Source organism: Methanosphaera cuniculi (assembly GCF_003149675.1).
Lineage (GTDB): Archaea > Methanobacteriota > Methanobacteria > Methanobacteriales > Methanobacteriaceae > Methanosphaera > Methanosphaera cuniculi.
In genome coordinates, this window is the sequence record NZ_LWMS01000001.1 from 1 (window position 1) to 51,709 (window position 51,709).

44 protein-coding genes, 7 tRNA genes and 1 pseudogene are annotated in these 51,709 nt (G+C 30.2%); 37 read left to right on the plus strand and 15 right to left on the minus strand.

Annotated elements, in window-relative coordinates; all coding sequences use genetic code 11:
- Positions 1-789, minus strand: a 789-nt coding sequence (locus tag MSCUN_RS00005; RefSeq protein ID WP_211305538.1) for a hypothetical protein, incomplete at its 3' end; no start/stop codon positions are given.
- A gap of 436 nt (positions 790-1,225) precedes the next feature.
- Here MSCUN_RS00005 and gatD point away from each other — a divergent pair.
- The 6 genes from gatD (at position 1,226) to hjc (ending at position 9,175) form a co-directional block, all read left to right on the plus strand.
- Positions 1,226-2,542 (plus strand): Glu-tRNA(Gln) amidotransferase subunit GatD, encoded by a 1,317-nt coding sequence (gene gatD / locus MSCUN_RS00010; RefSeq protein WP_095608772.1) that lies wholly within the window; start codon positions 1,226-1,228, stop codon positions 2,540-2,542.
- Between the two features lie 18 nt (positions 2,543-2,560).
- Positions 2,561-4,471, plus strand: coding sequence for a Glu-tRNA(Gln) amidotransferase subunit GatE (gatE, locus tag MSCUN_RS00015; RefSeq protein WP_095608773.1), 1,911 nt, complete (start codon positions 2,561-2,563; stop codon positions 4,469-4,471).
- 198 nt (positions 4,472-4,669) lie between these two features.
- A complete protein-coding gene (locus MSCUN_RS00020; protein ID WP_095608774.1) occupies positions 4,670-5,587 on the plus strand; it encodes an NAD(P)/FAD-dependent oxidoreductase in 918 nt (305 codons plus the stop codon).
- 110 nt (positions 5,588-5,697) lie between these two features.
- Complete coding sequence (locus MSCUN_RS00025) at positions 5,698-6,822, plus strand: AAA family ATPase (RefSeq protein ID WP_394338957.1); 1,125 nt, start codon at positions 5,698-5,700, stop codon at positions 6,820-6,822.
- A 367-nt stretch (positions 6,823-7,189) separates the two neighbouring features.
- The gene (gene gdhA, locus MSCUN_RS00030; protein ID WP_095608776.1) at positions 7,190-8,524 is read left to right on the plus strand and encodes an NADP-specific glutamate dehydrogenase; all 1,335 of its coding nucleotides are present in this window, start codon (positions 7,190-7,192) and stop codon (positions 8,522-8,524) included.
- Positions 8,525-8,764: 240 nt separating this feature from the next.
- Complete coding sequence (gene hjc / locus MSCUN_RS00035; RefSeq protein WP_095608777.1) at positions 8,765-9,175, plus strand: Holliday junction resolvase Hjc; 411 nt, start codon at positions 8,765-8,767, stop codon at positions 9,173-9,175.
- 103 nt (positions 9,176-9,278) lie between these two features.
- Here the strand turns inward: hjc and MSCUN_RS00040 are convergent, their stop codons facing one another.
- The 10 genes from MSCUN_RS00040 to pssA form a co-directional block, all read right to left on the minus strand.
- Positions 9,279-10,094, minus strand: a complete 816-nt coding sequence (locus MSCUN_RS00040) for a dihydroorotate dehydrogenase electron transfer subunit (protein WP_095608778.1) — start codon at positions 10,092-10,094, stop codon at positions 9,279-9,281.
- 21 nt (positions 10,095-10,115) lie between these two features.
- Positions 10,116-11,033, minus strand: coding sequence for a dihydroorotate dehydrogenase (locus tag MSCUN_RS00045; RefSeq protein WP_095608779.1), 918 nt, complete (start codon positions 11,031-11,033; stop codon positions 10,116-10,118).
- Between the two features lie 383 nt (positions 11,034-11,416).
- Positions 11,417-12,529 carry an ADP-forming succinate--CoA ligase subunit beta gene (gene sucC / locus MSCUN_RS00050; protein ID WP_095608780.1) on the minus strand — a complete coding sequence of 371 codons (1,113 nt, stop codon included), beginning with the start codon at positions 12,527-12,529 and terminating at the stop codon, positions 11,417-11,419.
- Positions 12,530-12,657: 128 nt separating this feature from the next.
- Entirely contained in the window at positions 12,658-13,215 is a 558-nt protein-coding gene (locus MSCUN_RS00055; RefSeq protein WP_095608781.1) for a 2-oxoacid:ferredoxin oxidoreductase subunit gamma, read from the minus strand.
- A 10-nt stretch (positions 13,216-13,225) separates the two neighbouring features.
- Complete coding sequence (locus tag MSCUN_RS00060; protein WP_095608782.1) at positions 13,226-14,092, minus strand: 2-oxoacid:ferredoxin oxidoreductase subunit beta; 867 nt, start codon at positions 14,090-14,092, stop codon at positions 13,226-13,228.
- A gap of 2 nt (positions 14,093-14,094) precedes the next feature.
- A complete protein-coding gene (locus tag MSCUN_RS00065; RefSeq protein WP_180738350.1) occupies positions 14,095-15,222 on the minus strand; it encodes a 2-oxoacid:acceptor oxidoreductase subunit alpha in 1,128 nt (375 codons plus the stop codon).
- A 2-nt stretch (positions 15,223-15,224) separates the two neighbouring features.
- The gene (locus MSCUN_RS00070) at positions 15,225-15,422 is read right to left on the minus strand and encodes a 4Fe-4S dicluster domain-containing protein (RefSeq protein ID WP_095608784.1); all 198 of its coding nucleotides are present in this window, start codon (positions 15,420-15,422) and stop codon (positions 15,225-15,227) included.
- A gap of 482 nt (positions 15,423-15,904) precedes the next feature.
- The gene (locus MSCUN_RS00075) at positions 15,905-16,264 is read right to left on the minus strand and encodes a dihydroneopterin aldolase family protein (protein WP_095608785.1); all 360 of its coding nucleotides are present in this window, start codon (positions 16,262-16,264) and stop codon (positions 15,905-15,907) included.
- 66 nt (positions 16,265-16,330) lie between these two features.
- Entirely contained in the window at positions 16,331-17,476 is a 1,146-nt protein-coding gene (locus MSCUN_RS00080) for a DUF515 domain-containing protein (RefSeq protein ID WP_095608786.1), read from the minus strand.
- Positions 17,477-17,663: 187 nt separating this feature from the next.
- Entirely contained in the window at positions 17,664-18,410 is a 747-nt protein-coding gene (gene pssA, locus MSCUN_RS00085; protein WP_095608787.1) for a CDP-diacylglycerol--serine O-phosphatidyltransferase, read from the minus strand.
- 314 nt (positions 18,411-18,724) lie between these two features.
- Here pssA and rnhB point away from each other — a divergent pair, with 314 nt between their 5' ends.
- From rnhB to MSCUN_RS00105, 4 genes are all read left to right on the plus strand, one after another.
- A complete protein-coding gene (gene rnhB / locus MSCUN_RS00090) occupies positions 18,725-19,366 on the plus strand; it encodes a ribonuclease HII (RefSeq protein ID WP_095608788.1) in 642 nt (213 codons plus the stop codon).
- A 355-nt stretch (positions 19,367-19,721) separates the two neighbouring features.
- The gene (locus tag MSCUN_RS00095) at positions 19,722-20,564 is read left to right on the plus strand and encodes a MotA/TolQ/ExbB proton channel family protein (protein WP_095608789.1); all 843 of its coding nucleotides are present in this window, start codon (positions 19,722-19,724) and stop codon (positions 20,562-20,564) included.
- A 30-nt stretch (positions 20,565-20,594) separates the two neighbouring features.
- On the plus strand, positions 20,595-20,999 hold the full coding sequence (locus tag MSCUN_RS00100; protein ID WP_095608790.1) for an ExbD/TolR family protein: 405 nt from the start codon (positions 20,595-20,597) through the stop codon (positions 20,997-20,999).
- A gap of 80 nt (positions 21,000-21,079) precedes the next feature.
- Positions 21,080-21,706 (plus strand): IMP cyclohydrolase, encoded by a 627-nt coding sequence (locus MSCUN_RS00105; RefSeq protein WP_109582935.1) that lies wholly within the window; start codon positions 21,080-21,082, stop codon positions 21,704-21,706.
- A 273-nt stretch (positions 21,707-21,979) separates the two neighbouring features.
- On the opposite strand, the gene MSCUN_RS00110 is transcribed toward MSCUN_RS00105, so the two are convergent.
- Together MSCUN_RS00110 and twy1 are read right to left on the minus strand one after the other, a co-directional pair.
- Positions 21,980-22,939, minus strand: coding sequence for a DUF1002 domain-containing protein (locus MSCUN_RS00110; protein ID WP_095608792.1), 960 nt, complete (start codon positions 22,937-22,939; stop codon positions 21,980-21,982).
- Between the two features lie 95 nt (positions 22,940-23,034).
- Positions 23,035-23,982, minus strand: coding sequence for a 4-demethylwyosine synthase TYW1 (twy1, locus tag MSCUN_RS00115; protein ID WP_095608793.1), 948 nt, complete (start codon positions 23,980-23,982; stop codon positions 23,035-23,037).
- Positions 23,983-24,327: 345 nt separating this feature from the next.
- Here twy1 and tpiA point away from each other — a divergent pair, with 345 nt between their 5' ends.
- From tpiA to MSCUN_RS00250, 27 genes and pseudogenes are all read left to right on the plus strand, one after another.
- Positions 24,328-24,999: a triose-phosphate isomerase gene (gene tpiA / locus MSCUN_RS00120; RefSeq protein ID WP_095608794.1), complete on the plus strand. Its 672-nt coding sequence runs from the start codon at positions 24,328-24,330 to the stop codon at positions 24,997-24,999.
- 370 nt (positions 25,000-25,369) lie between these two features.
- The gene (locus MSCUN_RS00125; RefSeq protein ID WP_095608795.1) at positions 25,370-26,602 is read left to right on the plus strand and encodes a phosphoglycerate kinase; all 1,233 of its coding nucleotides are present in this window, start codon (positions 25,370-25,372) and stop codon (positions 26,600-26,602) included.
- 178 nt (positions 26,603-26,780) lie between these two features.
- Positions 26,781-26,854: transfer RNA gene (locus MSCUN_RS00130), tRNA-Thr, on the plus strand.
- A 14-nt stretch (positions 26,855-26,868) separates the two neighbouring features.
- Positions 26,869-26,943 (plus strand) — tRNA-Pro (locus MSCUN_RS00135).
- Between the two features lie 4 nt (positions 26,944-26,947).
- Positions 26,948-27,021, plus strand: a tRNA-Tyr gene (locus MSCUN_RS00140).
- A 115-nt stretch (positions 27,022-27,136) separates the two neighbouring features.
- A tRNA-Asp gene (locus MSCUN_RS00145) sits at positions 27,137-27,208 on the plus strand.
- A gap of 35 nt (positions 27,209-27,243) precedes the next feature.
- A tRNA-Lys gene (locus MSCUN_RS00150) sits at positions 27,244-27,317 on the plus strand.
- Between the two features lie 107 nt (positions 27,318-27,424).
- A tRNA-Lys gene (locus tag MSCUN_RS00155) sits at positions 27,425-27,498 on the plus strand.
- Between the two features lie 194 nt (positions 27,499-27,692).
- Positions 27,693-27,926: a DNA-directed RNA polymerase subunit H gene (locus MSCUN_RS00160; RefSeq protein WP_095608796.1), complete on the plus strand. Its 234-nt coding sequence runs from the start codon at positions 27,693-27,695 to the stop codon at positions 27,924-27,926.
- A gap of 1,405 nt (positions 27,927-29,331) precedes the next feature.
- A complete protein-coding gene (locus MSCUN_RS00165) occupies positions 29,332-30,849 on the plus strand; it encodes a DNA-directed RNA polymerase subunit B'' (protein ID WP_095608797.1) in 1,518 nt (505 codons plus the stop codon).
- A 74-nt stretch (positions 30,850-30,923) separates the two neighbouring features.
- The gene (rpoB, locus tag MSCUN_RS00170; protein ID WP_095608798.1) at positions 30,924-32,753 is read left to right on the plus strand and encodes a DNA-directed RNA polymerase subunit B; all 1,830 of its coding nucleotides are present in this window, start codon (positions 30,924-30,926) and stop codon (positions 32,751-32,753) included.
- A 29-nt stretch (positions 32,754-32,782) separates the two neighbouring features.
- Positions 32,783-35,416, plus strand: a complete 2,634-nt coding sequence (locus tag MSCUN_RS00175) for a DNA-directed RNA polymerase subunit A' (RefSeq protein WP_095608799.1) — start codon at positions 32,783-32,785, stop codon at positions 35,414-35,416.
- Positions 35,417-35,474: 58 nt separating this feature from the next.
- Positions 35,475-36,644 carry a DNA-directed RNA polymerase subunit A'' gene (gene rpoA2 / locus MSCUN_RS00180; protein ID WP_095608800.1) on the plus strand — a complete coding sequence of 390 codons (1,170 nt, stop codon included), beginning with the start codon at positions 35,475-35,477 and terminating at the stop codon, positions 36,642-36,644.
- Positions 36,645-36,654: 10 nt separating this feature from the next.
- Positions 36,655-36,951: a 50S ribosomal protein L30e gene (locus tag MSCUN_RS00185; protein WP_095608801.1), complete on the plus strand. Its 297-nt coding sequence runs from the start codon at positions 36,655-36,657 to the stop codon at positions 36,949-36,951.
- A 9-nt stretch (positions 36,952-36,960) separates the two neighbouring features.
- Positions 36,961-37,392, plus strand: a complete 432-nt coding sequence (locus tag MSCUN_RS00190; RefSeq protein WP_095608802.1) for a NusA-like transcription termination signal-binding factor — start codon at positions 36,961-36,963, stop codon at positions 37,390-37,392.
- Between the two features lie 263 nt (positions 37,393-37,655).
- Positions 37,656-38,081, plus strand: a complete 426-nt coding sequence (locus tag MSCUN_RS00195) for a 30S ribosomal protein S12 (protein WP_011406944.1) — start codon at positions 37,656-37,658, stop codon at positions 38,079-38,081.
- Between the two features lie 31 nt (positions 38,082-38,112).
- Positions 38,113-38,676 (plus strand): 30S ribosomal protein S7, encoded by a 564-nt coding sequence (locus MSCUN_RS00200; protein WP_095608803.1) that lies wholly within the window; start codon positions 38,113-38,115, stop codon positions 38,674-38,676.
- Between the two features lie 181 nt (positions 38,677-38,857).
- Positions 38,858-41,050, plus strand: a complete 2,193-nt coding sequence (locus tag MSCUN_RS00205; protein ID WP_095608804.1) for an elongation factor EF-2 — start codon at positions 38,858-38,860, stop codon at positions 41,048-41,050.
- A 501-nt stretch (positions 41,051-41,551) separates the two neighbouring features.
- On the plus strand, positions 41,552-42,793 hold the full coding sequence (tuf, locus tag MSCUN_RS00210) for a translation elongation factor EF-1 subunit alpha (protein ID WP_095608805.1): 1,242 nt from the start codon (positions 41,552-41,554) through the stop codon (positions 42,791-42,793).
- 331 nt (positions 42,794-43,124) lie between these two features.
- On the plus strand, positions 43,125-43,433 hold the full coding sequence (gene rpsJ, locus MSCUN_RS00215) for a 30S ribosomal protein S10 (protein WP_095608806.1): 309 nt from the start codon (positions 43,125-43,127) through the stop codon (positions 43,431-43,433).
- 88 nt (positions 43,434-43,521) lie between these two features.
- Positions 43,522-43,604 (plus strand) — tRNA-Ser (locus tag MSCUN_RS00220).
- A gap of 527 nt (positions 43,605-44,131) precedes the next feature.
- Positions 44,132-44,977 carry an aldo/keto reductase gene (locus MSCUN_RS00225; protein WP_095608807.1) on the plus strand — a complete coding sequence of 282 codons (846 nt, stop codon included), beginning with the start codon at positions 44,132-44,134 and terminating at the stop codon, positions 44,975-44,977.
- A 470-nt stretch (positions 44,978-45,447) separates the two neighbouring features.
- On the plus strand, positions 45,448-47,079 hold the full coding sequence (locus MSCUN_RS00230; RefSeq protein WP_095608808.1) for an ABC transporter substrate-binding protein: 1,632 nt from the start codon (positions 45,448-45,450) through the stop codon (positions 47,077-47,079).
- A gap of 30 nt (positions 47,080-47,109) precedes the next feature.
- Positions 47,110-48,100 (plus strand): annotated as a pseudogene (locus MSCUN_RS00235) (ABC transporter permease).
- Positions 48,090-48,947, plus strand: coding sequence for an ABC transporter permease (locus MSCUN_RS00240; protein WP_095608809.1), 858 nt, complete (start codon positions 48,090-48,092; stop codon positions 48,945-48,947). Before MSCUN_RS00235 ends, MSCUN_RS00240 begins: the two are co-directional and overlap by 11 nt.
- 24 nt (positions 48,948-48,971) lie before the next feature.
- Positions 48,972-49,943: an oligopeptide/dipeptide ABC transporter ATP-binding protein gene (locus MSCUN_RS00245; protein ID WP_095608810.1), complete on the plus strand. Its 972-nt coding sequence runs from the start codon at positions 48,972-48,974 to the stop codon at positions 49,941-49,943.
- A gap of 6 nt (positions 49,944-49,949) precedes the next feature.
- Positions 49,950-50,561, plus strand: a complete 612-nt coding sequence (locus tag MSCUN_RS00250; RefSeq protein WP_095608811.1) for an ABC transporter ATP-binding protein — start codon at positions 49,950-49,952, stop codon at positions 50,559-50,561.
- A gap of 175 nt (positions 50,562-50,736) precedes the next feature.
- Here MSCUN_RS00250 and MSCUN_RS00255 read toward each other — a convergent pair whose 3' ends face one another.
- A complete protein-coding gene (locus tag MSCUN_RS00255; protein WP_095608812.1) occupies positions 50,737-50,931 on the minus strand; it encodes a DUF2116 family Zn-ribbon domain-containing protein in 195 nt (64 codons plus the stop codon).
- A 45-nt stretch (positions 50,932-50,976) separates the two neighbouring features.
- Positions 50,977-51,648: a UMP kinase gene (gene pyrH, locus MSCUN_RS00260; RefSeq protein WP_095608813.1), complete on the minus strand. Its 672-nt coding sequence runs from the start codon at positions 51,646-51,648 to the stop codon at positions 50,977-50,979.
- Positions 51,649-51,709: the final 61 nt, after the last annotated feature.

Sequence of the window (51,709 nt, forward strand, 5' to 3'; positions counted from 1 at the left end):
TGCTCCATTATGTGTATATTTCCATGATATTATTTTTGTGAAGAAGTATACTGCATCATCAAATGAAAGAGTATTGTTGTATATTGATATTTTTAGTGGATTACGTAGATTTATATTATAACATTTTGCTATTGAATTTGCTAAAGATAGATAATCTTTTTTACTTATTTTCATATTATGACAATTTGTTCCTGTTGTACTCATCACATATTTTGTTGTATTAATTGATTGTGATGTTGTACTATCAAGACTTTTACATAGTAAATGAAGATAATCATTTATCGTAACGTTTTTATTATCTATTTTAACAACTGCTGGAATATAGTGATTTTCTTTAATAAAATTATTTGTATTATTTGCACAGACTAATATTCCATTATAAGAATAAGTTATATTAGAATTAGAAGATGGTGCTTTTAATGACGAACTATCATTATTATCAGATATTTCACCATCATATGATGTTTCATTATCAGATATTTCATTATCAGATATTTCATTATCAGATATTTCATTATCAGATATTTCATTATCAGATATTTCATTATCAGATATTTCATTATCAGATATTTCATTATCATATGTTTTTTCATGATTATTATCTGTTTGATAATCTATTTTGTTGAAATTTGGAAAATCATTACTATTTTGTAAATCTGGATTAGAATTAGTATTAGTTATACTTTTTTCATTTGTAGATGTATGATTATTATCCAAATTTGTTGCAGAAATAGTTGAAATAGATAGTAGTATCATAAATATGATGATAATAAATTTATATTTATTCAACGTTTCTTTTCACTCCTTTATTGGTTTTCTTTTTTTTAATTGATTGTTTTTACATTATTTAAATGTAATAATTAATCGTAATAACTAATAGTATGTATTTAATGTTATATACTACTATTCTTAAAAATTAAATTAAAATCAGAATTACTTTAATAATTTGACTTTATAAAAATGATTTTCTATAATGAGTATATTATGAAAAAACTTCTTTTTTTATATACAAAGAAAATAAAACTAAGAAATTACTAATATAATACTAGATTTTAGAATAAAAAAAGAAATATTATAGATAATTAGTTTAAAACTTTTTTTTAGTATAAAAAAAATAATATATTATCAAATTTTTTTTTGCATGGAAAAAAAATGTTAAGATGAAAAAAATTATTTTAAACTTTTATAACTTAAAAATTTAATTTTAATGGAGGATATGAACCTAATGGTATATGAAAGACATCTTAAAGAGTTTCTAGATGCATCAAATATTACAGTTGGTGACATAATACGTCTAGAAAAAGAGGACATATCATACACTGGTATGCTACTTGAAAAACCAGACTACTCAAATGAAAATACCATTATCATAAAGATGGATAGTGGATATAATGTTGGAGTAGATATTAATGGTGCAAAAGTTGAAAAAATAGAAGAACATAACAAGCCACACATTGAATTAGACCCAGTTGACAGACAACTGTCAGATGAAAAAGATAATGTAACAATTCTATCAACTGGTGGTACTGTTGCAAGTGTAATTGATTATAAAACAGGAGCAGTACACCCTGCATTTACAGCAGATGACTTATTACGTGCAACACCAGAACTTGTTGATTATGCAAATATAAATGCAAAAGCAATATTTAACATATTATCAGAAAATATGACACCACAACTTTGGATGCAAACAGCAGAAGAAGTATATAATGAGATAAATGATGGTGCAGATGGAGTGGTAATAGCACATGGAACCGATACAATGCACTACACAGCATCAGCATTAAGTTTCATGCTTGATACACCTGTACCTGTTGTAATTACTGGTGCTCAGAGAAGTTCTGATAGACCATCATCAGATGCATTTATGAATCTTACATCATCAATAGTAGCATCAAAATCAGATATAGCTGAAGTATTAATATGTATGCATTCAACAGAAGATGATACTTATTGTAGTTTAAATCGTGGAAACCGTGCACGTAAAATGCATACATCACGTCGTGACACATTTAAAAGTATCAATATGGATCCAATAGCATATGTAGAAAATAATGATGTAAAAATCAATGATCCACAAGTTAAATATAATAAACGTGGAGAACTTCCATTAATGCTAAATAATAATCTTGCTGATAAAGTAGCATTAGTTAAAATGTATCCTGGAGTAACTGATGAGCTTATAAATATGTATGTTGATAAAGGATATGATGGAATAGTACTTGAAGGAACAGGACTTGGACATTGTCCTGATAATATGTTTAATGCAATAACACGTGCAAAAGATGAAAACATACCAGTTGTAATAACAAGTCAGTGTCTATATGGAAGAACTAATCTTAATGTATATAGTAGTGGACGTCGCTTACTTCAAGAAAATGTAATACCAGTAGGTGATATGATTCCAGAAACAGCATATACCAAACTATTATGGGCAGCAGGACAATCAGATAACATAGATGAAATAAGAAGTATAATGCAAACAAACCTAAAAGGTGAAATGGATAAAACACTATCCCAACAATACTTCATAAAACAATAAGATGGGGGAAAATATAGAATGGCTGAAGATAAATTTGATTATGAAAAACTAGGCTTAAAAATGGGACTAGAAATACACCAACAACTAGATAGTCAAACCAAACTATTTTGCAGATGCCCAAATAGCTTAACAGATAAAGATCCTGAAATAACACTATATCGTCGATTAAGACCTACACAAAGTGAACTTGGTGAAATAGACAGAGCAGCTTATGAAGAATCCCAGAGAAATCTACAATTTTTATACCAGGCATACACACATCATACATGTTTAGTTGAAGCAGATGAAGAACCACCACATCCACTAAATATGGAAGCTGTAGATATATCAATAATACTTGCATCACTTATGAATATGAAAGTTGTTGACGAATTTCATACAATGAGAAAACAAGTAATAGATGGAAGTAACACAAGTGGATTTCAAAGAACAGGAATACTTGCAACAGATGGATATGTAGAAACAGAGTATGGAAATGTAACAATAGAAACACTAGGACTTGAAGAAGATGCAGCACGTCGTATAGGTGAAGAAGATGGAATGGTAGTATTTAGATTAGATCGTCTTGGAATACCATTAGCTGAAATTACAACATCACCTGATATGCACAATCCTCTACAAGTACAACAAGTAGCATATCAACTTGGACAAATTCTAAGAAGTACTAAAGTAAAAAGAGGACTTGGAACAATAAGACAAGATCTTAACATATCAATTAAAGAAGGAGCAAGAGTTGAAATAAAAGGAGTACAAGATCTTGATTTAATGCCTACAATGGTAGAAAATGAAGTAGAACGTCAACTAAATTTAATTGATATAAGTCGTATTCTTCAAGATCGTGATGCATCTGTTGAAACAACAATACATGACATAACAGACCTACTAAAAGATACAGAATCTAAAGTAATTCAATCAATTATACAATCACCAACAAATGAAGTAAAACCAACAGCAGTACTAGCAATAAAACTCAGAGGATTTAAAGGACTAATAGGACGAGAAATTCAACCAGGAAAACGTCTTGGTACAGAATTTTCAGAACATGGAAAGAAAATGGGAGTAAATGGATTATTCCACACAGATGAACTACCAGCATATGGTGTAACACAACAAGAAGTAGATACAATAAATGAAAAACTTGACATTACTGGAAATGATGCATTCATACTTGTAGCTGGAGAAGAACAAAAAGCATACAATGCACTACAAGAAGTAATAAAACGAGCACAACAAGCAATAATAGGTGTACCTGAACAAACACGTAAAGCACTAGATAATGGAAATACAGAATATCTAAGACCACTACCAACAGCAAGTCGTATGTATGTAGAAACTGATATACCAACAGTAATAATTGACAAACAACACGTAGTTGAAATTGCAGCAAATCTACCAGAACTTCCATACATAAAACAAGAAAGAATACAAAAACAATACAATCTAAGTGAAGATCTAGCATCACAACTTGTACATAGAAACCAAGCAGATTTATTTGAAGAAATTAAAGAACAACTACCTAATATGGATAGTGTAAAAATAGCATCAGACATAGTATACACAATAAAAGATTTAAAACGTGATAACTATGATACATCTAAACTTACAACTAGTCTACTTGTTGAAATCTTTAAACTAGTAGAAGATGACATAATACCAGCAGCTGAAACTGAAGTTGTAATAAAAGATGCATGTAATGATATTACACCAATGGAATCTGTAAAACGTAATAATCTCAAAAAACTTGATGAAAACGTTATCAAAGAAGCAATTGATGAAATAATTAATGAAAATATAGAAATGATTCAACAAAGAAAAATGGGTGCAATGAGTCCTCTCATGGGAAAAGCTATGGCAAAATTCCAGGGAAAAGCAGATGGACAAATGGTAAGTAATCTAATTAAAGATGCAATTATGAAAAATATGAACTAAAATAAAAAAAACTTTTATCCATCCCCATATTTTTTTTTATTTACTATTTTTTTTTGTTAATTTAGAGTAATCTCCCTCTCTTTTTTTTGGTTAAATTTGATTAATTATATTTATATATTAGTTACATATGTTAGAATATTAAAATCAAATAAGAATATAAAATAGAATTTAAATAAAGGTAATAGGAGTTAGATTAGAATGTATGATATAATTATTATTGGTGCAGGTCCTGCTGGTCTTACAGCTGCTATTTATGCTGGACGTGCTGGTCTTAATGCATTAGTTATTGATAAAGCTCAAAGTGGTGGAACTGTTAATGTAGCACCTCTTATTGAAAATTATCCTGGTGTTGATAAGATTACTGGTATTGAACTTATGAAACTTATCACAGAACAAGCAAGACAATATGCAGAAATTAAGGAACATACTATGGTTCTTGATATTCATGATAATGGTGATTCAACTTTTAGTGTTGATACAGGTGAAGAAGTACTTAAAAGTAAATTTGTAATTCTTGCTACAGGTACTGAGTATCGTAAACTTGAAATTGATGATTCAGATGAAGATTCTGATAATTATATTGGACGTGGTCTTTCATATTGTGCTGTTTGTGATGGTACTTTCTTTATTGGACGGGAAGTTATCATTGTTGGTGGTGGAAATTCTGCTGCAACAGAAGCATTATATCTTAACCGTGTAGGTGTTAAATGTAGTATTGTTCACAGACGTGATTCACTCAGGTGTGATGGAAAACTTAAAGAAGATATTAAAGAAGCTGGTATTAAGGTATACTGGAATTGTGAAGTTAAACGTATTAATGGTGAAAACTCTATAGAATCAGTTACTCTTTATAATAATAAAACACATGAAGAAACTACTATAGATGTTAATGGTATCTTTGTTGCTATTGGATATGTTCCACATAATGAACTTGCAAAACAATGTGGTGTAAAATGTAATGAACAAGGATATGTAATTGTTGATGAGCATATGAAAACCAATATTGATGGAATCTTTGCTGTAGGTGATATTACAGGTGGAATAAAACAAATTATTGTATCAGAAGCTCAAGGTGCTATTGCTGTTAGTACAATTGATAAAGATATAATTACATAAAAAAACATAAAATAATAAAAAACTTATACTCATCTTTTTTTTAGTATTATATTAAAAAGAGGGGGTATGTTGTTAATAAATAAATAACTTTTCATAGGAGGTTTATTTTTTTGATGAATAATAATAGAATGGATAGCAGATATTTAAATGAAAATCAGATAAGACAAGAACTTAACAAAGATAGAGTAGAAGCCAAACTTGTAGTACTTGAAGCTGTAGGTTATCCTATTGAAAGTACTTTTATTGAATCACCAGATATTAAAGTTACAAACAAAGAGTTATTTGAAATATATGCAAAAGAACAGTGGAATGGCTATCGTATACATAAACATCAGTACATATTTGATCAGAAAATATTACCTGATTTTGCATTTCGTATAGTTGAGGTTCGTCCTGATAATTCTATTATTACAAATAACACATCATTTCTTGTACTTCCAACTGAAAATAAATTAAAAACTGCATCTGTTAATCGTAAATATAAAATTGATGATATTGTAGGTCAAAAGAAAGCTAAAAGTAAAACACGTATTATTACAAGATACTTAAAAGATCCTCAGAAGTTTAAAGGATGGGCTCCTAAGAATATTCTATTTTATGGACTTCCTGGTACTGGTAAAACTATGCTTGCTCAAGCTTTAGCTAATGAACTTGATGTTCCTATTATGATGATTAAAGCTACTCTTTTAATTGGTGATCATGTTGGTGATGGTGCAAATCAGATTCATGAACTTTATAAACAAGCACGAAAGACGAAACCTTGTGTAATTTTCATAGATGAGATAGATGCAATTGCTCTTGAACGTAAGTATCAGTCACTTCGTGGTGATGTTACAGAGATTGTTAATGCTCTTTTAACTGAGATGGGTGGTATTGAGGATAATGAGAGTGTTATAACAATTTGTGCTACTAATAATCCTGAGATGCTTGATTATGCAGTTCGTAGTAGATTTGAAGAAGAGATTGAATTTACTCTTCCTGATGTTGATGAGCGTCGTGAAATATTCTTAAATTATATGAAAACACTTCCTCTTGATTGTAGGTTTGATCTTGAGAATGTGGTTTTAAAGACTAATAAGTTATCAGGTCGGGATATTAAAGAGAAGATTCTTAAAACTGCTCTTCACCGGGCTATTAGTGAGGATAAGGACTTTATTAGTGATGATGATATTAATTATGCTCTTATTGAATGTCATAAAGAGGTTAAAATTACATCAGATACCATGTTTACATAAAATATATGAGTAATTTTAAATTTTTTCTTTTTTTCTTTTTTTTATATCTTTTTTTTGTTAAGTAAGTTACAAGTTATTTTTTTTCAAGATTTTTATAATTTTTATTTAAGTTTGTTTTAATTCTTTTTAGGTTTGCCTTAACTTTAAGAAAAGTATATATAGTAGATAGTATAAATTATTATTTAGCGGAAATACTATTCCTACTTAATACGGAAGTATGTTTCTGATAAACTAGTTGATTGAAAAAAATCAAGTGGAAAACATTTATAATTTCCAAAAAAAGGGAGAAATTATAACAAATCTACAAAATATAGTTAAATAAAAAAAACAATTTGAAATATAAAAAACAAAAGGGAGAAATTAAACAATGTCTTATGTTGAAGAAGTAATTGATAAAATTACAAAAGAAAACCCAGGTGAAGCTGAATTTCACCAAACATTAAATGAAGTATACAGATCAATAGAAGTAGCAGTAGAAGCAAATGAAAAACAATACAGAGAAGATGCACTACTTGAAAGATTAGCAAACCCAGAAAGACAAATCAAATTTAGAGTTCCATGGGTAGATGACAACGGACAAGTACAAGTAAACACAGGATACCGTGTAGAATTTAACAGTGCAATTGGACCTTACAAAGGCGGACTTCGTTTCCACCCATCAGTAAATATAGGAATCATAAAATTCTTAGGATTCGAACAAATCTTCAAAAACTCACTTACAGGACTACCAATCGGTGGAGGAAAAGGAGGATCAAACTTTGATCCTAAAGGAAAATCAGACCGTGAAGTAATGGCATTCTGTCAAAGTTTCATGAACGAACTATACAGACACATCGGACAATTCAAAGATGTACCTGCAGGAGATATCGGAGTAGGTGGCCGTGAAATCGGATACTTATTCGGACAATACAAAAGATTAACCAAACTCTATGAAGGAGTATTAACAGGTAAAGGATTATCCTTCGGTGGATCACTCGCAAGAACAGAAGCAACCGGATACGGATTACTATACTTCGCACAAGAAATGCTCAAAGCAAACGGAGAATCATTCGAAGGTAAAAGAGTAACAGTATCAGGATCAGGTAACGTAGCAATCTATGCAATTGAAAAAGCAACACAACTTGGAGCACTACCTGTAACAGCATCAGACTCAACCGGATGGGTATACGATCCAAATGGAATTGACGTAGCATTACTTAAAGAAATCAAAGAAGTAAAAAGAGGAAGAATGAGCGACTATGCAGCAGTACGTGAATCTGCAGAATACCACGAAGGTCGTGGAGTATGGGAAATTGAAGCAGATGTAGCATTACCATGTGCAACACAAAACGAACTTAACTTAGATGATGCAAAAACACTCGTTAAAAACAACACCTTAGCAGTTGCAGAAGGAGCAAACATGCCAACAACACTCGATGCAACAAAATACCTCCAAGAAAAAGGAGTACTCTTCGGTCCTGCAAAAGCAGCAAACGCTGGTGGAGTAGCAGTATCAGCACTTGAAATGAGCCAAAACTCAGAAAGACTACAATGGACATTTGAAGAAGTAGATACAAGACTACAAAACATCATGAAAAACATCTTCGAACAAATCGAAACTACATGTAAAAAATACGAAGCAGGTACAGACTACGTACTTGGTGCTAACGTAGCAGGATTTGAAAAAGTAGCAGATGCAATGCAAGCACAAGGAATAGTATAAGACTATCAATATAAGACAAAAAAAATAAAGAACGAACCAAAAAGCTCAGACATATAATATGAAAAAAAAGGTGGAAAGTTTATTCTTTCCAAACTTCTTTTTTCTTAAATAATCATCACTTAACCACCAACAATTTTTTGATAAAAACTTTTTTTTCTATAAAATTTAATAATTAAATATTTCATATAAAAATAACATAAAATACTATTATACAATAACATATAGGGATATAGATTATATATGAGTAAACAAGGATCAAAAGAAGAAAGAGAACTTGTAAATAAACTATGGGATGCAGGATTTGCAGCAATGCGAGCACCAGCAAGTGGAGGAGCAACTAAAAGACCACTACCTGATGTACTAGCAGGAAATGGAAACTTATATCTTGCAATAGAAGTTAAATCCTCAAGATTAGAACATATCTATATAGATAATGAAAAAATAGAAAATCTAATAAAATTTTCAGAAATATTTAATGCAAAACCATACATAGGAGCAAAATTCATAAGAAAACCATGGAGATTCATAAAACTAGAAGATTTACATATTACTCGAAATAAGAACTACAGAGTAAATCTTGACTTAGCATTTTCAAAAGGATTAGACTTTGATGAAGTAATAGAAGTAAGTACACAAACAAAACTACTATAAAAAAAAGTAGGAGTAAAAAAAACTCCTTTATATAAAAATAAGATTTTTTAACCATCCATCTTAAAAAGATAAGAATATTATCTTTTATACTATTTTTTTTGATTTAAAATTTAACAATACTTCCTGATGCATCACGACGATATTTTCCAAATTCAGTTAGATGTGAAAGTTGTTGTTTATTAAACACAGGTCCTTCTACACATACACGTTCTCCTGTTTCATCCATACAGCATTGTCCACATATTCCAATTCCACATTTCATGTATCGATCAAGAGCAAACTGACAATCTATATCATATTTTAATGCTAGTTCATAGAGTTTATATGTCATTATTTCAGGACCACAACCTATAATAATATCATATTCATCATCTTCTTTTAGTAATTCCTCAGCAAGTTGTGTACTAAATCCTTTAAATCCACATGATCCATCATCTGTACAGATATATACTTCCTCATTTTTATCTTTAAATCTTTGTGTAAATACAAGTTCATCCTCACAACTTGCAGCTGATATTAAATTTACATTATCATAAAAGTCAGATAGTGATGCTATTGATGCTGTTCCTGATCCTCCACCTACAGCTAGTATTTTATTGTATCCTTTAAGATCATATCCATTTCCATATGGACCACGTATTGCTATTTGATCTCCTACATCTATATTTTCATATAGATTATCTGTAAATGGTCCTGCTTTTCTTACTGTTATTCCCATCTGATTTTTTTGTTTATCAATTACTGATATTGTCATTGGTTTTTCATTTTTAAAGTCCCATACCATAACAAATTGTCCTGGTTTTATATCATCTGTTATTTTCCATGGAAATATGAATGTTTTAACAGTTGGTGTTTCGGTAATTGTTTCGGTAATTGTAACTACTTCTGGTACTTCATCATCATATACATTACTTAACATAGCTAATTCACATCTCCTCTTTTATATTCTGTGTGATAATCCGATTATATCTTTTATACTATCATATTCATTTTCAACTAAGAAGTTTTTAAGATCATCAGTTATTGTTTTAAATATACCAGGTCCATCATACATTATTGAAGTTCCAATTTGAAGAAGACTTGCTCCTGCATATAGGAATTCTAATGCATCTTTATATGTTTTTATTCCTCCAACTCCCATTATTGGAATATCTACTTTTTCATATGTCTGATATACACATTTTAGAGCTATTGGCTTAATCATTGGACCTGCTATTCCACCAAATTTATTATTAAGTATAGGTCTTCCTGTTTTATAGTCAATTCTAAGTCCTGGTCCTACACTGTTAATAAGTGTTAATCCATCAGCTTTAGCTTTTTGTGATGCAACTGCAATTTCTGTTATATCAGTTACATTTGGTGTTAATTTTACAATTATTGGAACATTATCTATTTCATCTTTAACGCTTTTAACAATTTCATATGTTAAATCTGGATCTTCTCCAATATTTGATCCATAACCACACTTAGCATGAGGACATGAAACATTAAGTTCAAATGCATCAACATAATCTTGTGTCTTTTTTGCAACATCAATAAATACATCTGCTGTATTACCATATATTGAAGCAACAACAGGTGTTTTACTTCGTATTGGTGTAAGTTCTTTTAGTTCTTCTCGTTTTGCTTCAACTCCAGGACTAGCAAGTCCCACAGAATTTATTACACCACCTTCAATTTTAACAATTGTAGGATTTTCATATCCATCATTTGCTTCTATTGAAAATGATTTAGTTACAATTCCACCAGCACCATTTTTTACAACCATTCTCATTGAACTTGCGGTTGTTCCAAGAATACCTGCAGCAAGAAATAGTGGATTTTCAACTTTCATTCCCATAACTTCATTTTCTAACATAACATTTAATACTCCTTTTTATAAAAAAAATTTTTTTAATCCTAAAAATGAATTTTTTTTTTACTATAAAATTATTTCTATTTTTAATAATACAAAAATATTTAGAAAAAAAGTACTAGAACATCTAAATTAACACATCTAATAAAATAAAAAATATGACAAATAAAAAAAGAAGTTACATTTAATTCATATTAAATTATCAAAGATATAATAAAAATAATATAACATATACTAAAAATTTACTAAAAAATAATTCTATCTTATGTATGTATTATATAAAAAAATATAAAAAAAATATTTCTATTAAAAAGTAAGATAATTTTATAAAAAAAGAGAAGATGATAAAAAAAATAAAAATTAGAATAGATTAAAAATAAATAATTCTATTCTTGTTGATGTAGTAATTCCACTGCTTTTTGTGCTGATTTTTCCATTGATGTTTCAAATGGTATGTTGTTTTCTTTTAGAATTCTTTGTCCTTCTTCTTCATTTGTACCAGTTAATCTGATTACAATTGGTATATCTGTATCTGTTTCTTTCATTATTTTTACAACAGCATTTGCTACATCATCAGCTCTGGTTATTCCACCTAGTACATTTAGGAATATTACTTTTACATTTGGATTTTTAAGTACAAGACTTATTGCTTCTCTAATTATTTCTTCTGATGCTCCTCCTCCAACATCTAAGAATGTTGCAGGTTCTTCACCATAATACTTAATAAGATCCATTGCAGTTAGTGTTAATCCTGCACCATTTCCAATTACTGCTATGTCTCCATCTAGTTTTACGTATGCAAATTTATCATCTTTAAATTCATCAAATTCCTTGATTTTTGTATGTCTAAATCTTGCATCATCATCTATAGCCATCTTAGCATCAGCTGCTATGAATGTTCCATCATCTCTTTTTATGAGTGGATTGATTTCTGCTACTGTTGCATCGTATTCATTAAATGTATGGTATAATTTCCAGATCATATCTCCTACTTTTGCTATTTCACTTGTATCTACACCCATTTGTAATGCAATATTACGTGCTTCATATGGCATGAATGTTTTTATAGGATCTATGTATTGTTTTACTATTTTTTCTGGTGTTTCTTTAGCTACTTGTTCTATGTCCATTCCACCAGCCATACTTGCCATGATTAAAGGTTTTCGAGCATCACGATCTAGAATTACAGATAGATAGTATTCATCTGCTTTATCTTCAATTTTTTCTTCAATTAAAACTTTGGATACTTTTTCGCCTTTTATTTTTAGTTGTAGTAGTTCTGCTGTTCTTTCTTCTGCTTCTGCAGGTGTGTCTGCAAATAGGATTCCTCCTGATTTTCCACGTCCACCTGTTAGTACTTGTGATTTTACTGCTACTGGTTTTCCTATAATTTCTGTTTTTTCATAAGCTTCTTCTGGTGTGTTTGCAAGTAAGCTTTCTGGTACTCTTATTCCCATCTTTCTAAAGATGTTCTTTGCTACATATTCATGTATATTCATATTCTTTACACCGAATTTCGTAAATTTTTTATTATTATTATTATATATTTCTTTTATTCTTTTAGATTATTATAATTAGTATATATGTTTTTCATCTATCCTATATTTTTTTATTTATTGGATTGTTACTAGTTTACTTTTTCAAGAATATTCATTCCTTCTTCGAATGCTTTTAGGTTTAATTCTTCAGTACCTTTTGGTACACTATCAAGTATTGCTTGTTTTGCAGCATCTACTGTTATTGCATCTGTTGCTTTTACGAATGATCCTAGCATTATTATGTTTGCTACTATTTTTTTTCCAATTTTCTGATCTGCTGTTTGTGTTGCTCGTGATTTGTAGTATTTAAGATGTTTTTCTTCGATTATATCTTGTATGTCTTCTTCTTGTACCATGTCAGGATCTACAATAAGTATTGCTCCTTCTTTGATGTCTGTTATGTATTTTAACATTGCTTCATGTGACATTACTACAAATATTTCTGGATGTTCTATTTTTGGATAGTCTATTTTTTCATCACTTATTACAACTTCTGTTCTTGATGCTCCTCCACGTGCTTCAGGTCCATATGATTGAGTTTGTACAGCGTAGATGTGATCATATAATGATGCTGCTTTTGCTATTATAATTCCTTCCATTAGGATTCCTTGTCCACCAAATCCTGCTACTCGTATATCTTTTCTCATCTTAAATCACCTATTTTTGGTATGCTTTGTTTATGTTATCATCAGGGTTAACATCAAATCTTTCTCGCATTACATCTTCCATAGCTTCGACGAATTCTTTTCTTGGTTTATTTACATATACTCCTGTTATGATTTTACCTTCTAGTGCTTCATCTGACATTTCTTCTGCTTGTTGTATTGTTACTGTGTTTTCTTTAAGCCAGTGTAGCATTTCAACTGGTGTTCGGATCTTATTTTTTCGTCCATAGTATGTTGGGCATTGTGCTACTATTTCTATGAATGAAAATCCTTTGTTTTCAAGTCCATCTTTTATTGCATTTGATATTTGTACAGGTTGGTTTGTTGTGTATTTTGCAACATATGTTGCTCCTGCTGCTTTTGCTACTTCTGCTATGTTAAATGGTCTGTCTGTTACTCCATAAGGTGCTGTTGTTCCAAAACTTCCTGTTGGACTTGTTGGACTTGCTTGTCCTCCTGTCATACCATAAATATCATTGTTTATACATACAACTGTTAAGTCTATGTTACGTCGTGCAGCATGTATTAGGTGATTTCCTCCAATTGATGTTGCATCTCCATCTCCTGTTACAACAACAATATCTTGGTGTGGATTTGCTACTTTTAGTCCTGTTGCAAATGCTAATGCACGTCCGTGTGTTGTGTGAAGTGAGTCACATTTTACATATCCTGGTATTCTTGATGAACATCCTATTCCTGAAACCATACTTATATTATCAAAGTCTTTATTTGATAATTCTATTCCATTAAATATTGTATTTAATGCTATTCCATGTCCACATCCTGGACAGAAGATGTGTGGAAGTCTTTCTTCACGTAGGTATTTCATAAACCGGGATGGGTGTTTTGTTGGTTTCATATTTATTCATCCTCCATTATTTTTTCAAGTATTTCAGATGGGGTGTGCAATCCTCCACCTATTTTTGGTAGTAGTTCTACTTTTGCATTTTTACCAAGTACACGGTCTACTTCTAGTACTACTTCTCCAAGGTTTAACTCTGGTACTATGATTTTCTTAGCATTACCTACGAGTTTTTCTATAGTTTCAATAGGGAAAGGCCATACTACGTTAAGTTTAATATATCCTACTTTAAGTCCTTTTTCTCGTGCTTGTTTTGCTGCTGTTATTGCTGATCTTGCTGGTATTCCATATGCTATTATAACAATTTCAGCATCATCTAGGAAATCATATTCAATATCTGCAATTTCATTACGATTTTCTAGTACTTTATCACATATTCTAGTTACAAGTTCTGTGTGTACTAGTGGATCATCTGTACTTGGGTATCCACGAATATCATGTGTAAGTCCTGTTACATGTATGTCATATCCTTGCATAAATGATGGCATTGGTGTTGTTCCATTTTCTGGTGCATCATATGGGAGATATGTTCCTTCGGTTTTTTGTGGCATTTGTCGTGGTACTATTTCTATTTCATCAGGTATTATGATTTTTTCTCTCATATGTCCTACAATTTCATCTGCCATTATAAATACAGGACATCTGTATATTTCAGCTAGATTAAATGCTTTTATTGTAAAATCAAAACATTCTTGTACTGATGATGGTGTAAGTGTTATTGTTTCATAATCACCATGTGATCCCCAACGTGCTTGCATCATATCTCCTTGTGATGTGTGTGTTGGTTGTCCTGTGGATGGTCCTCCTCTTTGCATGTCAATAATTACAATAGGTGTTTCTGTCATTGCTGCGTAGCCTATGTTTTCTTGCATGAGTGAAAATCCAGGTCCTGAGGTTGCTGTTACTACTTTTTGTCCTCCCCATGCTGCACCTACTATTGCTCCTGCTGCTGATATTTCATCTTCCATTTGTACAAAGTGTCCGCCTACTTTTGGAAGTTCTATTGACATTATTTCTGCAATTTCTGTTGATGGGGTTATTGGGTATCCTGCGAAGAATCTGCATCCTGCTGCTAGTGCTCCTAGTGCACATGCTTCGTTTCCTTGTATGAATTTTTCTTCTGGCATAATTAATCATCCTCTATTGTTATTACTTGGTCTGGACACATTAGTGTGCATAGTCTGCATTTTATGCATTTTTCAGTATCATATAGAGGAATACATACTCCTCTGAGGTTGTATTTGTCTGATTTTGAATATACATGCATAGGACATATGTCAATACAGATATAGCATCCTTTACATAGTTCGTCATCTAAGTATATCATGTTTATTACCTTTTCTTATATTTTTTTTGTAATTTTTTAAATTTGAAAGTTTTAACATTTTATTTTAAAAAGATTTCTTTTAGCTTTTCTGAGTTTTTTTGTATAATTATTTTTTTTTCATAGTAAATGATTGTATAGTGGTGTATTTTTTTTTCATGTAGTAAAAAAAATACGATTTTTAAAAAAATGTTCTTTTTTTTTGTATGATTTCTTTTTATATACTACAATTTTTTATTTATTCTAAAAAACTTTCATATTATGATTGTTATATTTGTAAGTTATATTATTTAAAATACATTTAAAATTAGTTTTACTAAATAAGAAGTATTAAAAAATTATTAGAAAATAAAATAAATGATATCCAACAAACTCTTAATTTAAAAACTAGGAATATTAAAGAAAAAAGAGTGGGGGATGAAGTTAAAAAAAATAGTTTTTATGAATTATCTATAATAGATTTTTAGTTAAATTGTTGTTGTTTGTTATTCTTTTACAAACATTAATGGATAATCAAGATCTTCAATATATTTAATACATGTTATAATACTTGTATCATTTATCTTGGTTGTAATTTCAACATTAAACATGTCTCCTGTAACAGATGTGTATGAAGATCTTTTAGTAGCATCAGCTATTAGTTTTTCATCCAAATTAACACATACATCTACAACAGCAGGTTGAAGTTTGATACTGCTTTTAATAGCATCTTCAAGGGATTTTTTTGTATCCATATTAACAGGTGTTCCTACAAACTGGTGATATAAAGCTCCCATACTTACAGCTCCTTCAAATATTGCACGTTCACGATCATTAAGATTTGTAAAATAATCATCCATAGACATAATTTTAATTCCACCTTTCAATTTTTTTTTAATATATTATATATTTAGGAAATTAGATCTATTTTTTCATTGTTTTATTTTAACCCAGTCAGGAGCATTATATGTTGGTATTGTAAGTATAATATTATCCATATTTGATAAAATCATATCAACACTATCTCTTGGTACTTCAAGCATTATTATATATTGACATTCAAGATCTCCAATATTTGATGTTCGTTCATAATTTGCAAGTCTCATCCCATACTTTTCAAGTAGTAAATTATACTCTTTTTCATCATATACTCCAGCAGATTTACTTTTAAGAACTTCTTCTATGTTAACATTTATATCTTCTGATTTTGTTGTATTATTTGTATTATTTTTGTTAACTTCATAATTTGAATCTATTTCTCCTGCATCTTTGGATCTTAGAATTGATATTACCTGTGATCCTCCTGCTATTTTTGTTGTAGTATTGTTGTTTTCATCTACTGTTGTTGTATTATCTTCTGTTGTATTTGTATCATTTGTTGTTGTATTTTCATTAGTCTCTGTTTTCATCATACTTTGTGTTGTGTAGATATCTACTATGTCATTTTCAGATATTAGCCCACTTGCTGCTTGTTTTCTATTAATTGTAACAGGTACAATTACTGTATCTACCTTTCTAATTTCAGTATTTGCAAGTTCATCAATTGGTGCTGTTTCAATAAATTTAGTTGCATTATCTAAGCTCATTATTGTTGATGCATTATTTATGACTACATCTACTCGTTTATATTTATCTTTCATTTCCTCAATTTCTGTTAATAACTTGTTTTTAATCACAGGATATGCTGCTGATTCGACATCTATTTGTTCAACTTCCTCAATATTTGAGGCTGAATCTATTCTTGATTGTAGTGCTTGGCGTGTTGCTTCATTTGCAAGGTCATCTTTAAATATTGAATTTAGTTGATTTGTTTTTTCAGTTTTATGTTCTTGTAATTGTTGCATTTGGGGTGAAAATACTAAAAAATAGTAGCATGTTGAAAATAGTATGATAAGTATTACTGCTACAACTACAATTCCTGTTATAAGTTCTTCTTTTTCATCATTAGTATCTTTTTTAAATGTATTGAAATTATGTTTTTTATGTAGTGATGGTTTGTTATTATCATCAGTTTCTAGATATTTTCTTAGTTCATTTAGTGATTTTTGTATTTTATTTTTTATTTTATCAGATTTCATCAGATAATTTTTTTTTGAATTATATTACTTTTTTTTAAAGGATGTAATATGTGTGTGGGGATTATAAAATATGGTGTATTGTATTTATTTTTTAGATAAATTGTGTATAAAAAAAAGAATAAAGTTAAAAAAGAAATTAAAAGGTGGTGAATTTTATATATTTTTTTTATTTTTACTACTACTTTTATTATTCATCTTTGTATAATGATGGTCTTTTTTGTCTTGTTGTTGGTTGTCTTTTTTCATTTAGTTGTGTTGATTCAAAGTTTCCAAAAAGTATTGCAAAGATGTATATAAGTACTCCTATTATTAGTAAATATGAAGGTACTAGGTATAATATTCCATTTATATGTGGTATGATACATAATATTATGACTATTGCTGCAATTGTTATTATTTTTTTGTTTTTTACTTTTGGATATTTTACTTCTGATACCATTAGTATTGATACTATCATTAAGAGTATTATTGGTATGTAGATGTTTGTTATTCCTGCAAGTATTAGTGCTGCTAGTAGTGTTGATGTTACTGGTATTGGTAGACCTAGGAATGTTTTTGTTGGTTCATCTTGATATTCTATTATTGTATTATATCGTGTTAGTCTTAATAGTCCACAAACTACTATGATGATTGATGGTATTATTATCCAGTATGAATTTGATATCATATATAATATTATTGCTGGTGCTACACCAAATGATATCATATCTGCTAGTGAATCTATTGTTTCACCAAATGATCCAATGGAGTGTGTATTAAATTTACGAGCTAATGTTCCATCAATACAGTCAAATACTACGGCAAGTAGTAGTAGTTGTGCGGAAGCTATATTGTTACCATTTAGTATTAAAAATATTGCAAGTAGTCCACATATAGCATTTGCTATGGATGCAATATCTGCTATGGTTATCATTTTTAATATATTAGTTTCCATTTTAAGTTAAGCTCCACTAAAATTTGATTTTTTTTTTATTCTTCTAATAATATATTATATGATATGGTTTTTATAGATAAATCTTTTTTTTAGATGAATTTTTATTTCTTTTATTTATTCTTAAATATATTTATTTATACTAATTCATAAAATAAACATTAAATAATTAAACATTGTATATTATATTATTTATAGTTTTATAAAAAAAATAATAATTAAAAAACATAAAATAAAATATTACTAATAAAACACAAAAATAACAAACAACAAATAAAAAAAATTAAACCAAAAAAAAGGGAGACTCATGATACAAAATGATAATAGAAGATAAATCAACAGTACTAGGAATAGATGAAGCAGGACGAGGATCTGTAATAGGACCACTAGTAATGGGATGTGTCATAATGCCCCGAGATAAACTAAGATTTCTAAAAAGAATAGGAGTAAATGACTCAAAAAAACTCACAAACAACAAAAGAAAAATAGTCTCCAGGAAAATAAAAAAAATAGCACAATTTGATACAAGAATAATAACAGCACAACAAATAGACCAACAAAGACTAAATGGAACAAACTTAAATCAAATAGAAACCAATGCAATGTTTGATCTAATAAAAACACACAAACCAGACTTATGCTGTATAGATTGTATTGATGTAAATGAAACAAGATTCCATGACTTAATCCAACAAATAGATCCAAACATGCAAGTAATAACAGAACATAAAGCTGATGAAACATATGATATAGTATCAGCAGCATCAATCATTGCAAAAACCACTCGTGATCGAGAAGTTGAAATAATAAGACAAGAATATGGACGATTAGGTTCAGGATATCCAAGTGATCAAACCACAATAAACTACCTAAAAACAATAGAAAATGGGGAATATCCTGATTTTGTACGAAAAACATGGACTACAATTGAAAACATTGAAAATGAAAAAAATCAATAAAAGAATATATAAACTAACTTTTTTTTTATTTACTCTACCTTCCTTTTTTTAATATTTTCAAATTACACACTTTTTCTTTATTTTTATTTTTAAAAAAAATACAATAACTCTTGAATATACATATAAAATTTTTTGATATAATAATGATAAATTTATTATAAAAAATAGTTCCATATATATAAAACATATAACAATTGAGAAAACAATTATAATTAAAAATTTTAAGATAAATGCATTAAAATTAAGATATTTTTTCAAAAAGATGTGAAAAATAAAAAAAATAATATAAAAATAAATAACCCTCTTTTTTTCACATAGAATATAAAATCAAATAATTTTAGGAGTTAAGAAATAAATGGATATAGTAACACTATTTACTTCTACAATAAATGATTTCATAAGCATGTTTCAAAGTGGTGGAATCATCGTATATATCCTTACAGTAATAGGATTATATGGACTATTTGTTTCAATAGAAAAAATATTATATCTACGAAAAGCCTCAGTAATAGACCTATCAGAACTCATGATAATAGTAAATGATTCAATGGCACATGGAGGAACACTAGAAGCAATACGTGCAATAGGAAAATATAAAACACCAATCTCACGTATTATATCAGAAGCACTAAAAATAGGATATCGAGGAAAAACCGAAGTAGAAGATAATATGGAACAAGTGTTTATTGTAGAAATGAGTAAGATGATGAAAGGATTATCTACAATACAAACAATAATCGAAATTGCTCCACTAATCGGACTTATTGGAACAGTTCTTGGAATGTGGTATACATTTAAGGAATTAGGAATAAATGGAGATATGACCCTAATGGCAAATGGGATATACATTTCAATTATTACAACAATCTTTGGACTTGCAATAGCAATTATACTAATACCACTTTATAGTTATATCAAAACAAGAATAGAAGCACAACTTGATAGCATAGAAATAGCAAAGAAAATGTCAAACTGGAGTCGTGCTGAAATAAAAATCTGGGTAGAAAAAGATGAAGATGTAGTAATACAAGCACTACAAGATTCACCTGGAATAATACAAGTACGTCAAATTGATGATGGACGAGCAAACTTACAATTAAACATAAAACCAAACATGCTTGAAAAAGGAATAAAAACAATAATACGTGAAAATTCAGATACATCAAACCGAATTGTAGAATCAAAACTAAAACAATAAAACTAAAAAATTAGGAGGAATTGATTTAAAATGAGTATTGACACTAAAAGATTTAAAGATCGAGTGGAACAACAAACTCCAAAAATAAATCTTGTACCTCTTCTTGATGTAATATTCACAATAATGATATTTCTACTAGTAATGCTAAGTCAAACATCACTAGATGTACCAGATAACTACACGCAAGATCAAGTATCAGCCAAGCCAACAGCTGCAAGTGGAACATCTGACTACTACCTATTACCACTAAATGGACTACATAAAGTAACAGTAAATGGAGTAGACTATTCACAAGATATACGAGGAGGAGCAATAGCAGTCCATACTAGGGTAATGGATGAAGGAAAAATTGAGATGGATGCATCAACAGGAACAATAATAATACAATCGCCACCAGAGCTACAAGATATAGCAGTAAAACCACCAAATACATGAAAAATAAATCATATGAAAAACAAATAACATAACCACCCCAAAATAAAAAAAATTAATAAAAAAAAGGAGACCTGAAAATAATGGCAGAAGAATATTTAGGACGAATTGTATCAGTAGGAAGTAATGATGATGGAGTATATGCATCATATCGTGTATCAAGCAGATCATTTCCAAATCGTAAATCAATATTAAATGAAGATAAAATAGCAATTGTACCAACAGAAGGATCAGAAGAAGATATATACAAAAACATATACATAAGCTACAACTGTATTGACATAATAAATGATGTATGTGTAGTAACAAATGGATCACATACAGATATCATAGCTGGAAAAATACGTGAAGGAATGAACATGCGTGATGCATTAGCATTATCACTCCTTGCAATGGACTATGAAAAAGATGATTACAATACTCCAAGAATTGCAGGTGTAATGAGAGCAGATGGAGTAGGATATATTGGAATTATCACAGTAAATGGAATGGAAGTTAAAAAAGTAAATCCTGGAGAAGCATTTTACATATCAGTATATGAGCATGATACACCACGTGAAGTAGAATATGATGTAAGTAATGCTGTAGATGCAACTAATTACATATTTGATCAAGGAGTATTTAAAGAATTTACACATCCTGTAACCTCATGTGCAGCATTTGCACAAGATGGAATGTGGACAGTTGCATATAAAAATACTAAAGAATAATATTTAAAAAGTAAAAATATTATTAACTTCATCTCCCTTCTTTTTTTTAAACTAGATTTTTAATATCACTACTTTTTTCTTAGAAATAAAAAATTATATTTTTTCATATTTTTAATAATTATTTTTTTATACATTGTTTATTTCAAAAACTAGTTTTCCCGGGATTTTTATTTTTGGTGTTCAATATTTAGTATATTTTATTAGTATTTTGTTTAAAAAAAAAGTAATGTTAAAAAAAATGGTAGGTGGTGAATTAGTTATCTACTTTTTGTTTTATGTTGTAGAATTTTCTGTTATATTATTTGTTAAATTACTTTCACTACCACTATCACTATTACTATTATCTGTATTGAAGTTAAATAGTGATGTTATATAGTTATATATTTGTTCAAAGAGTGTTTGTGCATCATTTGTATTTACATAATCTGATATTTGTGATTGATAGTTTGTTGCTTCATCTTTTAGTGATTGGCTTGTTGCAACACTGTCTGCTAATTCATTTATACTGTTGTTATTTATGTTTATATTGTTATTTTGTGTTATGTTTGTGATAATATTGTTTATTACGGTTTTATCTGTTGTATTTTGTTCTTCTGCTTGTTGTTTTGCTTGTGATACTACATCTGCTACTTGATCTGCTGTTGCATTTGAATCATTTACTACTTGACTTTCTGTGTAGATTTCCTTGTTTGCTGCATCTTTTAGTGAGTCTGGTATTTGTTTTCCTGTTGCTTTTTCATATGATTGCATTACTCCTGCTAGTGCTGATTCTCCTGTTGCTGTTGTTGGTGATGTTACAACCACATATCCTTGAGTTATTCCTGATGAGTTTAGTGCTGATTTATACATATTTTCTGTTACAAGTGTTATTTTGGATTTATCAACATCTACTTTTAGATCATTATTTGTTGATAGATCTACTAATGCACATGAGAGTATTTGATTTTCGTTGTATGTTCGATTAGATATTCCCTGTGATATTTGATTTACTTCATTTGCTGTTATTATTGTGGTTTTTGCATCATCTAAGTTTACATCTGAATGATCCATGAAGTATTGATCTACCATGTCTTTATAGTTTTGGTTGTTATTTGTTGTTTCTCCATATGTTATTGCAACTTGTGCATTTTGTGTGGATGTATTTGTGCCTGTTATGTCTGTTGTATTTATTGGTACAAATAGTCCGAATAGTATGAATATTATTATTAGTATTCCTGCTATTTTGCCCCACATAATTAATCTTATGCCTCCCAAAAAATTTTAGGTTATTATTTTTTTTTTTAATAAAATATAATTTTTACTTTATTAAGTATTGATTATGGTTTGGTTTAATTATTATATTTTTTTGGTTTTTTATCTCCAAGAAGTAGTACTCGACTTTTTTCTACTTCATCAATTATTTCCATTCCACAGTTTTTGGCAACTTCTGTAGCAAAATTTTGAATATCAACAGTTTTTGGCATATTTTCCCATTTGAGTCTTTCACGTGAATCTCCAACATACATGTATGCTTTTATTTCCACATAGTCTACATCAGCTTTATCTATTATTTTAGCATATTCTTCGGGATTTGTCATATTTAAGTCTTTTACTGATGTAATTCTTAGTACTTTTCGAGTATCATATGTTGAGAGTAATTGGATAGTTTCATTTAGTTTTTCCCATCCATTTTCTATTTGTGGTTTACATACCTTTTGGTATATTTCATTATTTGGTGCATCAAGTGAAACATAAAGTTGTGTTGGTTCGTTTTCTTCGAGTTTTTTTAGATCTTCTGGACTTTCTCCATTTGTTACAAGAAATGTTGTGAAGTCTTGTTTATGAAATTCATCTATTAGTTGATTTATTTCAGGATATAGTAGTGGTTCTCCTGCTAGACTTAATGCTGCATTGTTGGGTTTTACGCATTCTTTGAGTTTTTGTGGGTTTGCTTTTTCATTTCCAAAAAATCCACAAAGTAATTTTTTCTGATTTTCTATACAATCTTCAATTATTGTTTTTGGATCATCATAATCATCTGTATCCCATGATACTTTTGTTATTTCTGTATCTCTCCAACAAAATAGACATTTATGTTGACAGTATGGTATTGATGGTGACATTTGTAGACATCTATGACTTTTTATTCCATAGAATTGTTCTTTATAGCATGTTCCTTCATCTACTATACTTTTACGTGTCCAGTGACATATCTTATTTCCAGCATGAACATTTTTTCCTGCAAATCTGTAACCTTTTTTTTCTAAATCTTTTTGTTTTTGTTGTGAAATTAACATATTAATATTAAGATTTATTATTTATATTCTATTAAATTTTTTATTTTCTATAAATTTAAAAAAATGTTTGTATCTCTTAGAAATGTTTTAAAATGTATATTTTATTATATTAAATATGTATTAAAAAATAAACCATTATGGAAAAAATTTAGATTTTTATTAGTAATTAGTAGTTACTTTAATAAGAGATGTGTTTATATATTATAATTAGTCAAAAATTAACCCCAACCTAATAAAAAGATAGGTGGAAAAAAAATAATATTATTTATATCTTGGTTAATTAACTTGAAATCAAACAAAAAAATGAAAAAAGTAACAGACTAAAAATATAGAGAGGTAATATTTATGGCAGACTCACCAAAAATCATAATTAACTTTAAAACATACTCAGAATCATCCGGAGAAAAAGCAAAACAATTAGCAATTCATGCAGAAGAAGTACATGACCTTTCAGGTGTAGATATAGCTATTGCACCACAAGCAGTAGATTTAAAAGCAATACGTGATGTAGTTAATATACCAGTTTATGCACAACACATTGACCCAATTTCACCAGGAAACAGTACAGGATTATACTTACCTGAAGCATTAATGGAAGCAGGAATTAATGGAACATTAATTAATCACTCAGAAAAACCATTAAAATTAGCAGCAATTGATGAAATTATAGAAATTACAAAAAAATATGATCTAACAAGTATTCTTTGTTCAAATAATATTAGAACAAGTGCAGCATGTGCAGCATTAAATCCTGATTTTATTGCAATTGAACCACCAGCACTTATTGCATCAGGATATGCAGTATCTCAATGTGAACCTGAAATTGTATCAAACACAATTGCAGCAGTACATGAAATTAATGATAGCATCCCTGTATTATGTGGAGCTGGAATTACAAATGGTGATGATGTAAAAGCAGCATTAGATCTTGGTGCAGAAGGTGTACTTTTAGCATCTGGTGTAGTTAAAGCAGAAGATTCAAAAGCAGTACTTGAAGATCTTGTAAGTAAAATTTAAAATTACATAAACAACAAATATAATACTTAATTATTATAATAAGATTAAGAAATTTAATATAAAAAAAAATAATATTAAATAAATCCTAAAAGAAGGGAAAAGTGTGTGGGAGTATAAAACCTATGAAGTACTCAACAAACACCATTTATAATAAATAAGTATTATCTATTGGAATTTTTTTTTAATATAATTCCATTTTTTTTTAATATCATCTCCCCTAACTTAATCCCTTTTTTTTTATTAAAACTTTTTTTTTTATACTAAATTTAACTAATAAACAATTATATGACAAAAAAAGGAGAAAAATATAGGATTTTCTTTTTTTTTTAATGGTATTTATAATTAATAATATATTTGGAGATTTTCGTTTATGGAATATGAATTTAAAACTATGGATGATGTAGAACTCGAAGGAAAAACAGTAATTGTAAGAGTTGATGTTAACTCACCTGTAGATCCACAGTCAGGAGAACTACTTGATGATACAAGAATGCAACTTCATTCACAAACAATTATAGAATTATCAGATCGTGGAGCACGTGTTGTAATACTAGCACACCAAAGTAGACCTGGAAAATCAGATTTTACCTCTCTAAAAGAACATGCAGCAGTACTTTCAAACATAACAGGAAAAGAAATAACCTTTGTTGATTCTATTTTTTCAAAGTATGCACAAGATGTAATTAAAAATATGGTAAATGGAGAAGTTGTACTTCTTGAAAATGTAAGATTTTATTCAGAAGAAATGCCAAAACTAACAGAGGATGAACAAGTAAATTCCCACATGGTAAAAACACTCGCACCACTAGCTGATTACTTTATAAATGATGCATTTGCAACAGCACATAGATCACAAACATCCATAATTGGATTTTCAAAAGCATTACCATCACTTGCAGGACGTGTAATGGAACTTGAATTAAATACATTATATCAAATACTTGATCATGCACAACAACCACGTGTATATGTTCTTGGTGGAATAAAAGCAGATGATTCAATAAATGTAATGGCAAATGCACTTAAAAACAACAGTGCTGATTATATACTTACAACAGGACTTGTAGCAAACATATTCTTAGAAGCAAAAGGTGTAGATATTAAAGAATATAATCGTAATTTTATAAAAGAACGTGGATATGAAGATTATATTGATATTGCAAAAGATTTACTTAAAGATTATGAAGAAAAAATTATACTACCTGAAGATTTAGCAATTCTTGAAAATGATACACGTGTTGAATATGATATTGATGAAATACCAAATCTTCCAATTTATGATATAGGAAGTAAAACAATTTCAACATATGTTGAAAAAATATTAATAGCAAAAACATTATTTGCAAATGGACCTGCAGGAGTATTTGAAAAAGAAGGCTTTAGTATGGGAACAGAGTCACTTCTTAACACTATTGCTGAATCTAAGGGATTTTCAATCATTGGAGGAGGACATCTTGCTGCTGTAGCTAGTAATATGGATTTAGACGATGAAATAACACATATTAGTAGTGGTGGAGGAGCAAGTATAAATCTAATTTCTGGTAAGGAATTACCGGCTGTAAAAGCATTAGATTCATCTGCACGTAATAATGGAAATTTCTAAATATTAAATAATTTTTTAAAGCATTAATAATGCTTTATTTTATTTTTAATCTTTTTTAACTGTGTTTTGGTATATTTTTAAAAATTAGTTTGTGGAATATAGAAACATTTATATACTATGTAGGTATAAAATAATAAATAGAGCTTGATGTGTTATATCTTGCTTAAGACTATTAAGTGCCTCAGTAGCTCAGTCTGGTGGAGCGCTTGACTTGTAATCAAGCGGTCGGGGGTTCAATTCCCCCCTGGGGCTCTATATTTAACTTTGGGACCATAGGGTAGCTTGGTCGATCCTTTGGGCTTTGGGAGCCTGAGACTCCGGTTCAAATCCGGGTGGTCCCATTTACCCGTCTTAGCTCAATCTGGCAGAGCATCGGACTGTAGATCCGAATGTTGCTGGTTCAAGTCCGGCAGACGGGATATTAACTATAGTATTAATAAGTATGTATATAAAACCATAACCTTTATATACTACTTACAATATACTATTATATAGTTGGTAATAACCAATACTTATTAACAAAAATAAATTTGTGCCTTGGTAGTGTAGAGGCGATCATGCAGGCCTGTCGAGCCTGCGACTCGGGTTCAAATCCCGGCCAAGGCGCTTCAAAAAACTTTTTAATAACAATTTTTATTTTAGGGCTCGTAGCTCAGTCTGGGAGAGCGCCTGGCTTTTAACCAGGCGGTCGCGGGTTCAACTCCCGTCGGGCCCGTTTACAATTTAATCTTAATATTGTAACAACTATTTAATAAAATAAAAACTATTTTAATTTAATAAACTAAGTAATTAACATTGCTTTTTTTTTAATTGTATAATTCGGGGCTCGTAGCTCAGTCTGGGAGAGCGCCTGGCTTTTAACCAGGCGGTCGCGGGTTCAACTCCCGTCGGGCCCGTTTAAAAACTTTTTAATGAATTCTAATTTTAATGATAATTTTTTTTTAAATTTAATTTCTTTTATTAGATGATGCTATTTTTTATTTTTTTTTTATAGTGAATTTATTTATATTATTAAGTTCATATCTTATTATATTATAGAAATTTTATTAAAAGTAGTAAATATTAATCTATTATTTGCGGAGGATAAATTTTGAAAGTAGATATTTTAAAGCATAACTTAGTACCTGAACATACCATCTTAACTCCTGAAGAAGCTGATGCAGTGCTAGAAGAGTTAGATGTTCGTATTGATCAAATTCCAAAGATTTTACCAACAGATCCAGTTGTAAAAGCTATTGATGCTAAACTTGGGGATGTTCTTAAGATTACAAGAAAAAGTATGACCGCAGGGGTTTTTACTTCTTACCGTGTTGTTAGAGAATAGTTTTTTATCACTTTTTTTTAACAATATCTTTTTTTTTATTTTTTAGAGTAGTATTTAAAAGAAACTACTTGTATATAAACATAATGTTTTTATATAATGATGTATAGATATAAGATATACGTATTAATTATAGAATAAAATTTTTAAATCATGTTTCCTTTATTCGATTTGAAATTCTATTTATGTCTGTTTTAAATAGGATCAAATATTTTTTTCTAAAATTAATTATGAAAAAGTAAGTGTTTTAAGCAATTATCTAGCAAAAATAGATGATAATTTATGCTTAAAATAATTGAATATTTTATTTAATGATAAATTTGTAATAATGTCTAATAGGACACATAAAGAACTTAAATATTTTTATTTGGTTTAGATAATTTTTTATAGAATTTTATAACTAAAAAGAAGACTTATTAATGTGTTTATTTGAAATTAGATTAAGTGATGGATTATTTATAAATTTAGAATATTTTATTCAGAAAAAATAAAAGAGAGATACAAAATTTTCATAATATTAAAAGTATCATATTAATATTTAATAATTTTTTTTAAAGATACAATTATAATTGACTTCCTAAAAGAATATCAACAAACATGTATACTTACTGTATGTTTCGTTAATTAGATGTGGATGATATTAAAGTAGGATGTTAATTTAGTAAATATGAGATTATGTTCTTTATCTTTAATTTCAACAAAAAAAATAAGATATTAAATTCATAAAAAGAAAACTTCTTATCACTTTTTTTTTAAAACTATATAATTTAAACACATTTTAATATTTAAGAAATTTAAATTTAACTTTCCCTTTTTTTTAGTAGTAAAAATACACTATAAATTTAGATAATTTCATAAAAATATATTGATTGAATGTTTTTTTCATATTTTGGATGTTTTTTTATTATTTTTTTATATTTTTTTTATTTAACCATCACAACTTAAAAAGAATATATGAAATAGATAAACTAGATCCTAAGTAAGTTTAATTCATTAAAGTCACATTTTATTATGAATATTTCATATTAGCATTATTTTTCATTCTTTTGTGTGGGATTTTTATCATTTTAAATAAATTTCAATTAAAACTAGTAACTTGATGCAAAAAAGTAAACGATTTTAAAACAAAATCACTTAGAAAAAAAATAAGAGAAATGGAATAAATTCAAAAAAAATAATAATTTGTAAAGATAATGTATTTTTTTTATTACATCTTTTATAGCATAGAAAAAAATAAAATTTTCTTTAGTGTGTACAATTTTTTTTTCATGTTAAAAAATAAAAAATAAATACAATATTTAATCTCTTTACATTATAAAGAATTTTTTTTTGATTAAAATTTCCCACTCACTTCTATACTTTTTTTTCTTAATAGATGAATATAATATTAGAAAATGGAGATGGATATATGACAAAAAACGCATGGTCTTTAGTTGATTCATATTTTGATGAATATGATATCGTAGATCACCACATCCGATCTTATAATGATTTTCTAGATAATAAATTACAAGAAATTGTAGATATTACAGAACCAATCACATTAGATCATGGTGAATACACTATTAAAACTGGTGATATTGAAATAGTAAAACCTTTTATAAAAGAAGCAGATGGATCAAAAAGTATAATTGAACCATCCGAAGCAAGACTAAGAAATCTTAACTATTCAGCACATATGTATCTTGACATGGCTCTTGTTAAAGGAGATACTGATGACTATGAAATGGAAAAAGTCTACATAGGTGAATTACCTGTAATGCTAAAATCAAAAGCATGTCACCTACACGGACTTAACGATGAAGAACTAGAAGCAGTAGGCGAAGATCCACAAGACCCAGGGGGCTACTTCATCGTAAATGGATCAGAAAGAGCTATTGTTACAACGGAAGAAATTGCTCCAAACAAAATAATACTAGAACAATCCGAAAAAGACAAAGAAGATAGAAGAGCAAGAGCAGTTGTAACATCAATAAAAAGTGGATTTAGAGCAAGAATAACACTTGAATACAGAAAACCACATAAAAAAGGAGTATTTTTAAGAATATCATTCCCATATGTACCAGGAGAAATACCACTTGTAATACTACTACGTGCACTTGGATTTGAAAAAGATGTAGATCTAGTTAACAGTGTATCTGATGATATTAACACACAATTTTTACTAATTGACGATATTCAAACAACTGGTATAACAACACAACGTGATGCAATTAAATATATTGGAAATCGTGTTGCAAAAGGAATGACTGAAGAATACAGAATCAAAAGAGCAGAAGATGTAATTGACAGATACTTACTACCACATATAGGAGTAGATCCTGAAGATCGTATTGATAAAGCAGTATACCTTGCTGAAATGGCAGATATGCTTCTTCAAGTAATAAATGGAGAACGTGAACCACACGATAAGGACCACTACGCAAACAAAAGACTCAGAGTATCAGGAGATCTTATGGAAGACTTATTCCGTGTAGCATTCACAAGTTTAACACGTGATATGACCTACCAACTAGAACGTAGCTTATCTCGTGGAAAAGAACCATCAATCAAACAAGCAGTAAGATCAGATGTAATAACAGAAAACATCAAACACGCAATTGCAACAGGAAACTGGGTAGGAGGACGTGCAGGAGTAAGCCAACTACTTGACCGTACAAGTTACATGGGAACACTTTCACACCTAAAACGTGTAGTATCACCACTTTCAAGAAGTCAACCTCACTTTGAAGCTCGTGATTTACACCCAACACAATTTGGAAAAATATGTCCAAACGAAACACCAGAAGGACCAAACTGTGGACTGGTAAAAAACCTAGCTGTAGTAACTAAGATTTCAGAAGGATATCCTCTAAAAGAAATAGAAAAAGATATCAAAGAAATGGACTACATAAAACCATTAGATCATAACTTAGAAGTACAATAAGTGAAAAATTAAATGGGAATTATAAAAATTAAAATAAAATTTGTAAAAAAATATTAGTTAATGGGAGAAATATAATGGAGACCGTTACAGTACAACAACCAGTTAAAGTATATATAAATGGTAAACTAATCGGAACAACCGAAGAACCTGAAGCATTTGTAGCAGAAGTAAAAAGAAAAAGAAGATCTAATGAACTAACACATGAGCTAAACATAACATACTACCAACAAAACAATGAAATATTCATATTCACAGATCCAGGACGAGCACGAAGACCACTTGTAATAGTTGAAGATGGAAAATCACAACTAACAGATGAAATTATTGATGATGTAGCTTCAGGAAAAATGAAATGGTTCGACTTAATCCATGAAGGAATAATAGAATATATTGATGCTGAAGAAGAAGAAAATGCATACATTGCAATGTTTGAAGAAGACATAACAGAAGAGCACACACACCTTGAAATAGACCCATCAACAATGCTTGGAATATGTGCAGGAATTATTCCATATGCAAACCATAACTCATCACCACGTAACACAATGGAAGCAGGGATGACAAAACAAGCACTTGGGTTATATGTATCAAACTACAACCTACGTACAGATACAAGAGCTCATCTTCTTCACCAACCACAAATGCCTGTTGTAAAAACCAAAAGTATGGTATCAACAGAATATGATAAAAGACCATCTGGTCAAAACTTCGTAGTAGCAATTCTATCATACCAAGGGTGTAACATGGAAGATGCACTTGTGATGAACAAAGCATCACTAGAACGAGGACTTGGGAGATCATCATTCTTCAGATCATATGAAGCATCAGAACGCAGATACCCAGGTGGACAAGAAGATCACTTTGAATACCCAGAAAGTATGGTACGAGGATACCGTTCTGAAGAAGTATACAAAAACCTAGATGAAGATGGACTAATAAACCCTGAAGTATCAGTAACAAGTGGAGATGTATTAATAGGAAAAACATCACCACCAAGATTCCTAGAAGACGTAGATGAATTTGGAACAGTAGCAGAAAGAAGACGTGAAACAAGTGTAACAGTAAGACATGGAGAACACGGAATTGTAGATAAAGTAATGCTAACTGAAACCATTGAAGGAAACAAACTTGCAAAAGTAAAAGTACGAGACCACAGACAACCAGAATATGGAGATAAATTTGCATCAAGACACGGACAAAAAGGAGTTCTTGGACTCATCGTACCACAAGAAGATATGCCATTTAACGAAGAAGGAATGTGTCCAGACTTAATGATTAACCCACACGCTATTCCATCAAGGATGTCAATTGGACAGATTATCGAAATGGTAGCAGGAAAAGCAGGTTGTATGGAAGGACAACGTATCGATGGAACACCATTTACAGGAGTACCAGAAGATGAACTTAAACGTCTTCTTAAAGAAAATGGATTTGAGACCCATGGACGTGAACAACTCTATAATGGTATAACTGGTGAAAGATTTAATGCAGAAATATTTGTAGGAGTAGCATATTACCAGAAACTACACCACATGACATCAGACAAAGTATATGCAAGAAGTCGAGGACCTGTACAAGTACTCACACGTCAACCAACAGAAGGACGTGCACGTGAAGGAGGACTTAGATTTGGAGAAATGGAACGTGACTGTCTCATAGCACACGGAGCAGCACTATCTCTTAAAGAAAGATTACTTGATGAATCAGATAAATATGAAGCATTAATATGTGGAAACTGTGGAAGACTAGCAGTACGTGATAAAATACGTGATAGAACATACTGTGCAATATGTGGAGATACAGAAACATTCCCTGTTGAAATATCATACGCATTTAAACTACTACTTGATGAACTTAAATCATTATGTATATCACCAAATCTTGTACTAGAAGACAAAGCATAGGAAATAATATTCAAGGAGGGAATTAAGAGTTGAAAGAAATATTTAAAAAAGTATCTGAAATAGATTTTGGATTAATGTCACCTGAAACAATCAGAAAAATGTCAGTGACAAAAATAGTAACACCAGATACATATGATGAAGATGGATATCCAATTGAAGCAGGACTAATGGATCCAAGATTAGGTGTAATTGATCCTGGACTTAAATGTCGTACCTGTGGATCAAAAGGTGGAGAATGTCAAGGACACTTTGGACATATAAACTTTGCAAGACCTGTAATACATGTTGGATTTGCTGATACAATTCATAAAATTCTAAGATCAACATGTCGTAAATGTGGACGTGTACTACTAACTGATACAGAAAAACTAGAATACAAAGAAAAACTCGAAGAAGAACTAGCAAATGGTGAAGATATATCAGATTTACTTAAACAAATTCATCTAACAGCAAAAAAAGAAAAATGTCCACATTGTGAAGAAGAACAACTAGAAATAAAAATAGATAAGCCAATATCACTAGTTGAAGAAAACTATAAACTCACAGCAAGTGAAGTACGTGAAAGACTTGAAAATATACCAGAAGAAGATTACATATTCATAGGTATAAATCCTGAAGTAGCACGACCTGAATGGATGGTATTAACAGTATTACCTGTACCACCAGTAACAGTAAGACCATCAATTACCCTTGAAACTGGAGAAAGATCAGAAGATGACCTTACACACAAACTTGTAGATATTTTAAGAATTAACCAAAGACTCAAAGAAAACCTGGAAGCAGGAGCACCACAACTTATTGTAGAAGATCTCTGGGAATTACTTCAATATCACGTAACCACATACTTTGATAATGAAGCAAGTGGAGTACCACCAGCAAGACATCGATCTGGTCGTCCACTTAAAACATTAGCACAACGTCTTAAAGGAAAAGAAGGAAGATTCAGATCAAATCTCGCAGGAAAACGTGTGAACTTCTCAGCACGTACTGTAATATCACCTGACCCAACACTCAGTATTAACGAAGTTGGAGTTCCTGAAATGATTGCAAAAGAAGTAACAGTACCAATTTCAGTTACTGAATGGAACATGGAAAAAATGAAAGAATACATCAGAAATGGACCTGATGTACATCCTGGTGCAAACTATATAATAAGACCAGATGGACGTAAAATACGTGTATATGATGAAACTAAAGAAACAGTTATTGAAAATCTTGAACCAGGTTACATTGTAGAACGTCACATTATAGATGGAGATATTGTACTATTTAACCGTCAACCATCACTTCACCGTATGTCAATGATGGCACACGAAGTACGTGTACTTCCATATAAAACATTCAGATTAAACTTATGTGTATGTCCTCCATATAACGCTGATTTCGATGGGGATGAAATGAACATGCACGTATTCCAGACACCTGAAGCACGTGCTGAAGCTAATGAAATTATGAAAGTACAAGAACACATCTTATCACCTCGTTATGGTGGACCAATTATTGGAGCTATACACGATCATATTACAGGTGCATACTTACTTACTCATAATGATACAACATTCCCAGAAGATAAAGCACTACAAATTATTAAAAGATCTAAAATGGAAATTCCTGAACCTAAAGGACGTGACTGGACAGGTAAAGAAATCTTTAGTTTACTACTACCTGATAAACTTAATCTTGTATATAAATCAGAAATTTGTAGAAATTGTGAAGAATGTAAACATGAAAACTGTGAATATGATGCATACGTTGTAATTAAAAACGGACAACTTATTCAAGGAGTAGTTGATGATAAAGGATATGGATCAGGTAGTGGAAAAATACTTGATGCTATTGTAAAACAATTTGGTCCAAGTGAAGCACGTTACTTCCTTGATCATGCAACAAAACTTGCTGTATTTGGTGGTGTAATGCAAAGAGGTTTCACAACTGGTACAGCTGATGAGGAAATTCCAAAAGAAGCAGAAGAAAGAATTGCAGAACTTCTTGAAAAATCAGATGCAAAAGTAGAACAACTCATTCAAGCATATGAAAATAATGAACTTGAAGCTCTCCCAGGACGTAGTCTTCGTGAAACACTTGAGATGAAAATCATGCAAGTACTTGGGGAAGCAAGGGATAATACAGGGGTTATCGCAGAACATTACTTTAGTACAGATAACAGTGCTGTAATTATGGCATTAACAGGTGCTCGTGGTTCAATGCTTAACTTAACACAGATTGCAACTTGTGTAGGACAACAAGCTGTTCGTGGAGGTCGTATTAACAGAGGATATATTGACCGTACACTACCTCACTTCCGTAAAGGAGATGTAGGATCTAAAGCTAGTGGTTTTGTACACAGTAGTTATAAAAAAGGTCTTGATCCACTAGAATTCTTCTTCCACGCTATGGGAGGACGTGAAGGACTAGTAGATACAGCTATTCGTACAGCACAAAGTGGTTACATGCAAAGACGTCTTGTAAATGCATTACATGATCTTAGTGTACATGAAGATGGAACTGTACGTGATAATCGTGGAGCAATTGTTCAATTTAAATATGGTGAAGATGGAATTAACCCTGCAAAAAGTGATTATGGACAAGTTGCAAACCTAGATAAGCTTATTGAAGAAATGAGACTTGAAAATAAAGAAATTGCAACAGATATTGCAAAATAAGATGAAAAAAGATCAAAAAACTAAAAAAACTTTATTACAACGGTGGATGTAGATAAGTATGGAAATAGAACAAGTTCAAGCAGTTATTGATGAAAATGGTGCAAGCTATTTTCCAATAAAACTTGTTGAAGAAATTACAGCAGCAAGTGAACGTAATGATTTATCTGATGATGAATTAGTAACACTTGTCTTAAAAGTAAAAGAAGCATATGAACGTGAAGAAGTAGAACCTGGAGAATCAGTAGGTACAATTGCTGCTCAATCTGTAGGTGAACCTGGTACACAGATGACCATGCGTACTTTTCACTATGCAGGGGTAGTAGAACTTAACGTAACATTAGGTCTTCCTCGTCTTATAGAAGTGGTTGATGCTCGTAAGAAGATATCAACTCCTACTATGGATATTTACTTTACAGAAGAATTTAATAATGATGAAGAGTTCATCCGTAAAATGGGTAATAAAATTGGTAAAATTACCCTTAATGATGTAATTAAAAACTTTAATGTTAATTATATGGATAATACAATTTCAGCTGAAATTGATCAAGATATTCTTGATGAACGTCGTCTTGAATTAAGTGAAGTTACAAGTGTAATAGAAAAAACTTTTAAACATGTAAAGATAAATAATAATTTACTGAGTTTTGAAACCACATTTTCTAAAGATGAAGAAAAAATGCAACAAGGTATTCGAGAATTAAGATTACTTGCAGATAAAATCAGAGATCTCCAGATTAGTGGTGTTAAAGGTATTGGTAAAGTTGTTATTCGTCATGAACATAATGAGTGGGTTATTCACACAGAAGGTTCAAATATTGGTGCTATCTTAAAAATTGATGGTGTTGATGTTGAACGTACAACAACAAACGATATCTTTGAAATTGAGAAAGTTCTTGGAATAGAAGCAGCACGTAATGCAATTATCCATGAGTTATATACTACTATGGAAGAACAGGGGCTTAGTGTTGATATTAGACATATTATGCTTGTTGCTGATATGATGACAGCTGATGGTATTGTTAAATCTATTGGTCGTCATGGTATTAGTGGTGAGAAAGCTAGTGTTCTTGCTCGTGCAGCATTCGAAGAAACTGGTAAACACTTACTTAATGCTAGTATTCGTGGAGAAACTGATAACCTCTCAGGTATAATTGAGAATGTTATTGTTGGTCAGCCAATACCTCATGGTACGGGGTCTGTTGGTGTAGTAATGAAAGATAAAAATTAGGAGGCAGTACATGGATATTGAAAGAGGGATACGTGTAGCCGTAGACACTGGTAAGGTTATATTAGGATCCAATAAATCAATTCAAGCAATAAAACTTGGAGATGGAGAATTAGCTGTTCTTGCAGAAAATGCTCCAAAAGATATGAAAGCTGATGTAGAAACATATGCTAAATTATCTGAAATGCCAGTATACACATTTGAAGGTTCTAGTGTAGATCTAGGTTCAATCTGTGGTAAACCATTCACAGTATCAGTTCTAGTTATTCAAGAACCAGGAGACTCTAACATATTAGAGCTCAAGGAGTAAATAGATACTATGTCCGTCAAGTTTACAAACCATGAAATTAAATATATTGCACTTTTTGAAACTATTACTAGTGCTATGGTTAAAGACTGTATAATTGATGACGAACATAATAAGATTACTTTTTTGGTAAAAAAAGGAGACATGGGATTAGCTATAGGAAAAAATGGAAGTACTATAGGTAAAATGCAGAAATCTGTTGATCGGAGTGTTGAAATTCTAGAACACTCTGATGATCCCGGCGAATTTATAAAAAATTTATTATCTGTTGCAGACATTAATTCTATTGAATTTGGTGTTGATGCAAAAGGTAATAAGATCGCTACCTTGGATGTCGACTCAAAGAGTAAACGTAAGGCTATTGGTAAAAATGGTCAGAATATTCAGCGAGCTAGACAATTTGCTAAAAGACAATTTGAAATTAGTAATATTATCATAAAATAACCATATTTATGATTAGTTAATTTATTGATAGATTTATTCTATCATAAATTCTTAAAATAAAACTCAGTTAATACTAATCTATAATGAAAAGTATGTGAATTATTTCACACAAAAACAAAATACAATAGGTATGTTTATTAAAATAGGTTTCAAATTTAGTAACACATACATGAAATTGTTTAAAATAACACTTTGAATAGAAAATATTTAAAAATTTTTTATAAAACACACAAAAATATAAAGTATAAATGGAGGAATAAAATTTGCCAGGATTATTCGCAGCAAAAAAATTAAAAGATAACAGACAGAATTTCCGATGGAAAGACACACAATACAAAAGAAAAACCCTCGGATTAAACATTAAAGCAGATCCACTAGAAGGATCACCTCAAGCTAGAGGAATTGTAATTGAAAAAGTAGGTATAGAAGCAAAACAGCCTAACTCTGCAATAAGAAAATGTGTAAGAGTTCAATTAATTAAAAACGGAAAACAAATTACAGCATTCGCACCAGGTGACGGAGCTATTGGTTTTATAGATGAACACGATGAAGTAATGATCGAAGGAATTGGAGGACCATCAGGTAGGTCAATGGGAGATATTCCTGGAGTAAGATGGAAAGTTACAAAAGTAAACAACGTAGCTTTATCTGAAATGGTAAGTGGAAAAATCGAAAAACCAGTAAGATAGAAAATTTTGTTTAGAAGGAGATTTAATTAAAATGAGCTTTAAATTATTCGACAAATGGGATGTAACAGAAGTTACAGTAGAAGATATGGGATTACAAAATTACGTATGTCTTGATGAAATTGTAGTACCACACACAATGGGACGTCACGTAAAAAGACAATTTGCAAAATCAAAAGTATCCATCGTAGAAAGACTCATGAACAAAATCATGAGAACAGAAAGAAACAGTGGTAAAAAAAATAAAGCATACAAAATCGTAGAAGATGCTTTAGAAATTATCAACAAAAAAACAAAAGAAAATCCTATACAAGTTCTAGTTAAAGCTGTAGAAAACACAGCACCAAGAGAAGAAACAACCCGTATTAAATACGGTGGAATAGGATACCAAATAGCAGTAGATATAGCACCACAAAGACGTGTAGACTTATCACTTGGATTCATCACAAAAGGTGCAATGCAATCTGCATTTAAAAACAAAAAATCAGCAGCACAATGTTTAGCTGATGAAATTCTTTTAGCAGCAGATGAAGATTCAAGAAGCTTTGCTGTACAGAAAAAAGAAGAAAAAGAAAGAGTAGCAAGATCCGCACACTAGATCTTAAAACACCACCCTTTCTAACTATTTTTTTTTATTATTATTTTTTTTTTAAAGTTTTGAAATATGAACAAAATAAAAAAATAAATAAAGAATTAAAAATAGAAACAATATTATTATAATTTAATAACAAAAGAAAAACTTTTTATAAGTAAAATTTTTAACATTTTAGGTGATATATTTGAGTCGAAGAGATCAAATGATTAAAAAAATTAAAGAATTAATGTACGAGCCTGAATACATCAGAAACATTGGTATTGTAGCTCACATCGACCACGGAAAAACAACATTATCAGATAACCTTCTTGCAGCAGCTGGAATGATATCATCAGAACTTGCTGGAGATCAAAGATTCCTTGATTTTGATGAACAAGAACAAGAAAGAGGAATTACAATTGATGCAGCAAACGTATCAATGGTACACTCATATGAAGATAACCAATACTTAATTAACCTTATTGATACACCAGGACACGTTGACTTTGGTGGAGACGTAACACGTGCAATGAGAGCAGTAGATGGAGCTGTAGTAGTTGTATGTGCTGTAGAAGGTATCATGCCTCAAACAGAAACAGTATTAAGACAAGCTTTAAAAGAAAATGTAAGACCTGTACTTTTCATTAACAAAGTAGACAGACTTATAAACGAATTAAAACTTGACGACCTTGAATTACAAAACAGATTCATAAAAATCATTGCAGGAGTAAACAAACTCATCAAAAACATGGCTCCTGAACAATTCAAAGAAGAATGGCAAGTAAAAATCGAAGATGGTACAGTAGCATTCGGATCAGCATACCACAACTGGGCTATTAACGTACCTGAAATGATGAAAACAAATATCACATTTAAAGACATCATCCAATACTGTAATGATGACAACCAAAAAGAACTTGCAAGTAAAATAAAAATCGAAGAAGTAATTCTCGGTATGGTAGTAGAACACTTACCAAGTCCAAAAATTGCACAAGCTTACCGTGTACCAAAAATCTGGTCAGGAGATATTGACTCAGTAGAAGGACAAGGTATGATTAACACCGATTCAACATCCCCACTAGCTGTTATGGTTACAGATGTAAGTATCGATAAACACGCAGGTGAAATTGCAACAGGACGTGTATACGGTGGATCAATTGAAAAAGGATCAGAAATATTCTTTGTAGGTTCAATGTCAAAAGCAAGAACCCAACAAGTAGGAGTATATATGGGTCCTGAAAGAATTAACACAGACATCGTACCAGCAGGTAACATTGTAGCAATTACCGGAGCTCGTGGAGCAATCGCAGGGGAAACCATTACAGATGCAGACCACAACATTGCACCATTTGAAAGTCTTGAACACATCTCAGAACCTGTAGTAACAGTTGCTGTAGAAGCTAAAAACACAAAAGACCTACCAAAACTTATTGAAGTACTAAGACAAGTAGGAAAAGAAGACCCAACACTACGTGTAGAAATTAACGAAGAAACCGGTGAACACTTAATTGCTGGTATGGGTGAATTACACCTTGAAGTTATCATCTACAGAATTAACGATAAAGGATTAGAAGTAGAAACATCTGAACCTATTGTTGTATACAGAGAAACAATTGCTGGTACAGCTACAAATGTTGAAGGTAAATCACCTAACAAACACAACAGATTCTACATAGACATTGAACCATTATCTGATGATTTAATGAACGCAATATCTGAAGGAGAAATCCAAGAAGGACGTGTAAAAGGTAAAGAATCAGCAAAAGTATTCCAAGACCACGGTCTTGACAAAGATGAAGCTAAAAAAGTATGGGATGTATACAAACACAGTATATTCGTAAACAAAACACGTGGTATCCAATACTTAGATGAAATTAAAGAATTACTCATGGAAGGATTTGAAAGTGCTCTAGATGACGGACCACTTGCAGATGAAAAAGCTATGGGAATTAAAATCAGCCTCATGGATGCAAAAATACACGAAGATGCTGTACACAGAGGACCTGCACAAGTATTACCTGCTATAAGAAAAGCAGTATATGGTGGAATTATGCTTGCACAACCAACACTCATGGAACCTATGCAAAAAGTATACATCAGTGTACCACAAGATTACATGGGAGCAGCAACACGTGAAATCCAAAACAGAAGAGGACAAATTGTTGAAATGGGTCAAGAAGGAGATATGTCCACAATTGAATCCAAAGTACCAGTATCTGAAATGTTTGGATTTGCAGGTGATATAAGATCAGCAGCAGAAGGACGTTGTATCTGGTCAACAGAAAACTCAGGATTTGAAAGAATCCCACGTGAATTACAAAACCAAATTGTACGTGAAATTCGTGAAAGAAAAGGTTTAAGTCCAGAACCATATGGACCTGACCACTACTTAGGATAAGTATACAACTTGTATACTTTCTTTTCTTTTTTTTAATTCTTTTTTTTTAAATAAAAAAATACTTTTTATAAAACAAAAATTATCCTTATTTTTTTTATTGTTTAATAATTAACAAACTCTTAGGATCATAAAGTATATAAATAAAAAAGAACATAACATTAAATTAATACATAAATTATTATGAAATGATCTATATTTTATCAAAAAGATAAAAGGTAGATAACAAGTAATTTGAAGATTATTGGAAAGAAATTGTATTTACAAGGGAATATAACTATTCCCTGGTTATATTTCTTTGTATCTATAATTTTTATATTACTAAATGTTAGAGGACGTTCTCTAGATACAATATAATAAAAAGAAAATATTATTAATCTTTTTTTGAAAAATCTAGCAACCGGCTTGCTAACAACTAATAAATCATACTATTAAATAGAAATAGTTCTTGATTTATTAAATTATATTCACAAATATATATGTTTATAACATGGAGGATATATAATGGCAAAAGATAAAACACACATGAACTTAGCATTCATTGGTCACGTAGACCACGGAAAATCAACATTAGTAGGACACCTTTTATTACTAGAAGGAGCTATTGCTGAACAACAATTAGATGACGGAGAAGACAAATTCAGATTTGTAATGGACAAACTCGGAGAAGAAAGAGAAAGAGGAGTAACCATCGACCTCGCTCACGCAAAATTCGAAACACAAAAATACGAATACACAGTAGTAGATTGTCCAGGACACCGTGACTTTGTTAAAAACATGATTACCGGAGCATCACAAGCAGATGCAGCAGTACTCGTAGTAGCTGCAAACGACGGTATTATGCCACAAACAAAAGAACACATCTTCTTATCAAAAACCTTAGGAATCAACCAATTAATTATTGCAATTAACAAAATGGATGTAGTAGACTACTCAGAAGACAAATACAACGAACTCAAAGATGAAATCAGTAAACTCATCGCTTCAGTAGGATTCAAACCTTCAGAAGTACCATTCATACCAGTTTCCGCATTTGAAGGAGACAACATCACAGAAAAAAGCTCAAACACACCTTGGTACAAAGGAAACACCTTAGTACAAGAACTTGATGCTTTAGATGAACCTGATAAACCAGTAGACCTTCCATTAAGACTCCCTATTCAAGATGTATACTCAATTACAGGAGTAGGAACAGTACCTGTAGGAAGAGTAGAAACAGGAGTATTAAACACAGCAGAAAACATTGCATTTGAACCAGCTGGAGTAACCGGTGAAGTAAAATCAATAGAAATGCACCACGAAATTCTCGATAAAGCAGAACCTGGAGACAACGTTGGATTCAACGTAAGAGGTGTAGGTAAAAACGATGTTAAACGTGGAGACGTAGCTGGAACAACCAAAAACCCACCTACGGTTGCAAAAGAATTCAAAGCACAAATCGTTGTGCTACAACATCCTGGTGTAATCACAGTTGGATACACACCTGTATTCCACGCACACACAGCACAAATTGCATGTACATTCTTATCCTTAGATGTAAAACTTGACCCTGCAACAGGACAACCTAAAGAAGAAAACCCTGACTTCCTCAAAACAGGAGATGCAGCTTTAGTAACAATTAAACCAACAAAACCAATGGTAATTGAAAACATTAAAGAAATCCCTCACATGGGAAGATTCGCTATCCGTGATATGGGTCAAACCGTAGCAGCAGGTATGTGTATAGACATTACCGACAAAAAATAAGTAAAATAAATTTTTTTACTTATTAATTTCTTTTTTTTTTATTACGGAAAAAATTTAAAATTAATAAAATTAACTAAACTTTACATGTATCTTTTTTACATGTTATAAACTTCAAAAAAAGAAAAAAAGGGAAATATTTTTACACATTTTATATTTTGTGAATTTATTTTTTTTTAATAATTTATTTAGAGGTTTATACAAAAAAGTGTATTTAAGTTTAATCATTTTTTTTTTAAATTTCCATAGAAAAATAAGAGAATATTTTTAATAAGTAATTTTTTAATTTATTTTAAAGGAAAAGATTTTTTTTATTTAATGGGAGAATTATATAATGAATAAAGCTCGAATTAAATTAACCGGTACAGATCCTGAAAAGATTGCAGATGTATGTAATCAACTTAAAAGTATAGCTGAAAGAACTGGTGTAGATTTATCCGGTCCTATTCCATTACCAACAAGAAAACTTGTAGTACCTACAAGAAAAAGTCCTGATGGTGAAGGAAAAGCTACATGGGAAAAATGGGAACTAAGAATTCACAAACGTCTCGTTGGTATTGAAGCTGATGAACGTGCTATGAGACAAGTTATGAAAGTAAATGTTCCTGATAATGTAAGTATCGAAATTGAACTTAAATCCTAGTTATAATGATAAAGTATATAAAGAATGATAACTAGATATAATAATAGACTTTAATTAGTTCTATTATTAACTAATATTTTTTTTATTTGCCGAGATAGCCTAGCCAGGTAAGGCGCGGGACTTGAGATCCCGTGGACTTTGTCCTCATGGGTTCAAATCCCATTCTCGGCGCTAACTATTTTACTATAAAATTTTTTAACTATTTTTATTGAATTTAACTAATTTTTAGATAATAATTCTTTTAATAAGATGATATTTTTCTTTTTTTTTTGTAAAATATTTTATAAATTTCTTATTGTTTGTAAATATTTTAAAATTCTATTTTTTATCCAGACTATATCTTATAAAATAATTAAAAATACCATCAATATTTAAGCAGTTGAATTAAAAACTATATGATTAAAAAATATCTTTTGTTTATTATTTTAGTTAGTTTAGTTAAATCATCTAAATTTCATAATTAAGTGTATATCTATAAGTTTTTTTTTAAAATAAATAAATTTATTAAATAAACTGAATATTTTTGTTAAATTTTACTTTATAATTTAATACTCTAAAAAATTTAATTCTAATATAATTTAAGTAAAATAAGATATTATAATACTTAAACAACTAGTAAAAAAAAATAATCAAATAAAAAAAAAGCTAGTAGTGGTAAAAAAATAATCAAATAAAAAAAAATATAGGAGATGTAGATAATGGAAGAATATACACAATTATCAAATGGAGTTGAAATACCAAAACTTGGATTTGGAGTTTTCCAGATAACAGACTATGATGAATGTAAACAAGCAGTACTAGATGCACTAAGTAATGGAATACGTCTTATTGACACAGCAGAAGCATATTTTAATGAAAAAGCAGTAGGAGATGCAATTAAAGAATCAAAAATTCCACGTGAGGAAATATTTATAACAACTAAAATATGGATAACAGATTATGGGTATGAAAACACTAAAAAAGCATTTAAAGAATCATGTGAAAAATTAGGTACAGACTATATAGATTTATATCTAATACACCAAAACATTGGTGATGTCTATGGAACATGGCGTGCAATGGAAGAGTTATATGAAGAAGATAAAATTAAAGCAATAGGAATTTCAAACTTTACAAAAGCAAGATTATATGACTTCTGTGTACATAACAAAATAAAACCAATGGTACTACAAATAGAAGTAAATCCATTCTACCAACAAGATGATATAGTAGACTATTGTAAAGATATGGACATACAAGTTGAAGCATGGTCACCACTTGCTGAAGGTAGAAATAACATCTTCCAAAATCCAGTACTAACTGAAATTGGAGATAAATACAATAAATCAGTAGCACAAGTAATTATTCGCTGGTTAATTCAACGTGATATTATAGTATTTCCTAAATCTGTACATCCTGAAAGAATTAAAGAAAATGCTGATGTATTTGACTTTGAACTATCAGATGAAGATATGAAAAAAATTGCAACACTTGATACAGGAGTAGGTAGTGTGGATCTTGATAGTTATGATTTTATAAAAATGATTAACAGCTACACAGATTAAAAAATAAATATTTGAAAATTTTTTATGACCTCCATTTTAACCTTCTTTTTTTTTATTACTTTTTTGTTTTAAAATACCTAATTTGTAATACTTTTTAATATGTTGATATTACTTAAATTTTTATAGTTCTTTTTTTCATGTTTAATTGTTTATTTTTTGTTAGTTTGATTTTATATTATACTAATGCTTTGTTTTTTCTGAATTTTTATGTATTATGATGTTTTAAATTATTTTACTAATTTTTAATGGTTTATTTTTTTGTAATTATCATACTTTCTAAAGTAATTTTTATATATCTTAAAATTCAAATTAATTTTAATTAATACAATCTGTTTAATTTGTATTACTTTTTTGTTAGTTTATAAGCTAAAAGTATTAACATTAAATCTTTTTACTATCTAAATTACTTTTTTTAGTTTTTATAACTTAATAAAAAAAAATGAAATCAATTTTTGGAGAATTAAAATAAAATGCAGAAAAAAAATATAAAATATTTAATTATTGGATTAATTGCATTGATAATTATTATTATTGCAGCTGCATCAGTTTTAGGAAATTCCACAGATACTGATCCAACACATCTTGTTGTTGCATTCTCAGGACATGGTGGAGAACCTGAAGCAGGATTTAATCCTCTCACAGGATGGGGATGTGGGCATTTAAATTTTAATCCTTTAATTCAAAGTACACTTTTAACTTCAGATGAAAATGGAACTTTTAAAAACGACGTAGCAACAGGATATAATGTTAGTTCTGATGGACTTACATGGACTGTAGGAATAAGAGATGATATTAAGTTTTCAAATAATGAATCACTTAAAGCATCAGATGTAGCATTTACATTTAATGAAGCAAGAACAAGTAACTCAGAATTAGATATGAGTAACTTAGATCATGCAACAGCAATAAATGATACAACAGTAGAATTCAAACTTAAAGAACCACAATCAACTTTTGTATATAGTTTAAGATATATTGGAATTGTACCTGAAAAAGATTATAATAATGAAACATATGGAGAACATCCAATAGGATCAGGACCATACAAACTAGAACAATGGGATCGTGGACAACAAGCAATACTAGTAGCAAATGACAACTACTATGGAGAAAAACCATACTTCAAACAACTAACATTACTTTTCACAACAGAGAAAAATTCACTAGAATTTGTAAAATCAAACAAAGCTGATGTAGTAGAAGCATCATTCATGGATCTTAACTATAAAGCAGATGGATATAAATTTGTAGAACTTAAATCTCCAAGAGCACAAGGAGTATCACTACCATACATGAATGACACAGGAATAAAAACAGATCAAGGAAATCCAGTGGGAAACAATGTAACAGGAGATCCTGCAATACGAAAAGCATTAAATATAGGAATAAATCGTGAAGAAATAGTAAATACTGTATATCAAGGACATGCAAGCGTAGACTACACAGGAGTTGACAATCTCCCATATGCAAATCCTGAAGGAAAAATTAAAGATAATAACCCAGAAGAAGCAAAACAAATACTTACAAATGCAGGATGGGTAGATACAGATAATGACGGAATACGTGAAAAAGATGGAACAAAAGCATCATTTAAACTATATTATTCATCAGAGGATATGGCACGTCAATCACTAGCAACAGTTATAAAACAACAAGCAAGTGAACTTGGTATTGAAATAGAACTTGTAGGAACAGACTGGGATACAATATATCAAAATATGTACAGTCAAGGAGTATTAATGCAACAATCCTCACAAGATCCATATAAAACCATATACCAACAATACTACTCAAAAGATAACTTCACAGAAGATGACTATATGAATCCTAATGAATATAACAACAGTGAAGTTGATAGTATATTAACTCAAGCTATGCAAAGTACCAATATTAATGGTTCAAATGATCTTTGGAGACAAGCAGCATATATTAATGCAGAAAATGGTTTTGGACCTGCTGCTAATGCTCCATGGCTTTGGGTTGCAGATTATGATTACTGCTACTTTGTAAATGACGATATTGACATGGGAACACCACCTAGTATGGGACAGGATGTTCTTGAAAACATTTGTGAATGGAAACGAACAAACACTACAAACTAAAAATTTTAGATATCTTAGGAGATCTTAATTATGAATAGGAAAGTAACCCTTTTTATAAGAAATAAACTAATTCATTTTATTGTTTTAATGATTGCAGTTGCAATTTTTAGTTTTATACTAATAGACTTATCTCCTATTGACCCTGTTAATGTTTATCTTAAACAAGCAAGTGTTACAGCAGCACAACGTGCAATGCTTAATGAGTACTGGGGTGTTGGAGTACCCCTTACCACTAAGCTTTTCAACTGGCTTTCAATGATATTACAGGGAAATCTAGGAGTATCACTTATATATCGTATACCTGTAATTGATGTAATTGTTGATAAATTCATGGCATCTTTCATACTACTTGCATCATCTTGGCTAATTGGAGGTATTTTTTGGTTTTCTTCTTGGAATAGTTGCAGGAAAAAATAGAGATTCATGGATTGATCGAGCTGTAAAAACATATTGTTATATTCTTCAATCAGCACCTTCATTTTGGATAGGAATGCTACTTTTAATAGTATTTGCAGTATATCTAGGATGGTTTCCGGTGGGACTTGGAGTTCCTGTATCAACACTTAGTTCAAATGTCACAATATGGCAATGGATTTCAAGTATGATACTACCAACTATAACATTAAGTCTAGTAGGAGTTGCACCTATAGCATTATATACAAGAAATGAAGTTGTAAAATCTTTAAATTCAGATTATGTACTTTTTGCAAAAGCACGAGGAGAAAAAGGATGGGCTTTAATTGAAAGACAAACTCTTAGAAATGTACTTCTTCCTGCTATAACTTTACAATTTTTATCATTTAATGAATTATTTAGTGGAGCTGTACTTGTTGAACAAGTATTTTCATATCCTGGACTAGGACAAACTGCTGTACAAGCAGGACTTTCAAGCGATGTACCATTACTTCTTGCAATTGTACTAATAAGTGCCATATTTGTATTTGTTGGAAATCTTATAGCAGATATACTTTACTACTTTATAGATCCAAGAATTAAGGAGGATGCTAACTTTGAAAAATAAAGATAAAAAATATTTTACTTTATATAATGCAAATCTTCGAACAAAAACTATAGTTGTAATTTCTGTAGCATTAATCTTATTTCTCATAATTATACTAAGTAGTATATTTGTAGATAAAACAACAGCACTTGCAACAAACTTTACAAACATTAATCAACCCCCATCATTAGAATATCCTTTTGGAACAGATTGGATGGGACGTAACATGTTTACAAGAACTCTTCTTGGTCTTGGAATAAGTGTTGGTATTGGAGTATTAACATCAATACTTACAACTATAATTGCAATAATATTAGGTGTTGCATCAAGTTTAAATAATTTGATGGATGAAGCTGTAGCATTAGTAATTGATCTTTTTGGTTCAATTCCTCATATTCTTCTTATTATTCTTGTATCAATTTGTTTTGGAACAGGTATTTATGGAGTAATTATGGGTATTGGTTTAACTCACTGGACACCACTTGCACGTGTTTTAAGAGCTGAAATTAAGAAGATTAAAGCAACAGATTATGTAAAGTTATCAAAACAGTTAGGACATAGTAAATGGTGGATTGCAAAAAAACATATTATACCACTTGTAGTTTCCCAGGTAATTGTAGGTCTAATACTAGTTTTTCCACATGCTATTATGCATGAGGCAAGTATTTCATTTTTAGGATTTGGACTTTCACCACATGAACCTGCTATTGGTATTATTCTTGCTGAAGCTATGAATTACTTTTCACTTGGTTATTGGTGGCTTGCAGTATTTCCTGGTCTTTCATTACTTTTAATTGTATTAATCTTTGATTTAATTGGAGAAAATGTTCAAAAACTACTAGATCCACAATCAGTGGAAGGAAAATAAAAAAATATAGGATGGTTATGATAAATTATGAAACTTTTAGATGTAGAAAAACTTTCAATATCATTTACTCAATATTTAAAGGGTCTTCAACAAACAGAACTTCATGTAATTTCTGATCTTACAATGACTTTAAATGATCATGAAATTCTTGCTGTTTTAGGTTCAAGTGGGTCTGGTAAAAGTCTTCTTGCTGAGTCAATTCTTGGAATACTTCCAAATAATGCAAATACTAGTGGTAAAATTTTATATAAAGATGAATTATTAACACAACAACTTAAAGAAGAAATACGTGGAGATAAAATAAGTTTAATTCCTCAGTCTGTTAATTATCTAAATCCATTAATGAAGATAAAACAGCAAGCACTTGGATATATAGAAGATGAAGAAGCTTATAAACAAAAAGAGAAAAAACAACAAGAACTTTTTAGACGTTATGGTCTTAAACCTGAGGTTGATGAAATGTATCCTTTCCAACTTTCAGGTGGAATGGCACGAAAAGTTCTTCTTTCAACAGCTCTTTTAAATGATCCTGAAATTATTATTGCAGATGAACCTACACCAGGTCTTGATGAGAAGGCTGTAGATGAAGTTATTCATGATCTTATAGATCTTAAAAATCAAGGTGTGGGTATTATTCTTATTACTCATGATATTATAACAGCTTTAAGATGTAGTGATAAGATTGCAATACTTTATCTTGGATATGTTATTGAAATTACAGATACAAAAAACTTTACTGATGATGGATCTGAACTTTATCATCCATATACAAGAGCATTATATCAGGCACTTCCTAACACTGACTTTAAACTTACAGAAGGTCATCAACCATCATATAATGAAATTCCAAAAGGTTGTCCTTATAATATGAATTGTCCATATAAAACAGATAAGTGTGTGGAGAATTTACCTGAGCTTCGTGAGATTAATGGTCGTAGAGTCAGATGTTTTTATCCATTAGTTAATGATGATGAAAATATACAAGAAGGTGGGTGATTTTAATTGGATATTTTAAAGACAGAAAATATATCATATGGTTATAATAAAAACTCAAAGATAATTTCAAATATTAATTTTAGTATGGATAGTAGTCAGGTTATTGGATTATTTGGTGATAGTGGAGCTGGTAAGTCTACGTTTTGTAAGATTTTATCAAATTTTATTACAGATTATAGTGGATCTGTTTTGATTAATGATAGTATTATAGATTCAAAATTTAATCCTGTACAGCTTATATTTCAACATCCTGAAAAAGTTATGAATCCACACTGGAGTATGGATAAGATTTTAAGTGAGTCATGGAATCCTGATGATGATATTTTAGATGAATTTGGTATTAAAAAAGAATGGCTTAAACGTTATCCATCTGAGCTTTCTGGTGGTGAACTTCAACGTTTTAGTATTCTTCGTGCAATTAATCCTAAAACTCGTTTTATCATTGCTGATGAAATTACCACCATGCTTGATGCTGTAACTCAGGTTCAAATATGGTCATCTCTTCTTAATTATACTAAGAAGAATGATATTGGAGTTTTATGTGTGAGTCATGATATGGCTCTTCTTGAAAGGATTTGTGATGATATTTTATATTTTGATAAGTTAAATCAGATATAAGTAAAATATAATGATTTTTATTATGGAATTTAAAATTTAAACTCCTACTTTCTTATTTTTTTTTAATTTAAAAACTAGTTATTATTACTCTTTTTTCTTAATTTAAAAGTAGTTATTATTTTGTAAAAAAGAAAGAAGTTGGTGGTGGTGATGTATGTCTTTTTTTTCTATGAATTTATTTTTTCATTACCATCATGATGAACCAGATGATTACAAATACTGCTATTACGATTAATAGTATTCTTCTTTGTTTCATCATTGCTTTTTGTCGTGCTTGGTATTGTTCTTCACATTTATCTGAACAGAATGATTCATCCATTGGTATTGGTTTTCCACATATTGCACAATGTCTGTGTGCTTCAATTGCCATAATTTTACATCTCCCATTTATTATTTTACTAGTATTTTATTATACCTAGTTTTTTATGAGTGTTCCTATTGGTTTTTCTAGTGCTACTTTAACATTTTCAGGATCATTACCATTTAATATAACTGTCTTGATTGCTGAACGTTTAATTATTTCAATTGCTGTTTTGTCTATAAATTCATATGTTCCTGCTTTTGTTTCATTTGATGATACTATATTCATAAGTTCATCTGCTGTAACTTCTTTTATCATCTTAGCATCATCATACTTATTTGGATCTTTATCATATAATCCATCTACACTTGTTGCATTAATAACCATATCTGCATCCACATATTCTGCAAGTATACTTCCCACAGCATCTGTACTATGAGCAGGTTCTGTTCCACCCATTATAACAATTTTATTAGTAGATGAGTATTCAAGTGCTTGTTGGAAATTTGTTGGAATACCAGGATATGCTACATCTTTAAGTGCACATTGAAGTAGGCGTGCATTTATTCTGGTTACTTGTATTCCTATCTCATCACATATTGATTCAGATTCACCCATATCACGTACTACACTAATATAGTCACGTGCTGGTCTTCCTCCACCAACTACAATGAAAATTTCATGTTCTTTATTCATATCTTTAATAACTTCAGCATATGCTTCAAATTTTTTAGCATCATATTCTTTAAGAAGTATTGATCCACCAATTGTAATAACTATACGCATTAATACTCATTCTCCTAAAAATATATTCTCTTAAAATAAATATTTTATATTATATTAATAA

Excerpts from the sequence above, each read along its gene's own strand:
- rpsJ (WP_095608806.1), top strand. The coding sequence starts at position 43,125 with ATGAATAAAGCTCGAATTAAATTAACCGGTACAGATCCTGAAAAGATT.
- tpiA (WP_095608794.1), top strand. The coding sequence starts at position 24,328 with ATGGCAGACTCACCAAAAATCATAATTAACTTTAAAACATACTCAGAA.
- MSCUN_RS00230 (WP_095608808.1), top strand. The coding sequence starts at position 45,448 with ATGCAGAAAAAAAATATAAAATATTTAATTATTGGATTAATTGCATTG.
- MSCUN_RS00060 (WP_095608782.1), bottom strand. The coding sequence starts at position 14,092 with ATGAAACCAACAAAACACCCATCCCGGTTTATGAAATACCTACGTGAA.
- rpoA2 (WP_095608800.1), top strand. The coding sequence starts at position 35,475 with ATGGAAATAGAACAAGTTCAAGCAGTTATTGATGAAAATGGTGCAAGC.
- MSCUN_RS00055 (WP_095608781.1), bottom strand. The coding sequence starts at position 13,215 with ATGAGAAAAGATATACGAGTAGCAGGATTTGGTGGACAAGGAATCCTA.
- MSCUN_RS00190 (WP_095608802.1), top strand. The coding sequence starts at position 36,961 with ATGTCCGTCAAGTTTACAAACCATGAAATTAAATATATTGCACTTTTT.
- MSCUN_RS00095 (WP_095608789.1), top strand. The coding sequence starts at position 19,722 with ATGGATATAGTAACACTATTTACTTCTACAATAAATGATTTCATAAGC.
- MSCUN_RS00065 (WP_180738350.1), bottom strand. The coding sequence starts at position 15,222 with ATGCCAGAAGAAAAATTCATACAAGGAAACGAAGCATGTGCACTAGGA.
- MSCUN_RS00020 (WP_095608774.1), top strand. The coding sequence starts at position 4,670 with ATGTATGATATAATTATTATTGGTGCAGGTCCTGCTGGTCTTACAGCT.
- MSCUN_RS00125 (WP_095608795.1), top strand. The coding sequence starts at position 25,370 with ATGGAATATGAATTTAAAACTATGGATGATGTAGAACTCGAAGGAAAA.
- MSCUN_RS00110 (WP_095608792.1), bottom strand. The coding sequence starts at position 22,939 with ATGTGGGGCAAAATAGCAGGAATACTAATAATAATATTCATACTATTC.
- twy1 (WP_095608793.1), bottom strand. The coding sequence starts at position 23,982 with ATGTTAATTTCACAACAAAAACAAAAAGATTTAGAAAAAAAAGGTTAC.
- rnhB (WP_095608788.1), top strand. The coding sequence starts at position 18,725 with ATGATAATAGAAGATAAATCAACAGTACTAGGAATAGATGAAGCAGGA.
- MSCUN_RS00100 (WP_095608790.1), top strand. The coding sequence starts at position 20,595 with ATGAGTATTGACACTAAAAGATTTAAAGATCGAGTGGAACAACAAACT.
- rpoB (WP_095608798.1), top strand. The coding sequence starts at position 30,924 with ATGGAGACCGTTACAGTACAACAACCAGTTAAAGTATATATAAATGGT.
- MSCUN_RS00255 (WP_095608812.1), bottom strand. The coding sequence starts at position 50,931 with ATGGCAATTGAAGCACACAGACATTGTGCAATATGTGGAAAACCAATA.
- pssA (WP_095608787.1), bottom strand. The coding sequence starts at position 18,410 with ATGGAAACTAATATATTAAAAATGATAACCATAGCAGATATTGCATCC.
- MSCUN_RS00105 (WP_109582935.1), top strand. The coding sequence starts at position 21,080 with ATGGCAGAAGAATATTTAGGACGAATTGTATCAGTAGGAAGTAATGAT.
- tuf (WP_095608805.1), top strand. The coding sequence starts at position 41,552 with ATGGCAAAAGATAAAACACACATGAACTTAGCATTCATTGGTCACGTA.
- MSCUN_RS00070 (WP_095608784.1), bottom strand. The coding sequence starts at position 15,422 with ATGATATACTTAGATGACGAACTATGTAAAGGATGCTATATCTGTATT.
- gatD (WP_095608772.1), top strand. The coding sequence starts at position 1,226 with ATGGTATATGAAAGACATCTTAAAGAGTTTCTAGATGCATCAAATATT.
- gatE (WP_095608773.1), top strand. The coding sequence starts at position 2,561 with ATGGCTGAAGATAAATTTGATTATGAAAAACTAGGCTTAAAAATGGGA.
- MSCUN_RS00045 (WP_095608779.1), bottom strand. The coding sequence starts at position 11,033 with ATGTTAGAAAATGAAGTTATGGGAATGAAAGTTGAAAATCCACTATTT.
- MSCUN_RS00185 (WP_095608801.1), top strand. The coding sequence starts at position 36,655 with ATGGATATTGAAAGAGGGATACGTGTAGCCGTAGACACTGGTAAGGTT.
- MSCUN_RS00200 (WP_095608803.1), top strand. The coding sequence starts at position 38,113 with ATGAGCTTTAAATTATTCGACAAATGGGATGTAACAGAAGTTACAGTA.
- MSCUN_RS00075 (WP_095608785.1), bottom strand. The coding sequence starts at position 16,264 with ATGTCTATGGATGATTATTTTACAAATCTTAATGATCGTGAACGTGCA.
- hjc (WP_095608777.1), top strand. The coding sequence starts at position 8,765 with ATGAGTAAACAAGGATCAAAAGAAGAAAGAGAACTTGTAAATAAACTA.
- MSCUN_RS00040 (WP_095608778.1), bottom strand. The coding sequence starts at position 10,094 with ATGTTAAGTAATGTATATGATGATGAAGTACCAGAAGTAGTTACAATT.
- pyrH (WP_095608813.1), bottom strand. The coding sequence starts at position 51,648 with ATGCGTATAGTTATTACAATTGGTGGATCAATACTTCTTAAAGAATAT.
- MSCUN_RS00225 (WP_095608807.1), top strand. The coding sequence starts at position 44,132 with ATGGAAGAATATACACAATTATCAAATGGAGTTGAAATACCAAAACTT.
- MSCUN_RS00080 (WP_095608786.1), bottom strand. The coding sequence starts at position 17,476 with ATGAAATCTGATAAAATAAAAAATAAAATACAAAAATCACTAAATGAA.
- MSCUN_RS00165 (WP_095608797.1), top strand. The coding sequence starts at position 29,332 with ATGACAAAAAACGCATGGTCTTTAGTTGATTCATATTTTGATGAATAT.
- gdhA (WP_095608776.1), top strand. The coding sequence starts at position 7,190 with ATGTCTTATGTTGAAGAAGTAATTGATAAAATTACAAAAGAAAACCCA.
- sucC (WP_095608780.1), bottom strand. The coding sequence starts at position 12,529 with ATGAATATACATGAATATGTAGCAAAGAACATCTTTAGAAAGATGGGA.